Origin of the sequence: Micromonospora sp. NPDC049089 (genome assembly GCF_040648775.1) — a bacterium.
GTDB lineage: Bacteria > Actinomycetota > Actinomycetes > Mycobacteriales > Micromonosporaceae > Micromonospora.
Genome location: NZ_JBEZEH010000033.1, coordinates 1 through 40,931, shown reverse-complemented (window position 1 = coordinate 40,931; position 40,931 = coordinate 1). Strand labels below are relative to the sequence as shown.

The 40,931-nt window shown below is 71.6% G+C and carries 37 protein-coding genes and 1 pseudogene; 14 read left to right on the top strand and 24 right to left on the bottom strand.

Going from position 1 to position 40,931, the window contains the following annotated elements:
• Window positions 1-135 precede the first annotated feature (135 nt).
• The 3 genes and pseudogenes from AB0B48_RS08665 to mqnE all read right to left on the bottom strand — a co-directional run.
• Window positions 136-381 (bottom strand): annotated as a pseudogene (locus tag AB0B48_RS08665) (DUF4229 domain-containing protein); the annotation flags it as partial.
• A gap of 73 nt (window positions 382-454) precedes the next feature.
• On the bottom strand, window positions 455-892 hold the full coding sequence (locus AB0B48_RS08660; RefSeq protein ID WP_357197930.1) for a hypothetical protein: 438 nt from the start codon (window positions 890-892) through the stop codon (window positions 455-457).
• Window positions 893-915: 23 nt separating this feature from the next.
• On the bottom strand, window positions 916-2,085 hold the full coding sequence (gene mqnE / locus AB0B48_RS08655; RefSeq protein WP_091395685.1) for an aminofutalosine synthase MqnE: 1,170 nt from the start codon (window positions 2,083-2,085) through the stop codon (window positions 916-918).
• A 239-nt stretch (window positions 2,086-2,324) separates the two neighbouring features.
• Here mqnE and AB0B48_RS08650 point away from each other — a divergent pair, with 239 nt between their 5' ends.
• From AB0B48_RS08650 to AB0B48_RS08635, 4 genes are all read left to right on the top strand, one after another.
• A complete protein-coding gene (locus AB0B48_RS08650; protein WP_357197927.1) occupies window positions 2,325-3,884 on the top strand; it encodes a C40 family peptidase in 1,560 nt (519 codons plus the stop codon).
• Window positions 3,885-3,998: 114 nt separating this feature from the next.
• Entirely contained in the window at window positions 3,999-5,534 is a 1,536-nt protein-coding gene (locus AB0B48_RS08645) for a hypothetical protein (protein ID WP_357197924.1), read from the top strand.
• A 344-nt stretch (window positions 5,535-5,878) separates the two neighbouring features.
• On the top strand, window positions 5,879-7,756 hold the full coding sequence (locus tag AB0B48_RS08640; protein WP_357197936.1) for a DEAD/DEAH box helicase: 1,878 nt from the start codon (window positions 5,879-5,881) through the stop codon (window positions 7,754-7,756).
• Between the two features lie 102 nt (window positions 7,757-7,858).
• On the top strand, window positions 7,859-8,479 hold the full coding sequence (locus AB0B48_RS08635; protein WP_357197933.1) for a putative glycolipid-binding domain-containing protein: 621 nt from the start codon (window positions 7,859-7,861) through the stop codon (window positions 8,477-8,479).
• Window positions 8,480-8,571: 92 nt separating this feature from the next.
• Here the strand turns inward: AB0B48_RS08635 and AB0B48_RS08630 are convergent, their stop codons facing one another.
• Genes AB0B48_RS08630 through AB0B48_RS08620 form a run of 3 tightly spaced genes read right to left on the bottom strand, consistent with a single transcriptional unit; the run spans window position 8,572 to window position 11,035 of the window.
• A complete protein-coding gene (locus AB0B48_RS08630; RefSeq protein ID WP_357197921.1) occupies window positions 8,572-9,663 on the bottom strand; it encodes a PLP-dependent cysteine synthase family protein in 1,092 nt (363 codons plus the stop codon).
• 32 nt (window positions 9,664-9,695) lie between these two features.
• Window positions 9,696-10,526, bottom strand: a complete 831-nt coding sequence (locus AB0B48_RS08625) for an SDR family NAD(P)-dependent oxidoreductase (protein WP_357197918.1) — start codon at window positions 10,524-10,526, stop codon at window positions 9,696-9,698.
• Window positions 10,527-10,576: 50 nt separating this feature from the next.
• Window positions 10,577-11,035, bottom strand: coding sequence for an Lrp/AsnC family transcriptional regulator (locus tag AB0B48_RS08620; protein WP_091395696.1), 459 nt, complete (start codon window positions 11,033-11,035; stop codon window positions 10,577-10,579).
• A 270-nt stretch (window positions 11,036-11,305) separates the two neighbouring features.
• Here AB0B48_RS08620 and AB0B48_RS08615 point away from each other — a divergent pair, with 270 nt between their 5' ends.
• Window positions 11,306-11,572: a BldC family transcriptional regulator gene (locus tag AB0B48_RS08615; protein ID WP_007454516.1), complete on the top strand. Its 267-nt coding sequence runs from the start codon at window positions 11,306-11,308 to the stop codon at window positions 11,570-11,572.
• Window positions 11,573-11,716: 144 nt separating this feature from the next.
• Here the strand turns inward: AB0B48_RS08615 and AB0B48_RS08610 are convergent, their stop codons facing one another.
• Window positions 11,717-12,346, bottom strand: a complete 630-nt coding sequence (locus tag AB0B48_RS08610; RefSeq protein ID WP_355004816.1) for a UbiX family flavin prenyltransferase — start codon at window positions 12,344-12,346, stop codon at window positions 11,717-11,719.
• Between the two features lie 152 nt (window positions 12,347-12,498).
• On the opposite strand from AB0B48_RS08610, the gene AB0B48_RS08605 reads away from it, so the two are divergent.
• Complete coding sequence (locus AB0B48_RS08605) at window positions 12,499-13,485, top strand: terpene synthase family protein (RefSeq protein WP_357197914.1); 987 nt, start codon at window positions 12,499-12,501, stop codon at window positions 13,483-13,485.
• Here AB0B48_RS08605 and mqnP read toward each other — a convergent pair.
• Complete coding sequence (mqnP, locus tag AB0B48_RS08600; RefSeq protein ID WP_357197911.1) at window positions 13,474-14,385, bottom strand: menaquinone biosynthesis prenyltransferase MqnP; 912 nt, start codon at window positions 14,383-14,385, stop codon at window positions 13,474-13,476. The two genes, AB0B48_RS08605 and mqnP, sit on opposite strands and share 12 nt — an antisense overlap.
• Entirely contained in the window at window positions 14,385-15,845 is a 1,461-nt protein-coding gene (locus tag AB0B48_RS08595; RefSeq protein WP_124854289.1) for a menaquinone biosynthesis decarboxylase, read from the bottom strand. Before AB0B48_RS08595 ends, mqnP begins: the two co-directional genes overlap by 1 nt.
• Before the next feature lie 273 nt (window positions 15,846-16,118).
• Here AB0B48_RS08595 and AB0B48_RS08590 point away from each other — a divergent pair, with 273 nt between their 5' ends.
• Entirely contained in the window at window positions 16,119-16,994 is an 876-nt protein-coding gene (locus AB0B48_RS08590) for an alpha/beta hydrolase (protein WP_357197908.1), read from the top strand.
• Window positions 16,995-17,018: 24 nt separating this feature from the next.
• On the opposite strand, the gene AB0B48_RS08585 is transcribed toward AB0B48_RS08590, so the two are convergent.
• Window positions 17,019-17,573 carry a carboxymuconolactone decarboxylase family protein gene (locus tag AB0B48_RS08585; RefSeq protein WP_357197905.1) on the bottom strand — a complete coding sequence of 185 codons (555 nt, stop codon included), beginning with the start codon at window positions 17,571-17,573 and terminating at the stop codon, window positions 17,019-17,021.
• 82 nt (window positions 17,574-17,655) lie between these two features.
• Between AB0B48_RS08585 and AB0B48_RS08580 the strand changes: the two genes are divergently transcribed.
• On the top strand, window positions 17,656-18,132 hold the full coding sequence (locus AB0B48_RS08580; RefSeq protein WP_357197902.1) for a MarR family transcriptional regulator: 477 nt from the start codon (window positions 17,656-17,658) through the stop codon (window positions 18,130-18,132).
• Window positions 18,133-18,246: 114 nt separating this feature from the next.
• Here AB0B48_RS08580 and AB0B48_RS08575 read toward each other — a convergent pair whose 3' ends face one another.
• Window positions 18,247-18,435 carry a DUF397 domain-containing protein gene (locus tag AB0B48_RS08575; protein WP_357197899.1) on the bottom strand — a complete coding sequence of 63 codons (189 nt, stop codon included), beginning with the start codon at window positions 18,433-18,435 and terminating at the stop codon, window positions 18,247-18,249.
• The gene (locus AB0B48_RS08570) at window positions 18,426-19,232 is read right to left on the bottom strand and encodes a helix-turn-helix transcriptional regulator (RefSeq protein ID WP_357197897.1); all 807 of its coding nucleotides are present in this window, start codon (window positions 19,230-19,232) and stop codon (window positions 18,426-18,428) included. Before AB0B48_RS08570 ends, AB0B48_RS08575 begins: the two co-directional genes overlap by 10 nt.
• A gap of 366 nt (window positions 19,233-19,598) precedes the next feature.
• Here AB0B48_RS08570 and AB0B48_RS08565 point away from each other — a divergent pair, with 366 nt between their 5' ends.
• On the top strand, window positions 19,599-19,799 hold the full coding sequence (locus AB0B48_RS08565) for a hypothetical protein (protein WP_357197894.1): 201 nt from the start codon (window positions 19,599-19,601) through the stop codon (window positions 19,797-19,799).
• Between the two features lie 53 nt (window positions 19,800-19,852).
• On the opposite strand, the gene ccsB is transcribed toward AB0B48_RS08565, so the two are convergent.
• The 6 genes from ccsB to hemL are packed head-to-tail and all read right to left on the bottom strand — an operon-like array spanning window position 19,853 to window position 25,836.
• Window positions 19,853-20,818, bottom strand: a complete 966-nt coding sequence (ccsB, locus tag AB0B48_RS08560; RefSeq protein ID WP_355004804.1) for a c-type cytochrome biogenesis protein CcsB — start codon at window positions 20,816-20,818, stop codon at window positions 19,853-19,855.
• Window positions 20,818-22,461 carry a cytochrome c biogenesis protein ResB gene (locus AB0B48_RS08555; RefSeq protein WP_357197890.1) on the bottom strand — a complete coding sequence of 548 codons (1,644 nt, stop codon included), beginning with the start codon at window positions 22,459-22,461 and terminating at the stop codon, window positions 20,818-20,820. Before AB0B48_RS08555 ends, ccsB begins: the two co-directional genes overlap by 1 nt.
• Entirely contained in the window at window positions 22,461-23,279 is an 819-nt protein-coding gene (locus tag AB0B48_RS08550) for a cytochrome c biogenesis protein CcdA (protein ID WP_357197887.1), read from the bottom strand. Before AB0B48_RS08550 ends, AB0B48_RS08555 begins: the two co-directional genes overlap by 1 nt.
• The gene (locus tag AB0B48_RS08545; protein ID WP_357197884.1) at window positions 23,279-23,845 is read right to left on the bottom strand and encodes a TlpA disulfide reductase family protein; all 567 of its coding nucleotides are present in this window, start codon (window positions 23,843-23,845) and stop codon (window positions 23,279-23,281) included. The genes AB0B48_RS08550 and AB0B48_RS08545 overlap by 1 nt, the downstream gene beginning before the upstream one ends.
• A complete protein-coding gene (locus AB0B48_RS08540) occupies window positions 23,845-24,492 on the bottom strand; it encodes a histidine phosphatase family protein (protein WP_355004800.1) in 648 nt (215 codons plus the stop codon). The genes AB0B48_RS08545 and AB0B48_RS08540 overlap by 1 nt, the downstream gene beginning before the upstream one ends.
• 6 nt (window positions 24,493-24,498) lie before the next feature.
• Window positions 24,499-25,836, bottom strand: coding sequence for a glutamate-1-semialdehyde 2,1-aminomutase (gene hemL, locus AB0B48_RS08535; protein ID WP_357197881.1), 1,338 nt, complete (start codon window positions 25,834-25,836; stop codon window positions 24,499-24,501).
• Window positions 25,837-26,014: 178 nt separating this feature from the next.
• Between hemL and AB0B48_RS08530 the strand changes: the two genes are divergently transcribed.
• A complete protein-coding gene (locus tag AB0B48_RS08530; RefSeq protein ID WP_355004798.1) occupies window positions 26,015-26,350 on the top strand; it encodes an STAS domain-containing protein in 336 nt (111 codons plus the stop codon).
• A 19-nt stretch (window positions 26,351-26,369) separates the two neighbouring features.
• Here AB0B48_RS08530 and AB0B48_RS08525 read toward each other — a convergent pair whose 3' ends face one another.
• Both AB0B48_RS08525 and AB0B48_RS08520 read right to left on the bottom strand, forming a co-directional pair.
• Entirely contained in the window at window positions 26,370-26,924 is a 555-nt protein-coding gene (locus AB0B48_RS08525) for a response regulator (RefSeq protein ID WP_357197877.1), read from the bottom strand.
• Window positions 26,921-31,288 (bottom strand): HAMP domain-containing protein, encoded by a 4,368-nt coding sequence (locus AB0B48_RS08520; RefSeq protein WP_355004796.1) that lies wholly within the window; start codon window positions 31,286-31,288, stop codon window positions 26,921-26,923. Before AB0B48_RS08520 ends, AB0B48_RS08525 begins: the two co-directional genes overlap by 4 nt.
• A 287-nt stretch (window positions 31,289-31,575) precedes the next feature.
• Between AB0B48_RS08520 and AB0B48_RS08515 the strand changes: the two genes are divergently transcribed.
• Window positions 31,576-33,648 carry a SpoIIE family protein phosphatase gene (locus AB0B48_RS08515; protein WP_357197874.1) on the top strand — a complete coding sequence of 691 codons (2,073 nt, stop codon included), beginning with the start codon at window positions 31,576-31,578 and terminating at the stop codon, window positions 33,646-33,648.
• Between the two features lie 48 nt (window positions 33,649-33,696).
• On the top strand, window positions 33,697-34,104 hold the full coding sequence (locus AB0B48_RS08510; RefSeq protein WP_357197871.1) for a hypothetical protein: 408 nt from the start codon (window positions 33,697-33,699) through the stop codon (window positions 34,102-34,104).
• 18 nt (window positions 34,105-34,122) lie between these two features.
• Here the strand turns inward: AB0B48_RS08510 and AB0B48_RS08505 are convergent, their stop codons facing one another.
• Complete coding sequence (locus tag AB0B48_RS08505) at window positions 34,123-35,481, bottom strand: FAD-binding oxidoreductase (protein ID WP_355004793.1); 1,359 nt, start codon at window positions 35,479-35,481, stop codon at window positions 34,123-34,125.
• 96 nt (window positions 35,482-35,577) lie between these two features.
• Here AB0B48_RS08505 and AB0B48_RS08500 point away from each other — a divergent pair, with 96 nt between their 5' ends.
• Both AB0B48_RS08500 and AB0B48_RS08495 read left to right on the top strand, forming a co-directional pair.
• Window positions 35,578-37,674: a S9 family peptidase gene (locus tag AB0B48_RS08500; protein ID WP_357197868.1), complete on the top strand. Its 2,097-nt coding sequence runs from the start codon at window positions 35,578-35,580 to the stop codon at window positions 37,672-37,674.
• Between the two features lie 160 nt (window positions 37,675-37,834).
• Complete coding sequence (locus tag AB0B48_RS08495; RefSeq protein ID WP_328651407.1) at window positions 37,835-38,020, top strand: hypothetical protein; 186 nt, start codon at window positions 37,835-37,837, stop codon at window positions 38,018-38,020.
• A gap of 41 nt (window positions 38,021-38,061) precedes the next feature.
• Here the strand turns inward: AB0B48_RS08495 and AB0B48_RS08490 are convergent, their stop codons facing one another.
• The 3 genes from AB0B48_RS08490 to AB0B48_RS08480 are packed head-to-tail and all read right to left on the bottom strand — an operon-like array spanning window position 38,062 to window position 40,813.
• Entirely contained in the window at window positions 38,062-39,582 is a 1,521-nt protein-coding gene (locus AB0B48_RS08490) for an FtsX-like permease family protein (RefSeq protein WP_357197864.1), read from the bottom strand.
• Window positions 39,579-40,280, bottom strand: coding sequence for an ABC transporter ATP-binding protein (locus AB0B48_RS08485; RefSeq protein ID WP_355004789.1), 702 nt, complete (start codon window positions 40,278-40,280; stop codon window positions 39,579-39,581). The genes AB0B48_RS08490 and AB0B48_RS08485 overlap by 4 nt, the downstream gene beginning before the upstream one ends.
• Window positions 40,277-40,813, bottom strand: a complete 537-nt coding sequence (locus AB0B48_RS08480; protein WP_357197860.1) for a PadR family transcriptional regulator — start codon at window positions 40,811-40,813, stop codon at window positions 40,277-40,279. Before AB0B48_RS08480 ends, AB0B48_RS08485 begins: the two co-directional genes overlap by 4 nt.
• Window positions 40,814-40,931: the final 118 nt, after the last annotated feature.

Genomic DNA, 40,931 nt, shown 5'->3' with positions numbered 1-40,931 from the left:
CCCTCCGGGTCGGCGAGCACCACGTACGGCGGCTCCGCCGGGTTTGTGTCGTTGGGGTAGATCCGCCAGTCGACGATCCGCGCGACGATGTGAGTCGGGGGTTTGGGTGGGGGGGTCCGGGGTGGGGGTTGCGGTTTGGTCTTCGCCGGCCAGGGCGGAGCGGAGGCGTTCCTTCTCGGTGCGGCGGCGCTCGGCTGCTTCGGCGATCTCCCCGGCCATCTCGTCCCGCCAACCACGCAGCAGGAAGAAGGACAGCGCGGCGGAGAACACCAGCGCCAGCATCAGCTTCAGGAACACGTTCATGTCGACCAGCCAGAGGCCCGCCAGCACTGCGACGAACAGCCCGATCCGGCCCAGCGTGTACTTGAGCGCGGCACTCACCCGCACCACTCCGTTCTCTCCGTCGCCCGCCACTGCCGGCGGAAGGGTCGAGCCGCCCGACGGGCGGTCGCGGTCAGCCGGTCCGGCGGGCCAGCCAGCGGACACCCGGGAACCAGAGGGCCGCGTACGCCACAGTGAACGCCGCCGCCGCCAACGCCCCGGAGAGCAGCGGCGGCAACCCCGAACCCAGACCGGCGATCAGCAAACCGGCGAACACCCCGACGGCAGCGGCGACCACCGCCGCCACCACCCGGGCCGCGCCGAACTCCCAGGCCCGGAAGTCGTCCCAGAACAGCCAGGCCGGCAGGATCACCGCCAGCCAACCGTTCGTGTGCCCGAAGTCGCCGGCGCCGATCGAGGCGAACGCCCAGTCGAACAACACCAACGCGAGCACGCCGATGACCAGGCCGGCCAGGCACACCCCGAGCAGATCGCCCAGGGTACGGATGCGGCCCTCGGCGTCCCGGCGGGGAAACCCGCTCTGCGGCTCAGGTCCTCGTTGCTCGGTCATCGACTGCGAGGGTACGTGGTGGCTCAGGCCCAGACCTGCTGCGGCTCGGCGCGCCGCTCGGCCAGCGACGGGGCCTTGTCGTACTCCCGGACCACGTTGTAGCGGGTGTCCCGCTCGACGGGCTGGAAGCCGGCGTCCCAGATCAGGTGCAGCAGGTCGTCCCGGTGCATGGTGTTCGGGGTGCCGTACGAGTCGGCGTCGTGGGTGATCTTGTATTCGACGACGGAGCCGTCCAGGTCGTCCACGCCGAAGTTCAGCGAGAGCTGGGCAACCGACAGCCCGTGCATCACCCAGAAGTTCTTCAGGTGCGGCACGTTGTCGAAGAGCAGCCGGGAGACGGCGAACGTCTTCAGCGACTCGGCCGGCGAGGCCATCGTGGTGCGCGCCTGGATCCGATTGCGGATCTTGCCGTCCGCCGAGTCGACGAAGTCGTGCTGGTAGCGCAGCGGGATGAAGACCGCGAAGCCGCCGGTCTCGTCCTGCAACTCGCGCAGCCGCAGCACGTGGTCGACGCGGTGCCGGGGCTCCTCGATGTGGCCGTACAGCATCGTCGCCGGGGTCTTCATGCCCTTGCTGTGCGCCAGGGCGTGGATGCGCGACCAGTCTTCCCAGTGGCAGGCGTGGTCGACGATGTGCTGTCGGACCTCCCAGTCGAAGATCTCCGCGCCGCCACCGGTCAGCGACTCCAGACCGGCGTCCATCAGCTCGTCGAGGATCTCGTCGGCGCTCAGGCCGCTGATCTTCTCGAACCACTGCACCTCGGTCGCCGTGAAGCACTTGAGCTTGACGTTCGGCAGCGCCGCCTTCAGCTCGCGCAGCACCTTGGGGTAGTAGCGCCAGGGCAGCGTGGGGTGCAGGCCGTTGACGATGTGCAACTCGGTGAGCTGCTCGTCCTCCATCTCCTTGGCCTTGCGGACCGCCTCGTCGATGCGCATCGTGTACGCGTCCTTCTCGCCCGGCTTGCGCTGGAACGAGCAGTACGCACAGGACGCCGAGCAGACGTTCGTCAGGTTGAGGTGCCGGTTGACGTTGAACATCACCCGCTCGCCGTTCAGCTCGGTGCGCTTGTGGTGCGCCAGCCGCCCCAGCCAGGTCAGGTCGTCGCTCTCGTAGAGGGCGACCCCGTCCTCCCGGGTCAGCCGTTCACCGGCGTACACCTTCGCTTCGAGCTCACGCTTGAGTCCGGCGTCCATGGCACGTCCCTTCCACCTGCGGTCCGGATCGAGCGTACGTCGCGACACCGACGGGCCCGGCGGCACGGTCGCTGGCAGCGACCCACCTCACCAGACTCTCAGCCTCCCGTAACCCGACAACACATCGACATGAGTGGCGCGGTGCGGTAGTAACAACGTGGGGCGGAACACACACACTGGTACCGTCCCGGCGGTCGCGCCCACCGAGCGCGGAGACGAGTGGTTGGACGGGGAGCGGCATGATCTACAGCGGGCGCGGGCGACGGCAGCGACGACGGAGCCCGGTGATCTCGCCGGTCCTGCGTCCGAAGCTCTGGGCCGCCCTGCTCGGCGCGATCGCCGCAGCCGTGCTGGCCACCCCCGCGTACGCGGAGCCCGGCGTGCCGACCACAGTGCCGGACACGGGTTCGCGCCCGGCGGTCACCGGCTCGCTCCAACTGCCCGGCGGCGCGCCGGTCGCCGGCGTGCCCGCCCCTCCGGTGGTCAACATCGGCAACGGTCCGCTGGCCACCGCGATCTCCGCCGGTGAGGTCCAGGTCGGCGCGCTCGGCGAGGATCTGCTGGTGAGGCGGCAGAAACGCGTCGACGCCCAGGCGCAGCTCGACGCGGCCGGCAAGGCGCTGGCGACCGCGCAGGACGCCCTGCTCCGGGCCCAGCAGACGGCCGACACCGCCGCCGCCGAGGCCGTCAAGGCCGCCGCCGCGTTGCCGCCGGGCGACTTCGCCCAGGACATCCGCGGGCTCAGCCGCCTCCAGGCGATCACCCGTGGCGAGAAGGTCGACGGCGGCACCACCGGCGTGGCCGGGGAGCTGTTCCGGGCCCGCGCGGGCGAGCAGGCCGCGTACCAGAAGCACAGCCAGGCCAAGGATCTGCTCGCCGCCGCCGAGGCGGAGTTCACCGCCGGTGAGACGGCGCTGCGCACCGCCGAGGCGAGCCTGCTCAAGCTGCGCCGGGACAACGCCGCCGCGCTGATCGAGATCGAACGTCAGCAGGAAGCCGCCGAGCAGCAGATCGGTGCCGGCTACGTCTCCAACCAGAGCATCAGCGGCATGGCCGCGCACCCCCGGGCACTGGCCGCGGTCCGGTACGCGCTCGCCCAGCTCGGCGACCCGTACAAATGGTCCGAGGAGGGGCCGAACCAGTTCGACTGCTCCGGCCTGATGTGGGCGGCGTACCGGTCCCCCGGCGCCGACTACTTCGACCTGCCACGTGTCTCCCGCGACCAGTACGCCGCCACCCGGGGCCGCACCGTCCCGCAGAGCGCGCTGCTCCCCGGCGACCTGCTGTTCTTCGCCTCGGGCAGCAGCTGGACGACGATCCACCACGTCGGCATGTACATCGGCAACGGCAAGATGGTGCAGGCGCCCACCACTGGCGACGTCGTCAAGATCTCGGTCGTCCGCTGGTCCCGGCTGTACGCCGCCACCCGGGTGATCGGCGCGGTGCCGGCACCGGTCGTGACCAACCCGACCCCGCCCGTCTCGACCCCGAAGCCCACCCCGTCGCCGACGAAGACCACCAAGCCGACGCCGACACCGTCGCCGACGAAGACCACCACCCCGAAGCCCACCGAGAGCGCGACGCCCACGCCGACGCCGACGCTGACGACCACCCCGACGCCCACTCCGACAGGCAGCACCACGCCGAAGCCGTCGAGCACTGCGAGCAACCCTCCGACGACCCAGCCTCCGGCAACGACCAGCGCGCCGGCCAGCACGCCTCCGACGACCACGCCGAAGGCCAGCACGAGCGCGTCGAGCAGTGGCAGCGCGACGGGCAGCCCCAGCGCCACGGGCTGATCCGCCACGACCGGCTCCGGCTGTCCGCTCGGGAAGATCTGTGGCACCGTGACAACCAGGCACATCCGACCCGACGTCACGGGTCCGGGTGCGAGCACGGCGCGGAGGGCGGAAATGGCCGAGCAGAGAGATCCGGCGGAGACTGTCGACCCCGTGGTCGACCAGGCCGGCCCACCAGGGCCGGACACCGTCGACCAGCCCGGCCCACCGGGGCCGGACACCGCCGAGCCGGTGGCTGCCAGCGACACCAGCTCGACGGACGCCGGCTCGACAGGCAGCGACACCAGCTCGACGGACGCCGGCTCCGCCGCCAGCGACGCCGCCCCGGCGGTCAGCGGCACGGCGGTCAGCGGCACAGCGGTCAGCGGTGGCACGGCAGCGGTCATCGCTGACGACTCCACCGACGCCGATGACGACGCGGCGGCCGGCGACGAGCGCCAGAGCCCGGCGGCGGCACCGGTACGCGCACGTGCCAGCGTCGTGACCGCCGGCGCTCTCCGCAGTGACCTGCCGGCCAGCGCTCCGGTCACCGCGACCACCTACCGTGCGACCGGCTCGGCCAGCCCAGCCGACGTGTCGTTGCCGGGCCAGCGAAGCGATTCCTCCGCGCCGGCCCGGGCCAGCGCCACGGTCCCGAGCAGCAGCCGGGGCACTGCCAGCGCCCTGGGCACCCCGGACCGTCGCGAGAGCGCGCCCGCCGTCTATCGAGCCGCGCCGGTGGGTGCCGAGCCGGCCCAACCTCCGACGCCGTCGACTCCGGAGCCGGAGCCGGACCCCACGCCACCCGACCCCGGGCCGACCCAGCCCTCGCCACCGGAACCGGAACCCGCGCCGGCCCCGGGTCCGTACCCGCCCGGTCCGGCGCCGACGCCGGGTCCCCGACCGACGCCGCCGCCCGGTCCGGTTCCACCCCTTCCGGGCCCGCCGTCCCCGCCGCCCTCGCCGATGCCGCCCATCCCCGGTCCGCCGACGCCGCCCGTCCCGAGCCCGCCGCTGCCGCCACCCGGTCCGCCGGTGCCGGCACCGCCGGCCCCGCCCGGCCCGATGCCGGCACCGCCGTTTCCGCCGCCGCCCGCGATGATCGACACGCCCGGCGTACGGGGCAGCGCCTCGGTCTCCGCACCACCGGCCGGGTGGTCGTCCCCCGCTGGGGCGACCCGCCCGACGTCCGGTGCCGGCTGGGCCGGTGCAGCCGTCTCCGCGCCGCCGGTGGTGCCCGCACCAGCACTGCCGAGCTGGCCACCGTCCACCGCCGGGGCACCTTCGTCGACCGCGAACGCCGGAAACTCGCGTGTGACCGCGCCGCCGAGCGGCCCGCCGGCTGGCTCCGCCGGACGGGACGCTGCCGCCGCCCGTGGTGGACGGCGCGACAACCGCACCGACCTGGCTGGCACCGTCTACGGCAACGGCGAGGGCGCCGGCTTCACCACTGTCGCGATACCCGCCAACGCGGTGGAGACCTCCGGCTCGCTGACCGGGCACATCCTGGCCCAGGGGTGGTCCGACACGCCGGCCGAACGGTCCAGTAACGCCCGGGTGATGATCGTCCTGGCCGCCGCTCTGGGGCTGCTGGTCGCCATCAGTGTCATGGTCGTCCTGCTGGCCGGCGACGCCTTGGACGGTCTGGTGGGCAGCGTGCTCAACGGGTGAGCCAGCGAGCGCCGGCGATGGTGAGTCCGCCCACTACGGTCGGTCAACCGACTGGCGGCTTCGCCAGACCGCCGTACACTGGTTGAGATCACTGACCCGGCGCGCGTGGTGTGCGCCCCTGGGCGATCTTGCGGGCGATCCGGCGGCACAGCCGCGGCAGGCCATCGCGAAGATGCGCCCCGCTCGAAAGGTTTTTGTTGACCACCTCTGCTGACCACAGCACCGTTACGTCCGTTTTCAACTCAGTCCCGGCGGCCGACGCCGCCCGGGAGCAGCTCGACGTCGCCCCGAGCGAGGCCGGCACCCCTGCGGTAGCGACCGCTCAGACCGAGACCGCCGAGCCGATGAGCTTCGCCGCTCTCGGCCTTCCGGAGCAGTTGGTCCGCGCGCTGGCCCAGCAGGGCATCACCAGCCCGTTCGAGATCCAGCGGGCCACCGTTCCGGACGCGCTCGCCGGCCGCGACGTGCTGGGCCGCGGGCAGACCGGGTCGGGCAAGACGCTCGCCTTCGGTCTGCCGATGATCGCCCGGCTGGCCAACCGCAACCGGGCCCGGCCGATGCGTCCGCGCGCCCTGGTCCTGGTGCCCACCCGCGAGCTGGCCATGCAGGTCAACGACGCCCTGGTGCCGTTGGGCAAGTCCGTGGGCATCTTCCTCAAGACCGCCGTCGGCGGCGTTCCGTACGACCGTCAGATCGACGCGCTGCGCCGCGGTGTGGAGATCATCGTGGCCACCCCGGGCCGACTCGGCGACCTCATCGAGCGGGGCATCTGCCAGCTCGACGACGTCGAGGTGACGGTGCTCGACGAGGCCGACCAGATGGCCGACATGGGCTTCCTGCCCGAGGTGACCGATCTGCTGGCGAAGACGCCCGCGGGCGGTCAGCGGCTGCTCTTCTCGGCCACCTTGGACGGTGACGTCGACGCGTTGGTCAAGCGGTTCATGACCGACCCGGTCACCCACTCCACGGCACCCTCCACCGCCTCTGTGTCCACCATGGACCACCACATGCTCTTGATCCCGCCGCACGAGAAGTTCCCGGTGGCGGCCTCGATCGCCGCCCGGGACGGCCGGACCATGGTCTTCGCCCGCACGCAGCTCGGTGTGGACCGGCTGGTCGAGCAGCTCGCGGCCGTCGGCGTACGCGCCGGTGGGCTGCACGGCGGCAAGACCCAGCGGATGCGCACCAAGACGCTCGCCGAGTTCCGTGAGGGCCGGATGAACGTGCTGGTCGCCACGGACGTGGCGGCGCGAGGCATCCACGTCGACGGGGTCACCCTGGTGCTGCACGTCGACCCGCCGAAGGACCCCAAGGACTACCTGCACCGCGCGGGGCGTACCGCCCGGGCCGGCGAGTCGGGCGCGGTCGCCACGCTGGTGCTGCCCAAGCAGCGCCGTACCACCCTGGCGATGATGGAGAAGGCCGGCGTCGCGCCGGCCGAGACCCGGGTCCGGGTCGGGGACGCGGCGTTGGCCGAGCTGGTCGGCGCCCGCGAGCCCAGTGGCGTCCCGGTCCGCGTCGAGGCGGAGCCCCGGGGCTACGGCGACCGCTCGGGCGGACCGCGTCGGTTCGGCGACCGCACGGGAGGCGAGCGGCGCTACGGCGACCGGCCGCAGGGCGAGCGGCGCTACGGCGACCGACCGCAGGGCGAGCGGCGCTACGGCGACCGGCCCACCGGCGAGCGCCGCTTCGGTGACCGCCCGCAGGGTGACCGGGGCTACGGCGGCCGCCCGCAGGGTGACCGGAGCTACAGCGACCGACCGCAGGGCGAGCGCCGCTTCGGCGACCGGCAGCACAGCGACCGACCGCAGGGTGACCGGGGCTACAGCGACCGGCCCACCGGCGAGCGCCGCTTCGGCGACCGGCAGCACAGCGACCGACCGCAGGGTGACCGGGGCTACGGTGACCGCCCGCAGGGCGAGCGGCGTTACGCCGATCGGGACACCCGGGGGTACGGCGACCGGCCGCAGGGCGAGCGCCGCTTCGGCGACCGGCCGCAGTTCGGTGACCGCGACGGTCGGGGCGACCGACCGACCGGCGAGCGGCGCTTCGGCGACCGGCCGCAGGGTGAACGGCGCTTCGGCGACCGGGACGCTCGGGGTGGGTTCCGCCCGGAGAGCCGGGTCCGGGACGACCGGCCCCGCGACGACCGGCCCCGCGAGGACCGCCCGCGTGACGACCGGCGCGGTTTCGGCGGGCGACCGGCAGCTCGTACCTACTGATTGATCCACCGAACGCCGTCGTGAAGCCCAGGCTTCGCGGCGGCGTTCGCGCATGCCCTGCCGATACCGAGCAGGTCGCGTAACGTCCGGCTCATGCCGACCATGCCGAAGTCGATCTTCTGGTCCCGGACGGACACCGCCGGCAGCGAGCAGGTACTGCTCGACGACGGCCACGGGTTGACGGCCCGCGGCACTCTGCTCGCCGTGGACCCGATCCCGTGGACCGCCCGCTATCAGCTGACCACCACGCCGGACTGGGCCACCACCCGCGTCGAGGTCGAGGCAGAGGGTCTCGGCTGGCTGCGCCGGGTGACCCTGGAGCGGGCCGCCGGCCGCTGGCGGGTGACCACCGCCGAGCAGGGCGACCTGGACGCCGCCCTGGTCGCGGCCGGTCATCCCCGGGCCGGCCTGCCGGGTACGGACGACCCGGACCGGCTGGCCGACGCGCTCGACGTCGACCTGAGCGGTTCGCCGCTGTTCAACACCCTGCCGGTCCACCGGCTTCGGATGGCGGCGGAGCCGGCCGATGTGGCGCACCGGATCACAGTCGCCTGGGTGCTTCTGCCCGGCCTGGAGGTGGTGCCGGCCGAGCAGATCTACACCGGGCGCGGGCCCGGTCGGGTGCGCTTCGCCAGCGGCACCTTCACAGCCGACATCGATCTGGACGACAGCGGCTACGTGGTGCGCTACCCCGGGCTGGCCGAACGGATCGATCCGCGCTGATCAGCCTCGTGACGGCCAGTGGCTCGGCCGATCGGCCCTGAGTGGGTCGTGCCCCGCTGACGGCCCGGGCGGGCCGGGCTCCGCTGACCGCTTCAGGCGGGCCAGGTCCCGCTGGCCAGGAAGCGTTCGATGGTGGCCAGGTGCGGAGCCAGGTCGAGGCCCTGGGCGGCCACCCAGTCGTCGGCGTAGTACGTGTCGGCGTACCGGTCACCCGGGTCGCAGATCAGGGTGACCACCGAGCCGGTCCGACGCTCGGCGAGCATCGCGGCGATCAGTCCGAACGCGCCCCACAGGTTGGTGCCGGTGGACCCGCCCACCCGTCGGCCGAGCAGCGCCGAGCCGGCGCGCATGGCGGCCAGGGACGCCGCGTCCGGCACCTGGACCATCCGGTCCACCACCGAGGGCAGGAACGACGCCTCCACGGTGGGCCGGCCGATCCCCTCGATGCGGGAGCCCTTCCCGGTGCGTACCGACCAGTCGGCGGCCAGCCAGGCCGGGTAGAACGCCGAGTTCTCCGGGTCGACGACGCAGAGCTTGGTGGCGAGCCGGCGGTACCGGGCGTAGCGGCCGATGGTCGCGCTGGTGCCCCCGGTGCCGGCGCCCACCACGACCCAGGCGGGGATCGGGTGCCGCTCCAGCTCCAACTGCGCGTAGATCGACTCGGCGATGTTGTTGTTGCCCCGCCAGTCGGTCGCCCGCTCGGCGTAGGTGAACTGGTCCATGAAGTGCCCGCCGGAGTCCTCGGCGAGCCACCGGGCCTCCACCACCACGCTCGCCGGGTCGTCGACCAGGTGGCACCGACCGCCCTGGAACTCGATCTGGGTGATCTTCTCGGGCGAGGTGGAGGAGGGCATCACCGCGATGAACGGCAGGCCCAGCATCCGGGCGAAGTACGCCTCGGAGACCGCCGTGGAACCCGACGACGCCTCGACGATCGTGGTGCGCGGCCCGATCCAGCCGTTGCAGAGCCCGTAGAGGAACAGTGAACGGGCGAGCCGGTGCTTCAGCGAGCCGGTGGGGTGTGACGACTCGTCCTTGAGGTAGAGGTCGATCCCCCATTCCCTGGGCAGCGGGAACGGCAGCAGGTGGGTGTCGGCGGACCGGTTGGCGTCTGCCTCGACGGCGGCGATCGCCTCGGTCACCCAGGTTCGGCTGGATTCGTCGCACCGGTCGAGATGAGTCACGCTCGGAAACCTAGCAAGCGGGCCGGGGGTGGTCAGCGCGGGTCCGGCGGCGTTGACCTGCGGCGTTGGCGGCGCTGACCGGCGCGGCCGGCGGCCCGGACGATCGGGGTGAGTGCGACGGCCAGCCTGGGCAGTGCGTCCAACAGGCGCACCTGTGCTCCCCGCCAGCGGGGCAGGCTGACCACCGGACGTGGCCGGCGGGCCAGCCGGACGGCCCGCGCCGCCACCTGCTGCGCGGTCAACATCGATCCGGTGAACGAGGCCACCGCCCCCGGGTCGTCCAGCCGGTCGTGCAGCATCGGGGTCCAGATGCCGTCCGGGCAGAGGCAGGAGACGTGCACCCGCCGGTACCCGGCCATCCGCAGGTCGGACAGGGTGCCGAGGCTGAAGGCCAGCAGGGCGTGCTTGCTGGCCGCGTACACCGTCTCGCCGGGCGCGGCGATCAGCCCGGCCAGCGAGACGACGTTGAGCACGTGGCCGTGGCCCTGGGCGCGCATGACGGTCAGCGCGGCGAGGGTGCCGTTCATGGCCCCGTGGGTGTTCACGTCGAGCAGCCGACGGCGGGTCGCGGCGTCGTGCTCCCACGACGCACCGGTGACCAGGATGCCGGCGTTGTTGACCCAGAGGGCGAGGTCACCCCGGCCTGCCGCGGTCGCGGCGACGGCGGCGCAGGCGGCCTCGTCCCGGACGTCAAGGGCGGCCGACCAGCCGCCGAGCGGCGCGGCGGCGCTCTGGACCGCCACCGGGTCAAGGTCGGTGAGCAGCACCGACCAACCGTCGGTGTGCAGCGCGGTGGCGATGGCACGGCCCAGGCCGCCGGCAGCGCCGGTCACCACGGCCACGGGGCGCGCAGGCTGGGTCATCGGCGCACGCTACCGCTGGCCGCCCGGGCGACACCAGGGGTACGCGGCGGTCAGGCCGCGGGCGGCCCGACCGGCTGGGGGCGGTTCTCCCACTTCGTGGAGAGCGCGATGGCGGTACGGGTGGAGGCCACCCCCGGCGTCCGGTTCAACCGCACGATCAACTGCTCCAGCTCGGCGATCGTGCCGACCCGCGCCTTGAGCAGGAACGATTCCACGCCGGCCATGAAGTAGCAGGACTCGATCTCGGGCAGCACCCGCAGCGACTCCAGCATGTCGTCGCTGTCGGCGCCGGAGTCCTCGACGATGCCGATCAGCGCCGTGACACCCAACCCGATCGACTCCGGGGCCACATCCGCGCGGTAACCCCGGACGACGCCGCTGCTTTCCAGCTTGCCGACCCGCTCGTGCACGGCCGGCGCCGAGAGACCCACCTGACGGGCCAACTCGGCGTACGAGAGGCGGGCGTTGCCGCGCAGCAGGTCGACGAGGCTCAGGTCGATGGCATCCACAGAGAGTCACCTTAACCGCTGATGCGTAACGTGCGGCCTTCGGCACCCGTTGGACTGAGCGGTGAGTCACTGTTCATAAACCGCCGGTCAGGGCCGAGGTAGCACCAGTAACATTACTAACTCCCCACTCAGTGCATTTTTCGCGTTTGGGCGGACAGGCCATGTCCCTGGTGCTGTAATTGCCATACGTCCCTCATGACGGCTCTGGGCTACGCACCAGCCGGGGGCAGTGTGTTCAGCCGGGGGCTTCGTCGACGCGAGGAGGGGGCTGTGGACACTGGAGATCGCCTGCTGACACCGGGTGAGGTCGCCGCGCTGTTTCGGGTAGACCCGAAAACTGTGACGAGATGGGCGGCGGCCGGCCGGATAGGAAGCATCCGGACTCCAGGCGGGCATCGCCGGTTTCGGGAATCCGAGGTGCGAGCCCTGCTTGAGGGGGAGGGCATGCTGGACGAAGTGGATGAGGTCGGTAAGCCACGCAATGTGGGGCCGGCAGCATCCACGGGGCCGGGTCCGGCCAACGCCGGCATGTACTGAACTGGTGCGGACAACGCCACGCGGACCGGACACCAGTCCGGTCCGCGTCCCGCTTCGGCCAACCGCCGGGCGGCAACACCGCTCGTGCTGAGCAGCACAACCATGCCCAGCGCGAGCGGGACGGCTCAGCACGCGCGGGACGGCTCAGCTCCGGGCTGCGCCGAGCTGGCCGGACCATCGCCGGAACAGGGTGTGCGGGACGCCGAGCGCGTCCAGCACCTTGCCGGCCACGAAGTCGACCAGTTGCTGCGCGCTGGCCGCCGCCCCGGCGCCGTAGAAGCCGGGGCTGGCCGGCAGCACCACCGCGCCCGCGTCGTGCAGGGCGATGAGGTGCTCCAGGTGGCTGCGGGTCACCGGTGTCTCCCGGGGGACCAGCACCACGGGACGGCGTTCCTTGAGGTTGACCTCAGCGGCACGCTGCAACAGGTCCTTGGAGAGCCCGATCGCGATGCCCGCGCAGGCGGCAGTGCTGGCCGGGACCACTGCCATTCCGCGTACCCGGTAGGAGCCGCTGCTCGGCCCTGCGGCCAGGTCGCCGGCCGGCCAGTGCCGCACATCCGCCGCGGTCAGGTCCCGATCCAGCCAGGCGGCGAGGTCCTCGGCCCAGTGCCCGTCACGGAAGGGGCGGCCGGTCTCGTCGAGCACTGTGAGTCGTGCCGCCCGGGACACGATCAGGTCCACCGGTTCGCCCGCGTCGAGCAGTCCGCCGATGACGGCCGCCGCGTACGGCGTGCCGGAGGCACCGGAGACCCCGACCACCCATGGTTCCCGCATGCCCCCAGCCTGCCTGGTCCGGCTGGTCCGCTGGTGGGCACCCCCGTGGTTGGTCCGGTCCGACATGTCGGGCGGGGCACCGGCGCAACCGGCCGATCTGACATGCTGCCGCTGGCGATTCGCACCGGCTCCATCTCGAGGAGGAGGCATCGGTGACGACCGGCGAGATCCTCCGGGCGCTGCGTGCCGAATGTCCGATCCCGCCCCGGCTTCCACCACCACACGTCGATCGTGTGCAGGACTGGCTGCTCGATCTGCTGCCCGAGCTCGGCTTTCCACTGGACGACGCCGCGCTGCGCCGGCTGTCCCAGGGCGCCTTCGCCCGGTACGCCGCGCGGCTCTACCCGGCGGCGACCGAAGCCGACCTGCGGGTGCTGGCCGCGATGTTCACCTGGTTCTTTCTGGTCGATGACGCCTGCGACGGGCCGGACCGGTTGACGCCGGAGCAGATCCGGGCGCTGCGCAACGGCACCCTGGCACTCCTGCACGACGGCACCCGGCTGCGGCAGGCCGGGCTGACCGGCCCGCTGCGCCGACTGCTGGTGCTGGCCTGGCGGGAGCCGCGCCGCCGGATGCCGGCACGGTGGCGGCAGCGTTTCGCCGACGCGGTGGCCCGGCACCTCGACGGCACCTGGCAGGAAGCCGTCAGCAAGGAGGCCGGCCGCCGTCCGAGCGTGGACGAGTACGTCGAGCTACGTCGGTCGACCTCGGCGGCGGAGGTGTCGTACCCGCTCGTGGAGTTCGTCAGCGGCCGACCGTTGCCCGACCCGGTCTACCACCACCCGCTGCTGCGTCAGATCGCCCGCACCGGCAACGACCTGCTCTCCTGGTACAACGACCTGGCCTCGCTGAAACGGGACCGGGCGACCTCGGGCGGGCACAATCTGGTCCTCGCCATCGAGGCCGAACTGGGCGTTCCGGAGGCGGAGGCGGCCGAGCGGGCCGCCGAGCACTGGCGGGAGGCGATGCGGCGCTTCGTCGCGTTGCGAGCCGCGGTGCCCTCGTTCGGCCCGGCGTTGGACGAGACGGTCGCCCACCATCTCGACGGGATCGCGAACGCCGTGCGCGGGACCATCGACTGGACCTTCGAGAGCGCCCGCTACCCGGTCAGCACCAGCCCGCCGACCTCAGGGCCGTAGGCCGAGCCGGATCACCAGGTCGAGCAGGGCGAAGAAGAACAGCGCGATGCCGACGAACCCGTTCGCGGTGAAGAACGCCCGGTTGACCTTGCTGAGATCGGTCGGGGTGACCACCAGGTGCTGGTAGGCGAACGCCACGGCGGTCAACGCCAGCCCGATCCACCAGAGCCAGCCGAGACCGATCAGCGCACCGAACCAGACGAACAGCGCGAAGGTCACCACGTGCGCGACGGAGGAGGCGTGCAGCGCGAAGCGCCGACCGTACCGGGCGGGCACGCTGTGCACGCCGATCTCCCGGTCGATCTCGGAGTCCTGGCAGGCGTAGATCAGGTCGAAGCCGCCGATCCACAACCCCACCGCCGCGCCGAGCAGCCAGGCCGGCCCGGACCCGTCCAGGGTGCCGGTGACCGCCAGCCAGGCGCCAACCGGGCCGACCGCCTGGGCGATACCGAGGATGGCGTGCGGCCAGTTGGTGAACCGCTTGGCGTAGGGGTACACGACCAGCGGCACCACGGCGAGCGGCGCGAGCACCAGGCAGAGCGGGTTGAGCAGGGCGGCGGCGACGAGGAAGACCACGAGTGCGACGGCCGCGCCGGTCCAGGCCGTCCGCACGCTCACCGCTCCGGTGACCAGTTCCCGACCGGCGGTACGCGGGTTCCGCGCGTCGATCTTGCGATCGAGGATCCGGTTGGCGGCCATCGCGAACGTCCGCGCCCCGACCATCGCCACGGTGATCAGCAACAGGTCGAGCCACCGTACCCGGCCGCCGTTGATCTGCATGGCGGCCAGCGCGGAGAGGAACGCGAACGGCAGCGCGAAGACGGAGTGCTCGACGGCGACGAGCTTCAGGAAGGACCTGGTCCGGCCCGGCTTCACCGCCGGTGCGTCGATGACGGCCATCAGATTCCGTACTCCTTCCAGCGCTTGTCGACCAGGGACGTGACCTCGGGACTCATGCTCATCCCCTCTGGCCAGCCGCGGGTGTAGCCCTCGGTGGGTAGCTTGCGGGTCGCGTCGACGCCCGCCTTGCCGCCCCAAAACTGCTGGTACGACGCGTGGTCGAGGTGGTCCACCGGGCCCTCGGTGAGCAGCAGGTCGCGCGAGTAGTCGACGTTGCCGAAGGCGCGGAAGGCCACCTCGTTGTAATCGTGCACGTCGCAGTCCTCGTCGACGATCACGATCAGCTTGGTCAGCGACATCATGTGCGCGCCCCAGATCGCGTTCATCACCTTCTGCGCGTGCTTCGGGTAGCGCTTACGGATCGACACGATCGCGCAGTTGTGGAAGACCCCGGCGGCGGGCAGGTTGTAATCGACGATGTCCGGGATCAGGAAGCGCAGCAGTGGTGCGAAGATCCGCTCGGTGGCCTTGCCGAGGCCGTGGTCCTCCTGCGGCGGCTGTGACGTGACGATCGAGTGGTAGACGGGGTTGCGCTGCATGGTCATCGCTTCGATGTGCATCACCGGGAACGGCTCGACCGGCGTGTAGAAGCCGGTGTGGTCGCCGAACGGGCCCTCCGGCAGTCGCTCGCCCGGCTCGATGTAACCCTCCAGCACGATCTGCGCGTGCGCCGGCACCTGCAGCGGCACGGTCAGGCAGTCGACCATCTCCACCCGCTCGCCGCTCAGGAAACCGGCGAACAGGTACTCGTCGATGTCCGCAGGCAGCGGCGCGCTGGCCGAGTAGGCGACCGCGGGGTCGGCACCGATGGCGATCGCGACCGGCAGGCGCTGCCCGAGCCGCTCGGCGACCGCGTGGTGCGCCGTGGAGTTCTTGTGGATCTGCCAGTGCATGCCGATGGTGTTGTGCGAGTGCTGCTGCAGGCGGTAGAGCCCGAGGTTGCGCTTGCCCGTCTCGGGGTGCTTGGTGTGGGTCAGCCCGAAGTTGTGGAAGATCCCGCCGTCGCCCGGCCAGACCTGCAGCCCGGGCAACCGGTTGAGGTCGACGTCGTCGCCGCGGTAGACCACCTGCTGGCAGGGGGCCGTCTTGACCTTCTTCGGCGGCATGGACTTGAGCTGCATCACCTTGCCGAGCCCGCCCATCATGCCCGAGAAGCCCTGCGGCAGTTCCGGCTTGAGCATCTCGCCGATCCGCGCGCCGATCTCGTCGAGGTTCTCCACCCCGAGGGCCATCGCCATCCGCTTCTCGGTGCCGAACAGGTTGATCGCCACCGGCATCTCGCCCCGGGTCGGACGCTCGAAGAGCAGCGCCGGGCCGCCGGCCCGCACCGTCCGGGTGACCACCTCGCTGATCTCCAGGGTCGGATCGACCGGGACGTCGACCCGGCGCAACTCCCCCGCGCGCTCCAGCGCCGCGAGGAAGTCCTTGAGATCGGTGTACGGGAAGCCACGAGCCGCCATGTCACCCAGTCTCCCGCACGGGCTCCCGAACGGCCCAAGCCGGGTGCTGTGACGCTCGCGATCGCCCCCTGTCAGGGCGGGCGGCGGGCGGCGGGCGGCGGGCGGCGGGCCCAGATCGACTCGGCTTTCAGGAAGTCGCGGTGTCCCAGGCCGCCGGACACCGCGACCTCAAGGAAGGCGAGTGGATCAACCGGCAGGACCCGAACCTCGCGGGCATGGCTGGCGGGTGAGCGGGTAGCCGGGCAGGCGGACGGACGGCGGGCGGAGGCGGCGATGGGCGTGGAACGGGTTCCGGCGGGGTTCACCGAGCAACGGGCACGGGTCGGCCAGATCACCATGAACTACGTCCGTGGCGGCGCCGGCCCGCCGCTGGTGCTGCTGCACGGGTACCCGCAGTGCTGGTACATGTGGCGGCACCTGCTGCCCGAGTTGGGGCGCTCCTTCGACGTTGTCGCGCCCGACCTGCGCGGCTTCGGGGGCAGCGACGCCCCGGACACCGGGTACGACAAGAAGACGGTCGCCGCCGACCTGCACGGACTACTCGACCAGCTCGGCCTGGTCAGTGACCTTCGACTGGTCGGGCACGACCTGGGGACCATGGTGGCGTACGCGTACGCCGCCGCCCATCCGCAGCGGGTGAGCCGGCTGGCGCTCACCGAGGCGCCGATCCCCGACGAGAGCATCTACACGTTCCCCGCGCTGACCTCGGCCGGGCCAGGGGTGTGGAACTTCGGCTACTTCTCCCTCGGCAACGGGCTTCCGGAGGCACTGGTCGACGGGCGGGAGTCGCTCTGGGTGGACAGGTTCACCGACGCGCTGATGGTGCGCAAGGGCAGCATCAGCGCGCCCGACATCGAGGAATTCGCCAGCCATCTGCGCGACCCGGCACATCTGCGGGCCAGCTTCGCCTACTTCCGGGCGTTCGAGCAGGACATCGCGGACAACGCGGCGTACCGGGGCACGAAGCTGACCATGCCGGTGCTGGCCGTTGGATCGGCGGCCAGCCTCGGCGGACAGGTCGCCGAGCAGGTCCGCCGGTACGCCGACACGGTCCGCGGCGAGGTGATCGAGGACTGCGGGCACTGGCTGTACGAGGAGCGTCCGGACGAGATGCTCGCCCTGCTGCGTGACTTCCTCCAAGCGGCCTGAGCAGGGGGCCGCAGGTGTCAGCGGTCAGGCGGCGGGCGTCCAGGCGTGGGCGGCCAGTGGCGGGTCGAGCGGTGCCCGGGTGAGCCGGTTGGCGAAGGTGGACATGGTGTACGCACCGACGCCGAGCACCACGTCCAGCGCGTGCCGGGGCTGGTAGCCGGCGGCCAGGAAGTCGTCCAGTTCGTCGTCCGGCACTGCGCCCCGGTGGTCGAGCACGGCCAGTGTGAACCGTCGCAGCGCCTCCAGGCGTGGTTCGGGCAGCGCCGAGCCGGCACGCAGCGCAGTGATCAGTTCGGCGGTCGCGCCGAGTTGGGTGAGCTTGCCGCTGTGCAGGGCGACGCAAAATTGGCATTCGTGACTGGTGGAGACCGTCAGGATGACCACCTCCCGCTCCAGCGGGGCGAGGTCGGTCTGCTCGAAGCCCGCGCTGGCGGTGAGGAAGCCGGTGAGCAACTGCGGCGAGTCGGCTATCAGCGCCACCGCGCTGGGCAGCCAGCCGAACCGGCCGTGTACGCCCTCGATGGCTCGTCGGGCGGCGGCGGGCGCGGTCTCGGCGGTGTGAGCGGTGAAGACGGGCATAGCTGCCTACTTTCCAGAGCTTGGATCGGACGACGTAAGATGGTCAACGTGGTTGACGAAATAGTAAACGTGGTTGTCGAACATGGCAAGCGCTGATCCCGCGCGCCCCGGCTTCGCGCTGCCGCTGTTGCTGCTGGCCGGCTTCCGGACGCTGATCGACGATCTGCACGCCGAGCTGGCCCGGGAGGGGCATCCGGAGCTGCGACCACTGCACGGGTTCGTGCTCCAGGCGGTCGGCGCGGAGGGCACCACCGCCACCGAGCTGGGCCAACGGCTGGGCATCTCCAAACAGGCCGCCGGCAAGACCGTCGACCGGTTGGTGGCCGTCGGCTACCTGGAGCGGGTCGACGACCCCACCGACGCCCGACGGCGGCTGGTCCGGGTCACGCCGCGCGGCGCCGACGGGCTACGCCGCTCGGCCGAGATCTTCGACCGGCTGCGTGCACAGTGGGCGGACACGCTCGGCCCGGAACGGGTCACCGCGATGGAAGACGACCTCGGCACCATGGCCTCGGCCAACTGGTTCCGGCTCGACGTGCCCGGCTGGTTCGGCGGCTGATCGTCGGCTGCCGATCGGCTGCGCGTGGTTGGCGGCTGATCGTCGGCCGCCGACCGGCTGCGTGGTTGGCGGCTGATCGCGGGCCGACGACCGGCTGCGCTGCTCGGCGGGCAGTCAGTGGGTGCGGGCCAGCTCGACGAAGGCCCGCCACGCGGCCGGGCTGAAGGTCAGCAGGTCGCCGTCGCGGTCCTTGGAATCGCGGACGTGCACCCGGCCGGGCAGGTTGTCGGCGACCTCGACGCACGCGCCGGCGTCGTTGCCGCTCCGGGTGGACTTGCGCCAGCGGGCTCCGGTCAGATCCATGGCTTCACGATCTCCTCGAGCAGGTCGATCGACTGCTGCCGGGGCAGCGCGTCACTGCGCAGACTCTCCCACCTTCCGAGCAGGGTCGCCACCTCGAAGATGTCGTCCACGGCGGTGCCGCCGGTCTGGTTGTCGAGGAAGCCGAGCCAACTGCCGTCGGCGGTGCGGCCGAGGATGAACGGCCCGAAGAGGCCTGCGTGCAGGCCCACACCCTGCGGCAGCACGTGCACCCTGATGTGCGGGCGGCGGGCGCACGCCACCAGGTGCCGGAGCTGCCCGGCCAGCACCCCGGCGCAGCCTTCCGCGAAGCGCTGTAGCGCGGCCTCGTCGATCACAGCGGTGAGCTGCGGCGGGTGCTCCCGGTCGAGGGTCGTCTGCCGCTCCAGCCGGGCCGCCACCAACTCCTCCACCCGGTCGGCGGTCAGCCCCAGGTCGAGCCGGAACACCGCACGGGCGTAGTCGGCGGTCTGCAGCAGCCCGGGAACCATCGTCGCTCCGAAGCAGCGCAGCTGGGTGGCGACCCGTTCGACCTCCAGCCAGGGGCGGAACCAGATCGGCTCGCCGTCGCGCCGACCCAGCTCGCGCAGCGAGGTCAGCAGGCCGCCGGTGTCGAGCACCTCGTCGGCCCGGGTCAGATACGCCTCGTTGGGCGCCGTGTGCCCCAGCTCGACGGCCGACACCATGGACGGCGAGTAGTGCGCGCGTTTGCCGTACTCCTCCTGAGTCAGCCCGGCCGCGAGCCGGGACCGCCGGAGCTGCTCCCGGATCAGCGCCGCCGTGGACACCGCTGTGGTCACCGCACCCCACCTTCCGCCGAGATTGTCGGGGGTCGCACAACCCCACCTGCCGCACGGTAGCGAGCGCTCAACGCTGCGTCATGCCGTGACGCGCATATCGGGGTAACGCGGGCTGCGACCCGACCCGGGGAGCGACGGGCGACGGGCGACGGGCGACGGGCGACGGGCGACGACAAGATCTACTCGGGTTTCGCGAAGTCGGGGCGTCCCGGGCCGCAGGACACCCCGACTTCCTGAAAGCCGAGTGGATCAACGGGCGACCACGCGCGGGACACCGCCATATCGCCGCCCAGGGCCGGGTCAAGCCCGGCAGACACATCTCACCGTGCCTGGCCGAACGGCGGGACGCAGGAGCAGAGTGGATTCATGTCGGACGCGTACGTCGTCGGCGACCCGGACGGGTTGTCGCCCCTGCTGGTCGAGCTTCGTGACGCCGTCGCCCGGGAGCTGCACGCCCAACTGGCGATGCGCGGTGAGCGGATCGAGTTGGCTGATCTACCGGAGGTGTCCTACCAGGTCACCGTCCAGGTCGAGCGGGCCATGCGGGCCTGGCGACCCACCCCGTAGACGCGGGCCGGTCACTGACGGAATCCGTGACCGGCCCGCGCTCCACGTCCAGGTCAGTCCAGCCCGCCGTACGAGTGCAGGCCGGTGAAGAAGATGTTCACGCCGAACAGGTTCATCAGCACGGTGAGGAAGCCGAGCACCGCGATCCAGGTGGCCACGTTGCGCTTCACACTGGGCGTCGCGCGGGCGTGCAGGTAGCCGGCGTAGACCACCCAGGAGATGAATGCCCAGGTCTCCTTCGGGTCCCAGCCCCACGGCCGACCCCAGGCCGCCTCGGCCCAGATGGCACCGGCGATCACCGCGAAGGTGAAGATCGGGAACGCGAAGGCGTGCAGCGCGAAGGTCAGCCGCTCCAGGCCGGCCGCACCGGGCAGCCGCTTCGCCAGGATGTACGGGAAACTCCGCTTGCCCTGCTCGTACCCGCTGCGCATCAGGAAGCCGACCGCCGGCACCACGCCGAGCAGGAAGATGCCGGACGCGAAGACGATCGTCGAGACGTGGATGATGAACCAGTACGAGTTCAGCGCCGGGACCAGCGGCACGATCGGCACGTACAGCACCAGCTCGGCGGTGGCGACCAGCAGCACCATCACCAGGGTGAGGAAGAGCCCGAGCTTACGCAGCGACGGCCGCTTCCAGAGCACCACCAGCCAGGCGGCCACCCCGATGAACGTCACCGTGAGTACGAACTCGTACATGTTGCCCCACGGCATCCGGTCCGCGGCGAGCCCACGGGTGACCAGCGCCCCCAGGTGCAGCGCGGCGGCCACCGCGGTGGCGCCCACCCCGATCAGGCCCGCGAGCCGGGCCCGCCCGGCCGAACGGTCGACCGTCGGTGGCGAAGGGACCGGCGCGGACGGCGTCGGGACGCCACCGGCACCTACCAACTCGCGCACCGGAGCCGCCGTGGCGACCCGGGTACGGGCGTTGCCCAGCGCGTACTCGACGGCGTGGCCGATCATCGCGACCAGGTACGCCAGGATCGCGAATGTCACCAGATTGTCGGAGAGTGCGGACATCACTCGGCTCCTTCTCGCACGCCGGCCCGGTCAGCGGAGTCAGCGCCAGCACCAGCCCGTTCGGCACCGCTGACGGCGGCGACCAGCTGGGTGAACTCGTCGGCAAACCCTGGATAGTCGGTGCGCGGCAACCCACCGACCTCCATCAAGCTACTACCGCTCGTCGGAGATCCGTCCCCGGGGTCGGCCGGCACCACCCGGAAGAACACCCGGCGGCGCTTTCCGAACAGCGAACCCATCAGCCCGATCAGCAGGACGCCGCAGCTGACCAGCAGCATCGTCGAGCCGGGATCGTGCCGGACGGAGAGGGTGACGTACCGCTCGGTGCCCAGGAACTCGACTGTCGTGCCGTCGTCCAGCTTCCAGGTCTCGCCCTTGCGGAGCAGTTTGGTGCCGACCTCCTTGACCTTGCCGGCCCGCACCTGCCGCTGGTCGAGCTGGTAGACCGAGCCGGGGATACCGGCGTCCAGGCCGAGGTTGCCGCGGTAGGCGACCAGGTTCAGCGCGGGGTTGCGCTCGGTCGGGTACTGCGAGCGGACGAACGGCGCCTGCTCGGGCGCGGTAGGCAGGTAGATGCCGGTGAACGCCATCTGCAGATCCGGTGCGCGCTGGCCGGTCGCCGGGTCGACGTTCGCGTCCGGGAAGGCCGCCAGCCCCTCGCTGGTCAGGCCCATGTCGCCGGTGGTCAGGAACGGCTCGTCACTGATCTGGCTGTTGCCGAACCGGTCGGTGTAGCGGATCACCGGGGCGTACCCGTGGCCGAGCAGGTAGACGCTCGCGTCGTTCAGGCGCAGCGGCGAGTTCACCGAGAAGTCGGCGCTGCGGGTCGGCTCGTCCGGACCGTTGACTGTCACCCTGGCGTTGAAGAACTCCGGCTGGCCGGACGCCAGGAACCGGGCCTGGAAGTCGTCCAGCCGCAGGCAGAAGCCGGGCAGGTCGGCGCTGTCCACCTGGGGGCCGAGCTTCGCCTCGGCGTACTGCTGGCGGGTGTTGCAGAACGCGTTGTCCGCGCCGGCCACCAGCAGCCGGTTGCCGCTCCAGCCGTACCAGGAACCGAGCGCCACCCCGATCAGCACAGCGATCAGCGAGGTGTGGAACAGCAGGTTGCCGGTCTCCTTGAGGTAGCCCTTCTCGGCGGAGACCTCGTCGCCGCGCACCTCGACGCGCCAGCGCCGCTTGCGCAGCACCTCCGCGATCGCCGCCGCCCCACCGGGCGGGGCGGGCAGCACTGTGTGCTGCGGCAGTCGGGCCATCCGCTTCGGCGCGGCCGGCGGACGGGACCGCAGCGTGCGGACGTGGTCGCGCAGCCGGGGCGTGATGCAGCCGATCAGGGAGGTGAACAGCAGCAGGTAGATCGCGGAGAACCAGACCGACCCGAAGACCTCGAACGCGCCGATCCGGTCCAGTCGGGGGGCCCAGTCGGGGTGGTCGACGAAGTACTCGTTGACCTTCTCCGGGCTGATTCCGCGCTGCGGCAGCACCGAGCCGGGAATGGCGGCGATCGCGAGCAGGAAGAGCAGGATCAGCGCCGTACGCATGCTGGTGAGCTGCCGCCACGAGTTGCGCAGCAGGGCCAGCAGCCGGTTCGGCCGGCGGCGTGGCGCGGGCGCCGCGGTCTCCGGTCGGTCGTCGACGACCGTCATCAGATGCTCACCTCGCCCACCCCGACGGTGGTCTGCAGCCAGATCACGAAGCTCTGCCATCCACCGGTGACCAGGGCCAGACCGATCAGGATGAGCAGGGCGCCGCCGACCCGGGTGACCCAGCGGCTGTTGCGCCGGACGGCGCGGAAGACCCCGAGCAGGCGTTCGAAGCCCAGCCCGAAGACGACGAACGGTATCCCCAACCCGAGGCAGTACGCCACGGCGAGCACCACGGCCCGGTCGCTCTGGCCGCTGGCGGTGGCCATGCCCATCACCGCGCCGAGGGTGGGGCCGGTGCAGGGCACCCAACTGAGCGCGAAGACCGCCCCGAAGACCGGTGCGCCAAGCAGCCCCGCCGATGGCAACCGGGAGATCCGGAACTCCCGTTGCAGGGCCGGGATCATCCCGAGGTAGCTCAACCCCGCCACGATGACCAGCACACCAACGCCGATCTGCAACTCGCGCTTGTAGTCGAAGAACACCCGACCGATGCTGGCGAAGAGGATCGCGGTGGCCACGAAGACGACTGTGAAGCCGCCGATGAAGAGCAGCGTCCCGGCGAGCACCCGACCCTTGACCGCGCCGACCCGCGCGACCCGTTCCTTGACCGCGACACCCCCGCCGGCCGGCACGGGATCGGCCTGCGGCCGCCGGCCCTCCAGGTCCGCGCCGGCCAGACCGGTCACGTACGACAGGTAGCCGGGGACGAGCGGAAGGACGCACGGGGAGAGGAAGCTGACCAGGCCGGCGAGCGCCGCCGCGCCGATGGCGAGCAGCAGCGGCCCGCTGAGGGCCAACTCCCGGAAGGTCTCGCCCATCAGTTCGGCGCCGGCTTCTCGGCGGCGACCCGTTCGACGATCGGCCGTAGCTCGTCCCTGGTCACGGCGCGACGGATCACCACGGCGATCCGGCCGTCGCGATCGAGGACCACCGTCGCCGGCGTGGAATTGGGCGGGATGTCGAAGTTCAGCGCCTGGCTGCTGGACGGGTCGAAGATGCTCGGGTAGGTGACCCGCCCCCGCTCGAAGGCGATCGCCTTGTCCTTGCTGTCCTGCACGTTGATGCCCAGGAAGGTCACCCCGGACGCCTTGGTGGCCTGGTAGGTGTCCTCCAGGTCGTCAGCCTCCGCGCGGCAGGGCGCGCACCAGGAACCCCAGAAGTTGACGACGACGACCTGACCGCGTGCCTGGGAGACGTCGTACTGGCCACCGGTGAGCAGTTCGCCGACCACCTTGGGCGTCTTCGACCGCTGGTCCGGCGCACAGGTGATCGTGAGGCCGTCGCTGGTGCACTGCTTCTCCCCGCCGCCCCCGGACGTGCAGCCGACCAGCGCCACCGCGGCGACGGTGGCGAGCAGACCGGCAGTCCACCTCCGGGCGTTCATCAGGCCCCCTTGGCCGTCCGGGCGGTCGCGGAGAGGGCGATCAGGTGCGCGGCCGGCTCGCTGTAGCCGATGCCCGCCACCTTCGCGCCGTCGAAGTGGAACGAGGTCAGACTCGCCAGGCCGCACTGCCGCTTGCGCGGGTCGTGCCAGAGCCGCTTGCGCTCTACGTGACGGCGCAACGTCCAGATCGGGAGCTGGTGCGACACCAGCACCGCCTCGCGTCCCTCGGCGGCGACCCGGGCGGCGTGCACGGCGGCGAACATCCGCTCGGCGATCACCCGGTACGCCTCACCCCAGGAGGGGGTCACCGGGTCGCGCAGCACCCACCAGTTGCGCGGGTCGCGGAACGACCCGTCACCCGGAGAGACCTTCTTGCCCTCGAACCAGTTGGCGCTCTCGATCAGCCGCTCGTCCACCCCGACCGGCAGCCCGAACTGGGCGGCGATCGGCTCGGCGGTCTGCTGGGCGCGCTCCAGCGGGCTGGCCACCACGTGCACGATCTCCCGCTCGGCCAGGCCCTCCGCAGCGGCCTTGGCCATCTGCACACCCAGCTCGGAGAGGCGGAAACCGGGCAGCCGGCCGTAGAGGATCTGATCGGGGTTGTGCACCTCGCCGTGCCGCAGCACGTGAACCACAGTCTTGCTCAAGGTTGTCTACCCCCCGTGACCAGCCGCTGCCGCCGCGTTCGCTGCGGTGGGCAGCGCGGCGGCGATGTGCTCCAGAGCGGCGTCGTCGAGCGCCGCCGAGACGAACCACGACTCGAACGCGCTCGGCGGCAGGTAGACGCCGGCGGCGAGCATCGCGTGGAAGAACGCCTTGAACGCGGGCACCTGCTGGGTGCGCGCGCTGTCGTAGTCGACCACGTCGGCGTCGGTGAAGAAGATCGAGAACATGCTGCCCGCGTACGACAGTTGGTGCGGGACTCCGGCGGCGGCCAACGCGTCGGACGCGAGCTTGCCCACCACGGCGGCCGTCTCGTCGAGGCGCTGGTACAGCGCGTCGTCGGCGAGCCGCAGGGTCGCCAGGCCGGCGGCGCAGGCCAGCGGGTTACCGGAGAGGGTGCCGGCCTGGTAGACCGGGCCGGCCGGCGCGAGCCGCGCCATGATGTCCGCGCGCCCGCCGAACGCCGCGGCGGGCAGGCCGCCACCCATGACCTTGCCGTACGTCCACAGGTCCGCGTCGGAGGCGTCGAGGCCGTGCCACCCGGCGCGGGAGACCCGGAACCCGGTCATCACCTCGTCCACCACCAGCAGGGCGCCGTGGGCGTGCGCGATCCGGGCGAGCTGCTGATTGAAGCCGTCGCGGGGGGCCACCACACCCATGTTGCCGGCGGCGGCCTCGGTGATCACCGCGGCGATGTGCGGGCCCTCGGCGGCGAAGGCCTCTTCGACGGCCCGGATGTCGTTGTACGGAAGCACTATCGTCTCGCTGGCCGCCGCGCCGGTCACGCCGGGCGAGTCGGGCAGGCCCAGGGTGGCCACGCCGGAGCCGGCGGCGGCGAGCAGCGCGTCGACGTGGCCGTGGTAGCAACCGGCGAACTTGATGATCTTCGAGCGGCCGGTGAAGCCGCGGGCCAGCCGGATCGCCGACATTGTCGCCTCGGTGCCCGAGTTGACCAGGCGGACCTGCTCGACCGGGGTCCGGGCGACGATCTCGGCGGCCAGCTCCACCTCACCGGGGGTGGGCGTGCCGAAGCTGGTGCCCCGGGCGGCGGCGGCCTGGACGGCCTCCACCACCTCCGGGTGGGCGTGCCCGAGGATCAGCGGACCCCAGGAGCAGACCAGGTCGACGTAGCGGCGACCGTCGGCGTCGTACAGCCACGGGCCCTCACCACGGACCATGAAACGCGGGGTGCCGCCGACCGCCTGGAAGGCGCGCACAGGGGAGTTCACCCCGCCCGGCACGATGGCGCGGGCGCGGTCGAACAGGGCCTCGGAGGCCGGCGCGTCGGCTGGGTAGCGGCCGGATCCGGCGGAGAAGATGTCGGTCACGATGCCGCCATTGTGACAGCGCCGGACGGCCAACCAGCAGCCACCCCGTGGTGGGGTTACCCGGCTCACCTGTGACCCGCGCCGGTCAGCAGCGCCGACACGGGGGCCTCGTGGCCTGGACGGTGACGGCTCGCGGCCTCGACAGGCCAGGTCGGTCGGATCGCGCTAGGCTGACCGGGTGGATCGTGCCGAACTGTCCATCACGCTACACCGGACGGGCGACGAAGCAGTCTTGCGCCTGGCCGGTGAGATCGACATGCTCACAGCGGCCCAGCTCTCCACCGTCGTCAACGAGGTGCTGGCCGACCCACCCCCGAAGATCATCCTCGACCTCGGCGGCGTCACCTTCTGCGACTCGCAGGGCCTGGGCACCCTTGTCGTGCTCAGCCGCAAAGCCAGCCACGCGCAGAGCCTGCTGATGCTGACGCACGTGGGCGACTTCCTGATCCGCGTACTGGACATCACCGGCCTGCGCAGTGCCCTGATGATCCGTAACGACCAGCCCACCGGCTGAGCCGCCCCGCCCCGCCGCGTCAGGCGGTGTTGCCCCAGCGGGCCTGCTCAAGCAGCCTCACCGCCCGGTCGCGGACCTCCGGGTCGTCCGAGCGGAGCTGGGCGGTCGCCTCGTCGACCGCTTCGGTGAGCCGCCGCCACTGCGTGTCACGCTCCCGGACCAGATCCGACTGGGCGGCCAACTGGCGGGTCTTCACCCACAGCTCGACGAAGACCGACACCTTGGCCCGGAGCACCCACGGGTCGAACGGCTTGGTGAGGTAGTCCACCGCGCCCACCTGGTAACCCCGGAGGGCGAGCTGGGCGTCCCGGTCGGCGGCCGTGAGGAAGATGATCGGCACGTGCCGGGTCCGCTCGCGGCGCTTGATGTGGCTCGCCGTCTCGAAGCCGTCCATGTCCGGCATCTGCGCGTCCAACAGGATCACCGCGAAGTCGTCCACCAGCAGCTGCTTGAGCGCCGCCTCGCCGCTCTCCACCGCCACGGACTGGACCGGCAGGCCCTGAAGAATCGCCTCCAGGGCCGTCAGGTTCTGCCGCCGGTCGTCAACGAGCAGCGCTTTGGCCATCTGGGTCACGAAGTCTCCTCGGTCCGGCTGCCGTTGATCCAGGACGACATCAGTTCGATCAGGTCGTCCAGGTCGACCGGCTTGGTGATGTAGTCGCTGCCCCCGGCAGCGAGCGCCGACTCACGGTCACCCGGCATCGCCTTCGCGGTCAGGAAGACCACCGGAAGGTCGGCGAACCGGTGGTTGCGGCGAATCTGGCGGGTGGTCTCGTAACCGTCCTGGTCGGGCATCATGGCGTCCATCAGCACGATGTCCACCTCCGGATGCTCGGCCAGCAGACGGACACCGTCCGCCCCGTTGTCCGAGTACAGCACGGTCATCCCGTGCAGCTCCAACGCGCTGGTCAAGGCGAAGACGTTGCGTACGTCGTCGTCCACGATCAGCACCGTGGCACCGTCGAGTTGACGGGTGGCCGGCGCCTCCGGCCGTTCCGGCAGCAGCTCCAGCGGCGGCATCAGCAGCGACGACGGCAGCCCGGCGCGCTGCGGCGACGGCATCTGCGGCACGACCACCGCGTCCGGGGCCAGCACCTGCGGCACGAACAGCGTGAAGGTCGAGCCCTGGCCTGGCGCGGACGAGACGGTGATGGTGCCGCCGATCAGTCGGGCCAGATCGCGGCTGATCGACAGGCCCAGCCCGGTGCCGCCGTACCGGCGACTGGTCGTGCCGTCGGCCTGCTGAAACGCCTCGAAGATGATCGACAACTTGTCGTCGGAGATGCCGATCCCGGTGTCGATCACGGTGAACGCGATCACCTGCTGAGCGTTCGTCAGCGCCGGCACGTCGAACACCGCGTTCTCCGCGGCCGGGGCGATCCGCAGCGTCACCGCACCGTTGTCGGTGAACTTCACCGCATTGGAGAGCAGGTTGCGCAGGATCTGCTGCAACCGCTGCGCGTCGGTCACCAACGCCGGCGGCAGATCCTTGCTCACCCGTACCTGGAAGTCCAGGTTCTTCTCCTCGGCCTGCGGCGCGAACGCCTGCTCGACGTAGCCGCGCAGCTCGGTGAAGCGGATCTCGGTCGGCTCGACGTCCATCCGGCCCGCCTCGATCTTGGACAGGTCGAGGATGTCGTCGATCAGTCGCAGCAGGTCGGAGCCGGACCCGTGGATGGTCCGGGCGAACTCGATCTGCTTCGGGCTGAGGTTCTGCTCCGAGTTCTCGGCCAGCAGACGGGCCAGCAGCAACAACGAGTTCAGCGGAGTCCGCAGTTCGTGGCTCATGTTGGCCAGGAACTCCGACTTGTACGCCGACGCCCTGGTCAGCTGCTGCGCCTTCTCCTCCAGACCCAGCCGCGCCAGCTCGATCTCCCGGTTCTTCGTCTCGATGTTGCCCTTCTGCTCGGACAGCAGAGTGGCCTTCTCCTCCAGCTCGGCGTTGGTGCGCTGCAACTCCGCCGACTGCTCCTGCATCTCGTGCGCCAGCCGCTGCGACTGGGCCAGAAGCTCCTCCGTACGCCGGTTGGCCTGGATGGTGTTGACCGCGATGCCGATGGTGAGCACCAACCGCTCCAGGAACGACAGGTGCAGTTCGGAGAAGGCCGACACGCTGGCGAACTCGATCACCCCGAGCAGCTCGCCCTCGAACAGGACGGGGAGCACCACCAGGTCGGACGGGGGTGTCTCGGCCAGGCCGGACCGCAGGGTGAGCCGACTGTTCGGGGAGGCGCTGACCCGGATCGTGCGACGGGAGAGCGCGGTCTGCCCGACCAGCCCCTCACCCGGCCCGAAGGTGACGTCGTGCCCCCGCGCCACGTACCCGTACGAGGAGGTCAGCCGCAGCCGCATGCTGCCGTCGGTGTCGTCGGCCAGGAAGAAGGCGCCGAGCTGGGCGTCGACCAGCGGGGTCACCTCCGTCATGATCATGCGGCAGACCTCGCCGAGGTCGCGCTGGCCCTGCAACAGGCCGCCGATCCGGGCGAGGTTGGAGTCCAGCCAGCCCTGCTCGGCGTTCTTCTTGGTCGTCTCCCGGAGGGTGACGATCATCTGGTTGATGTTGTCCTTCAGCTCGGCGACCTCGCCCTGGGCCTTGACCGCGATCCGCTGGGTCAGGTCGCCCCGGGTCACCGACGTGGACACCTGGGCGATGGCCCGCAACTGCGTGGTCAGCGTCGAGGCGAGCTGGTTGACGTTCTCGGTGAGGTCGCGCCAGGTGCCGGAAACGCCCTTCACCTGCGCCTGACCACCGAGCTTGCCCTCGATACCGACCTCGCGGGCCACCCGGGTCACCTCGTCGGCGAACGACGACAGCTGGTCGACCATCGTGTTGACTGTCGACTTCAGCTCCAGGATCTCGCCCTGGGCGTCCACCGTGATCTTCTGCGACAGGTCACCCTTCGCCACGGCGGTGGTCACCGAGGCGATGTTGCGGACCTGACTGGTCAGGTTCGACGCCATCGAGTTCACGTTGTCGGTCAGGTCACGCCAGGTGCCGGAAACACCCTTCACCTGCGCCTGACCACCGAGCTTGCCCTCGGTGCCCACCTCACGGGCCACCCGGGTCACCTCGTCGGCGAACGACGACAACTGGTCCACCATCGTGTTGACTGTCGACTTCAGCTCCAGGATCTCGCCCCGCGCGTCCACCGTGATCTTCTGCGACAGGTCACCCTTCGCCACCGCCGTCGAGACCTGGGCGATGTTGCGGACCTGGGCGGTCAGGTTCGACGCCATCGAGTTCACGTTGTCGGTCAGGTCGCGCCAGGTGCCGGCGACCCCGCGCACCTGCGCCTGACCGCCCAACTTGCCCTCGGTGCCCACCTCACGCGCGACCCGGGTCACCTCGTCGGCGAACGACGACAACTGGTCCACCATCGTGTTGACAGTCGACTTCAGCTCCAGGATCTCGCCCCGCGCGTCCACCGTGATCTTCTGCGACAGGTCACCCTTCGCCACAGCGGTGGTCACCGAGGCGATGTTGCGAACCTGACTGGTCAGGTTCGACGCCATCGAGTTCACGTTGTCGGTCAGGTCCCGCCAGGTGCCGGAAACGCCCTTGACCTGCGCCTGACCGCCCAGGTTGCCCTCGGTGCCCACCTCACGGGCCACCCGGGTCACCTCGTCGGCGAACGACGACAACTGGTCGACCATCGTGTTGACGGTGTTCTTCAATTCCAGGATCTCGCCCTGGGCGTCCACCGTGATCTTCTGCGACAGGTCACCCTTCGCCACGGCGGTGGAGACCTGGGAGATGTTGCGGACCTGGCTGGTCAGGTTGCCGGCCAACTGGTTGACGTTCTCGGTGAGGTCCCGCCAGGTGCCGGAGACGCCGCGCACCTGGGCCTGGCCGCCCAGCTTGCCCTCGATGCCCACCTCACGCGCGACCCGGGTCACCTCGTCGGCGAACGACGACAACTGGTCCACCATCGTGTTGACGGTGTCCTTCAGCTCCAGGATCTCGCCCTGCGCCGCCACCGTGATCTTCTGCGACAGGTCGCCGCGCGCCACCGCCGTGGAGACCTGCGCGATGTTACGGACCTGGGCGGTCAGGTTCGACGCCATCGAGTTGACGCTGTCGGTCAGGTCCTTCCAGGTGCCGGCCACGTTCGGCACCTCGGCCTGGCCGCCCAACTTGCCCTCGGTGCCCACCTCACGGGCCACCCGGGTCACCTGCTCGGCGAAGAGCCGCAGCGTGTCGGTGAGGTAGTTCATCGTGGCGGCCAGCTCGGCCACCTCACCACGCGCGCCGACGGTGATCTTCTGCGACAGGTCGCCCTTGGCCACCGCCGTCGCCACCTGCGAGATCGACCGCACCTGGCCGGTCAGGTTCGACGCCATGGTGTTCACCGAGTCGGTGAGGTCCTTCCAGGTGCCGGCGACGCCCCGCACATCGGCCTGGCCACCCAACTTGCCCTCGGTGCCCACCTCACGGGCCACCCGGGTCACCTCGTTGGAGAACGACGACAGCTGGTCCACCATCGTGTTCACGGTGCGCCCGATGCGCAGGTACTCACCGCGCAGCGGCCGACCGTCGATCTCCAACGCCATGTGCTGGGACAGGTCACCGTCGGCGACCGCAACGATCACCCGGGCGATCTCAGTGGTCGGCCGACCCAGGTCGTCGATCAGCGAGTTGATCGCCCGCTGCCCCTCCGCCCAGGAGCCGTCCAGCCCCTCGTCGTCGAGCCGCTCGGTGAGCCGGCCGTCCCGACCGACGATCCGGCTGATCCGCCGCAGGTCCAGATACTGCCGCTCCTGGAGCGAGACCACCTCGTTGAAGGCGTCCGCCACCTCACCGGCCGCGCCGGCCCGGCGGGGAAGCCGGACCTTCAGGTCGCCCCGCCCGATCCGTCGCAGTGCCTCGGTCAACTCACCGAGGAGCGCCTCGTTGTCGAGCGCGGACGGATCCGCCACCGACTGCTTCGACGTGGTCATCATTCCTCGCTCAACTCGGGGGGCGCCGGTCCGTGCGGACACACCGGCACCCCATATTGTGCCCGCGCGCGCCGTGGTGCCAGGGTGCGCGACCCGCCAGGTGCCATCGATCGCCCCGTCGACCCGCCCGATCGGCGTCGGGCCGGCACGCCGCGCCGCAAACCTCGCCCGGCTCCCGTGCCATTCGTTTCGACGCGTCCGCCCCCAGCGGTGCCGCTGAGCGACGCGACAGCACCGGATCGTTGATCGGCTTGGCACCCGGCGGTGCGACGGTGGAGGATACGGGGGTGTCAGGCGAGGTTGGGCCCGCGACGGCCGGGGCCCAGGACGGGGCCGTCCGGCGCGTCCGGCTGCCCGCCGACCGGCGCACACCGGCCGCCGCCCGCGCCGTGGTCCGCTCGGTGTTGACCGAGTCACACCTGGACGAGCTGGCCAACGAAGCGCTGCTGCTCACCACCGAGCTGACCACCAACGCCGTCGAGCACGCCCGTACCGAACTGGACATCGAGGTCGTCGCGGACGAGATCGGGCTGACCGTCACGGTCTCCGACTTCGCCCCCGGTTCCGGCGACGAGCTGACCGTCGGCGACCGCAACGACTCCGCCGAGATCAACGAGGTCTCCGTGCGCGGCCGGGGCCTGTTGCTCGTCGACCACTTCGCCAGCCGCTGGGGCACCACGTACCTGCCCACCGGCAAGGGCGTCTGGTTCCGGCTGGACCGCCCCGGCACCGACCTGCCCACCAGCGGAACCATCAGCGAATCGACGCCGGCCAACGCCGGCCCCCGGACGGGCACCGACGGGTCCGCGCCGAGCGCCAGCGCGATGAGCGAACTCATGCAGACCGCCCCCGACCTGTACGGGGACGACCCGTTGCCCGACTTCGCCACCAGCCTGCTCAGCCGGGTCGCCGAGATGGTCGGCGCAGCCGGCGGCACGATCCGCCTGGACCGGGGCGACGGGCAGGGCAGCCAGGTGCTGGCCCGCTTCGGTCGGCCACCCCGCCCCGGCAGCGAACTGCTCCGGGTGCCACTGACTGTGCAGCGCCCGTACGCCGGGGAGTTGGAGTTGGACGCCGCGCCGTCGGCGTACGCCCAACCGTTGGCGGTGCTCACCGCCGAGCGGCTGTCGTTGCACCTGGAGAACGACCGGCTGCGCCGGGCCGACGTCCGCCGGCAGGTGTGGCTGACCTTCCTGGCCGAGGCGAGCGAGCTGCTGGCCCAGTCGCTCGACGTCGACCTGACCATGGCGCTGGTGCCGCAGTTGGTGGTGCCGCGACTCGGTCAGTGGTGCGCGGTGCACACCACCGACGAGTGGGGTCGGCTCCGGCTGGCGGCGGCCAGCCACGCCGACGAGTCGATGCTTCCGCAACTGCACAAGGTGCTGGCCGAGACCGGTCCGGACTCGATTCAGGCCCGCCTGCGCGAGGCGTCCCGCAGCGCGGCGCAGATTCCCCTGGGCGGGCCGATGGAGGGTTTCGCCGTTCCGCTGATCGCGCGCGGGCAGCGACTCGGGACCCTGGCGGTGGGGCGGCACCAGCGGCACCGGCACGACCCGGACGAGGTGGCCGTGTTGGAGGACGTGGCCCGGCGGGCCGCGCTGGCCATCGAGAACGCCCGGATCCACGCGGAACGCCGTCGGGTGGCGCAGACGCTCCAGCAGTCTCTGCTGCCGCCGGTGCTGCCGTTGGTGGACGGGATCGGTTTCGCCGCCGAGTACGTCCCGACCGGCGACGACGCCGAGGTGGGTGGCGACTTCTACGACGTGGTGCCGCTGCCCGACGGGCGCTGGCTGGTGGTGATCGGTGACGTCTCGGGCAAGGGTGTCCAGGCCGCCGCGGTGACCGGGCTGGTCCGGGACGTGATCCGGGTGCTGGTCGGCGACGGCAAACCGTTACCGGAGGCGCTGGCGCGGCTCAACGAGACACTTGTCGAGCGCGGTGGCGGTCGCTACTGCACGCTGGCGCTGGCAGCGGTCGGGCCGGGCGAGGGTGACCAGTTGGACGTCTCGCTGCACCTGGCAGGGCACGACCGGCCGGTGCTGCTTGCCGCAGCGGGCGGCGCCGAGTTCGTCGGCACCGGCGGCACCGCGCTCGGCCTGCTCGACACGATCACCTCGCCGACGGCGGAGATCACGCTCGCGCCGGGCGACTCCCTGATCTTCTACACCGATGGCGTCACCGAGCGGAGGCGCGGCCGGGAGCTGTTCGGCACCGACCGGCTGCGGGACGCCGCCGCGCCCCTGGCCGGATATTCGGCCGACGTGGTGGCCGCCCGGCTGCGCGCCGCGGCGATCAACTTCTCGGTCGAGCCGCCCCGGGACGACATCGCCGTCCTGGTGCTCCGCAACGACGCGACCTGACCGCCGCACGGGCCCCCGGACGTCGGCCCGCTGGGTAGATTGACGGCCATGACGAGCGTTGCGCAGGTCACGTCGTACTCTCGGCCGGCGGTCCGGGCCCTGATCGCCGCGCAGTTCGCGACCATCGGCGGGTTCCTCGCCGTGCTGCTGCTCTACGTCGGACGGATGACGAGCGCCGGCGTCGGCCCGGCCGAGATGCTGACCGGCGCGTACGACCCGAAGGACATCGCCTTCTTCGGTGTGCTCCACCCCGTGGTGGCGGTGCTCTACCTGACGGGTGCGGTGCTCGGGCTGCCGTTGGCGATCGTCGCGGGGGCGGTGGTCGCCCGGGAGCGCGCGGTCCTGCCCCGGGTGACCCGGTCACTGCTGCTGGCCGGTGCGGTGGGCGGCCTGTTGGTAATGGTGGCCCGTCTCACCCCGCCGCTGCTGGACATGCACCGGTGGTGGCTGGACTGACCCTCTGCCGGCCCGGCCTCACAGGCCCCCGGGGAGTCGGCCGGGCGCGAGCCGGTGCTCCGGATCCAGGTGCCGCTTCGCGGCCCGCAACTGGGCCAGGCCGGCCAACTCGCCCCAGAGGTCGACCGCCTGGCGGACCGCCGCCGGAGCGGAGACCACCACGCAGCGACCCTGCCGGGCCAACAGCACCCCTCTGACGGCGGCCAGGATGGACGCCACCCGGTCGGCTGCCAGCGCCCCGGGCAGTGCCGCGTGCACCACGCCCAGCCCGGCGGAGCCGCGCACCGGCACCGGCGCTCCGGCCGCGTCGCGCAGCGCGTAGACGGCGGCGTGCAGGTCGCCGATCGGCACTTCCAGCCGCAGCGCCGTGTCGCCGGGGGCGAACGGGTAGCGGCGCCACCACGTCGGCGCGGAGTGGGCGATCGTCGCCTCCCCGTGCAGCAGCCCGACCAGCCGCTCGGCGCGCTCATTGACGTCGGCGGGACCGCCCTCCAGCAGCACCACCAGGCTGCCGGCCCGGGACGGGGCGCCGGCCCGGCCAGACATCGACGGGTGGCGTTCCCGGGCGGTGGCGGCCGGGTGACCGGGCGGGTACGACGTGCGGGGGCGGGGGGTGCCTCCGGGCAGGTCCAGCTCGATGGCCGACGGCTCCAGCCGAGCGGCGAGGATCGTCCGGACCAGGTCGTGCACCTCCAACGGCGTCCACACCGGGCGGGACACCCAGAGCCTGCTCGCCGGCACCGGCTGCACCCGCAGGCTCGCCGACACCAGCACGCCGAGAGCGCCCTGGGAGCCGCAGAGCAGGCGGGCCAGGTCGAGCCCGGGCGCGCCGCCGCCGACGCTGATCAGCTCGCCGTCGGCGGCGAGGTAACGCACACCGAGCAGTTGGTCGCAGGGGCTGCCGTGGCGGTGGCGCAGCGGGCCGGCCTCGCCGGCGGCGAGCACACCGCCCAGTGTCGCGCCGGGTGAGGGTGCATCCATGGCGAGCCGCTGCCCGGTGCGCTCCAGGGTGGCCTGCACCGCCCGCAGTGGAGTGCCGGCACCCACGTCGGCCACGAGCGAGTCGACCGGCTCGTGACCGATGCCGGCCAGCCGACCGGTGTCGAGCAGGATGTCGACCTGAACGGGGGCGGCGCCCCAGTCGATCTTCGTGCCCGCGCCTCGGGGCACCACAGTCAGATCGTGCACGGCGGCCAGCCGCAGCACCTCGGCGGCGGCGTGCGGGCCGCCCGGGACGGCGACCCAGCGCGCCGGTCGCCCCGCCACCTCGTCGGCGGGCCCGGCCAGCCGGGAGAACGGTGGACCGCAGATCGCCGCCAACCGCCGGGTGATCTCGAGGGCTCCGGACCGGCCTAGGGAACTCGCTGCTGCCGCCATGCCGGCCATCGTACATGTGTTCGAAAGCCGTGGAGGCGAGTATCGGGATGCCGCTGGTCCGGCGCGCTGCGGCTGCCGGCCGGTAACGTGGCCGCCGTGACCACCGAGACTGCCCCGCCCGCGGCGAAGCGGGTGCCCAGCGAGCGCACCCACCACGGCGACACCGTCGTTGACGAGTACGCCTGGCTCGCCGCCAAGGACGACCCGGAGACGATCGCCTACCTGACCGCCGAGAACGAGTACACCGACGCGCGCACCGCACACCTGGCCGACCTGCGGGCCGACCTGTTCGAGGAGACTCGCCGACGCACCCAGGAGACCGACCTGTCAGTGCCGACCCGCAAGGGCGGGCACTGGTACTACACCCGGACGGTCGAGGGACAACAGTACGGAGTGCAGTGTCGCCGGGCGGTCCGCGACGGTGAGACCGACCCGCCGGTCAGCGCGGACGGCGCCCCGCTCGACGGCGAGGAGGTGCTGCTCGACGGCAACCTGCTGGCCGAGGGGCACGACTTCTTCTCGCTCGGCGCGTTCGACGTCAGCCCGGACGGTCGCTGGCTGGCCTACTCCACCGACTTCTCCGGTGACGAGCGGTTCACCCTGCGGGTGAAGGACCTGACCACCGGCGAGCTGCTGCCGGACGAGGTTCCTGACACGTTCTACGGCACCGCCTGGTCGTCGGACGCCTCGGTGCTGTTCTACGTGACTGTGGACGACGCCTGGCGACCGAACCGGGTCTGGCGGCACACCATCGGCTCCGCCGCCGCCGACGACGTGGTGGTCCACCAGGAGGACGACGAGCGGTTCTGGGTGGGGGTGGAGCTGACCCGGTCGGAGAAGTTCATCCTCATCGACGTGCACAGCAAGGTGACCAGCGAGGTGCTGGTGATCCCCGCCGGCAACCCGACCGGCGCGCCGGCTGTGATCGCCCCCCGCCGACAGGGCGTCGAATACACGGTGGAGCACCACGGCCACCGTTTCCTGATCCTGCACAACGACGGCGCGGAGGACTTCGCGCTGGCGTTCACCTCGGCGGACGTACCGGGCGACTGGGTGCCGCTGATCGAACACACCCCCGGCACCCGACTGGAGGCCGTCGACGCCTTCGCCAATCACCTGGTGGTGTCGCTGCGCACCGACGGGCTCACTGGGCTGCGGGTGCTGCCGGTGGGCAGTGACGACGGGTACGACATCGACTTCCCCGAGCCGCTCTACAGCGTCGGGTTGGACGCCAACCCGGAGTACCGCACCGGCCAGGTCCGGCTGCGCTACTCCTCGCTGATCACCCCCGACTCGGTGTACGACTACGACCTGGTCACCCGGCAGATGGTGCTGCTCAAGCAGAAGCCGGTGCTGCCCGGTCCGGACGGGCGACCGTACGACCCGGCCGAGTACGAGCAGCACCGTGACTGGGCGCTCGCCGACGACGGCACCCGGGTGCCGATCTCACTGGTCTGCCGCGTCGGCACCCCCCGGGACGGCTCGGCGCCCTGCGAGCTGTACGGCTACGGCTCCTACGAGGCCAGCATGGACCCGTGGTTCTCGGTGGCCCGACTGTCCCTGTTGGACCGGGGCGTGGTCTTCGCGGTGGCGCACACCCGGGGCGGCGGTGAACTGGGCCGACGGTGGTACGACCAGGGCAAGCTGCTGGCCAAGAAGAACACCTTCACCGACTTCGTGGCGTGCGCCCAGCACCTCGTCAAGGCCGGCTGGACGGCCAGCGACCGGCTTGTCGCCCGGGGCGCATCGGCTGGTGGCCTGCTGATGGGCGCGGTGGCCAACCTCGCGCCGGACGCGTTCGCCGGGATCGTGGCGCAGGTGCCGTTCGTGGACGCGCTCACGTCGATCCTCGACCCGTCGCTGCCGCTGACCGTCACCGAGTGGGAGGAGTGGGGCAACCCCCTCGACGACCCCGAGGTGTACGCGTACATGAAGTCCTACACCCCGTACGAGAACGTGGCCGCTGTTGACTATCCCGCGATCCTCGCGGTGACCAGCCTCAACGACACCCGGGTGCTCTACTCGGAGCCGGCGAAGTGGATCGCCCGGCTGCGGGCGGTCGCTCCGGGCGGCGACTACCTGCTGAAGACCGAGATGGGTGCCGGGCACGGCGGCCCGAGCGGACGCTACGACTCGTGGCGCGAGGAGGCGTTCATCAACGCCTGGATCCTGGACCGCATCGGCCACGCCTGACCCGACGGGTCGGCATGATCGCGTTCGGTGGTGGGAGTGGTCCCCTCGGCAGCTCTGGGAGACCACCCACTCCGACGATCGGGCACGATCATGGCCGGGTCGCGCATGCGCGGCCCGGCCTTTCCGGGTCGTGGCGGATGTCGCGGCCTAGACTTCCGGGGTGACCGGGGCTACGGATAGTGACGGCGGAGCGGCCGAGGACGTCCGCCGACCGAGCGTGGCGGCGGTGGCGCGGGACCGCCGGGTCTGGCTGATCCTCGCGGTGGTCGCCGGGCTGCTGGTCTGCTGTTGTTCGGCAGTGGTCGGCGCCTTGATCGCACTCTCCTCCGGCCTGCTCGCCGCCTGACCCGAGGGCTGGGTCAGGCCGGCCGGCGGGGGCGGTTCGGATCAGGTCGTCCGCAGCTCGTCCAACGCGGTGCTGGCGCGCAGGAAGAGCAGGCCGACACCGACCGTCACCAGCACCGCCGCCAGGGCGCCGGCGCCGAGCCACGCCAGGTGCTCCAGAGGTACGGGAACGGCTCGCTGCACCGCGGGGTAGTACACGATCCGGGAGTACTGGTCCCGGGTGGCAGGGTCGTCGCAGAGCGCGGCCGGGGCATCGCAGATCAACGTCGACCCGCCGCCCTCCGACACGTCCGCGACGAGCCCTCGGCCGAGCAGCGTGCCAACGGTGAGCGCGAGCAGGATCGCCGGCACGGCCGGCACCAACGCCTGCCAGGCCACCGAACGGCCCAGCGTGGCGCGGGGCACCCCGGTGGCGACCAACGCGGCGTAGGCGCGGCGTCGGGCGACGATCCCCTCGACCAGCGCGACGATCAGCCCGCCCGTCGCGATCAGGATGGCCACGGCGATCGCGCCGTCGACGAGATCCATCGTCGACAGGTAGAAGGGGTTGGCGCCACCGTCCGCCCCGGCGAGTCGGCTCTGCTCCCGCTCGATCTGGTCCTTGGTGGCGAAGTAGGCGCGCTGGGCTGCCGCACCCGCGCCGAAGATCAGGGCGGCGAGCAGCGCCGCGAACGTGCGGCTGCCCGCCCACGGATCGGCCATCAGCCGGCCCGCCGCGAGCAGGGCAGCCGGCCTGCGGGCGTGCCGACGTAACAACCGCCCGCAGTGGTACGACAGCCAGCCGGTGCCGATCACCACACCGATCATCGCCGCGAGCGCGCCCACCACGAACAGCAGTGGCACCAGCCGGTCCGCCATCTGCACGTCGGCGACCCTGTTGACCACCGGCCGGATCAGCGCGAACGAGACCACGCCGAACCCGATCAGGAGCCCGGCCCACGGGCCCGGCCCGCGCTCGCGGGCGGCCTTACGACTCAGCCCGAGCGGGCTGGTGGTGACCGTACGCAGCATCAGGGCGGTGGCCAGCGCCGCCACGACCGGCAGACCGAGCACCACGCCGGCCAGCGCGCCGGTCGACGGCAGCACGTCGGTGGGCAGGGCCAGTCGACCTTGCGCGTCCGGGCGGTGCAGCAGGTCGCGGCCGACCAGGTAGACACCCAGCCCGACGAGCGTGCCGAGCAGCGCGGCCACGCCGGTCTCCAACACCACAAGTCTGGTGACCTGGCCCGGAGTGGCACCGGCCAACCGCAGCGCGGCCAACCGGCGATCCCGGGCCGGCGCGCCGAGCCGCGCGCACTGACCGGCCAGCGCCAGCACCGGGACCATCAGCATCAGCAGCGCGAACGCCGTACCGCCGCGCAACCCGGGCTCCCGCAGCAGCGCGTTGCGGTACTGCTCGGACTGCTCCCAGGCATCACCGGCGGGTTTCTCGATGGCCAGCACGGTGAGCGCCGCGAGCCCGGCCAGGGTGGCCAGCAGGGCGCTGAGCGCGGTGAGCACCACCCGGGCGGTGTCGGTGCGGGTGCCGGCGAGCGCGAGGCGGAGCAGCGTCGTCGGCCTCACCGGGCGCCGCCGGCCAGCGGCACGTCGAGCCCCAGGCCGGTGTGGTCCACCAGGCCGTCACGCAGCACGATCTCCCGATCCGCGTACGCGGCGATCCGCGGCTCATGGGTGACCAGCACGACCGCGGTGCGCTGCTCGCGGGCGAGCCGGACCAGTTGGGTGAGGACCTGCTCGCCGGTGAGCGTGTCCAGTGCGCCGGTCGGCTCGTCGGCGAAGAGCACCCGAGGCTCGGTCACCAGCGCCCGCGCCGTGGCGCAGCGTTGCTGCTGACCCCCGGACATCTCACCTGGCCGGACGTCGGCCACCTCGGCCACCCCGAACCGTTCCAGCCAGGTGAGCGCCGCCGTCCGTGCCTCTCGCCGCCCCGTGCCGGCGAGGAGCAGAGGAAGTGCGACGTTCTCGGCGGCGGTCAACTCGGCAACCAGCTGACCGAACTGGAACAGCACCCCGAACTCGGTGCGCCGCAGCCGGGACCGGGCCGCCTCCGACCAGGTGTCGATGCGGTGCCCACGCCAGGTGACCTCGCCGGCGTCCGGCCGGAGAATCCCGGCCAGGCAGTGCAGCAGTGTCGACTTGCCGCAGCCACTCGGCCCGGTGACGGCGACGATCTCGCCCTCGGCCAGGTCGAGCGTCACGCCGCGCAGTGCGGGCGTCGGGCCGTACGCCCGAACCACGCCGCGAGCCTGGAGTTGCGTCACGGATGCACCTCCCGGTGCCAGTCGGCGACCCGGAGCAGGGTGGCGTGCAGCCACCGCAGATCCGCGTCGAGGTGGGCTATCGCGAAATCGGCCGCGACCACGTCGCTGAGGGTGGCGGCCGGTTCGCCCTTGACCGCGGTCAACTCACGCAGCCGTGCGGTGTGCGCTGCCCGCTGGGCGATCAGGTACGACCGGGCCCGATCGACATCAGCGACCAGCAGCGCGACCACTACCTTGGCGAAGAGCGTGCTGGCCACGTACGGCATTGGTGCTTCCACAGTGGACAACCACTGGTCCAGCGCGTCCCGCCCCTGGTCGGTCAGCTCGTACGCCGTGCGATCCGGTCCGGCCACGCGGTCCTGGCCGGCGGCAGCCACCAGCCCGTCCCGTTCGAGGCGGCCGAGAGTGGCGTAGACCTGCCCGAAGGCCAACGGCCGAGCGCGCGGCAGCCGCTCGTCGTGCGCACGCTTCAGTTCATACCCGTGCCGGCTGCCCCCAGCGAGCAACCCGAGCAGAACATGCGGCGTAGACACCCCGCCCACTATTCACCCAGCGAATACCCAAGTCAACAACCCACCCACCCCCACCCCCACCCCGTTGATCATGAAGTTATTGCGCCGACACGCCGAGATCGAGGGCAATAACTTCATG

What these genes read in the sequence shown, in the direction of transcription:
- AB0B48_RS08510 (WP_357197871.1), top strand. Translation starts at nt 33,697, where the DNA reads ATGACGAGCGTTGCGCAGGTCACGTCGTACTCTCGGCCGGCGGTCCGG.
- AB0B48_RS08645 (WP_357197924.1), top strand. Translation starts at nt 3,999, where the DNA reads ATGGCCGAGCAGAGAGATCCGGCGGAGACTGTCGACCCCGTGGTCGAC.
- AB0B48_RS08575 (WP_357197899.1), bottom strand. Translation starts at nt 18,435, where the DNA reads ATGGATCTGACCGGAGCCCGCTGGCGCAAGTCCACCCGGAGCGGCAAC.
- AB0B48_RS08520 (WP_355004796.1), bottom strand. Translation starts at nt 31,288, where the DNA reads ATGACCACGTCGAAGCAGTCGGTGGCGGATCCGTCCGCGCTCGACAAC.
- AB0B48_RS08625 (WP_357197918.1), bottom strand. Translation starts at nt 10,526, where the DNA reads ATGACCCAGCCTGCGCGCCCCGTGGCCGTGGTGACCGGCGCTGCCGGC.
- mqnP (WP_357197911.1), bottom strand. Translation starts at nt 14,385, where the DNA reads ATGGCCGTCATCGACGCACCGGCGGTGAAGCCGGGCCGGACCAGGTCC.
- AB0B48_RS08635 (WP_357197933.1), top strand. Translation starts at nt 7,859, where the DNA reads ATGCCGAAGTCGATCTTCTGGTCCCGGACGGACACCGCCGGCAGCGAG.
- AB0B48_RS08660 (WP_357197930.1), bottom strand. Translation starts at nt 892, where the DNA reads ATGACCGAGCAACGAGGACCTGAGCCGCAGAGCGGGTTTCCCCGCCGG.
- AB0B48_RS08640 (WP_357197936.1), top strand. Translation starts at nt 5,879, where the DNA reads ATGAGCTTCGCCGCTCTCGGCCTTCCGGAGCAGTTGGTCCGCGCGCTG.
- AB0B48_RS08590 (WP_357197908.1), top strand. Translation starts at nt 16,119, where the DNA reads ATGGGCGTGGAACGGGTTCCGGCGGGGTTCACCGAGCAACGGGCACGG.
- ccsB (WP_355004804.1), bottom strand. Translation starts at nt 20,818, where the DNA reads ATGTCCGCACTCTCCGACAATCTGGTGACATTCGCGATCCTGGCGTAC.
- AB0B48_RS08595 (WP_124854289.1), bottom strand. Translation starts at nt 15,845, where the DNA reads ATGGCGGCTCGTGGCTTCCCGTACACCGATCTCAAGGACTTCCTCGCG.
- AB0B48_RS08580 (WP_357197902.1), top strand. Translation starts at nt 17,656, where the DNA reads ATGGCAAGCGCTGATCCCGCGCGCCCCGGCTTCGCGCTGCCGCTGTTG.
- AB0B48_RS08650 (WP_357197927.1), top strand. Translation starts at nt 2,325, where the DNA reads ATGATCTACAGCGGGCGCGGGCGACGGCAGCGACGACGGAGCCCGGTG.
- AB0B48_RS08610 (WP_355004816.1), bottom strand. Translation starts at nt 12,346, where the DNA reads ATGCGGGAACCATGGGTGGTCGGGGTCTCCGGTGCCTCCGGCACGCCG.
- AB0B48_RS08545 (WP_357197884.1), bottom strand. Translation starts at nt 23,845, where the DNA reads ATGAACGCCCGGAGGTGGACTGCCGGTCTGCTCGCCACCGTCGCCGCG.
- AB0B48_RS08505 (WP_355004793.1), bottom strand. Translation starts at nt 35,481, where the DNA reads ATGGCGGCAGCAGCGAGTTCCCTAGGCCGGTCCGGAGCCCTCGAGATC.
- mqnE (WP_091395685.1), bottom strand. Translation starts at nt 2,085, where the DNA reads ATGGACGCCGGACTCAAGCGTGAGCTCGAAGCGAAGGTGTACGCCGGT.
- AB0B48_RS08585 (WP_357197905.1), bottom strand. Translation starts at nt 17,573, where the DNA reads ATGCCCGTCTTCACCGCTCACACCGCCGAGACCGCGCCCGCCGCCGCC.
- AB0B48_RS08565 (WP_357197894.1), top strand. Translation starts at nt 19,599, where the DNA reads ATGTCGGACGCGTACGTCGTCGGCGACCCGGACGGGTTGTCGCCCCTG.
- AB0B48_RS08550 (WP_357197887.1), bottom strand. Translation starts at nt 23,279, where the DNA reads ATGGGCGAGACCTTCCGGGAGTTGGCCCTCAGCGGGCCGCTGCTGCTC.
- AB0B48_RS08555 (WP_357197890.1), bottom strand. Translation starts at nt 22,461, where the DNA reads ATGACGGTCGTCGACGACCGACCGGAGACCGCGGCGCCCGCGCCACGC.